We start from the raw sequence: 54,105 nt of genomic DNA, 5'->3' as shown, positions 1-54,105 counted from the left end.
GGCCGGAATAAGCGCCGCGCACCGGCTTGAACGGCTCGGAGACGTCGCTCACAATGGCGCCCAATCCCTCCAGCATCGCCTTGATGACATGGTCGCGCAGGATGAGGATGCGCCCAGCTTCGATTGCGGCGGCGAGATGGCGGTTGCCGATGTGCCAGGCAAGCTCGGCCAGATGGACAGGATCGCTGGCCCTGATGTCGTAGAGCGGCTCCGCGGCCGCGATGATCTCGATTTGGCGGCCATCCTCCAGCACCAGCCGGTCACCATGGTTCAACGTCACCGGTTCGGGCAGGTCGACCAGCACCTTGTCGCTACGGGCCGTTTCGATGGCGCGACGGCGCAGATGCCGCTCGTCATGAGCAAGCACTGCGCTGTCATATGGCGTAGTGGTTCCGGCTTCGCCTGCGGCCAGGACGGAGACGGCGCGCGGGAATTTGGTGAAGTCGGTGCGAATATCGAGCTTCATGTAAGACTGCCTTTCGCAAAAAGCCTAGACTATCCGGTCCGCCGCCCCAATGGGGCTCAGACGATCGTGTCGAAGAGCCGCAGGATGAACGATATCTGATAGACGAGCGCGCCGGCGACAAAGGCGATGTGAAAGCGGCGGTCGCGCAGCAGGATCGCAATGACGCAAAGCGCGACGAAAACCGGCGTGCGGATCAGATATTCGATGCCGAAATGGGCGAAATGCTCCGGCCCTTTCAGCAGCGTGTCGATCACGTCGAGCAGATAGGTCGCCGCCAGCAGGCCGAAGAACCAGGCCCGGCGCGAATAAAAGAAATCCTCATAGCTGGTGTAGTCCAGCATCGAATCCGGGAACAGCAGCGCGCAGAGCAGGAACAGCGTGACGGCGTAGAAGATGATGAACAGGTATTTGCCGAAGGTCCAATTCTCGATCTGGAACAGGCCGAACTCCCACCACCAGAAATGCACCAGCATCAGAAGCACCGACGCAACCCAGGCGAGGTGCACGGGATAGAGCCGGTACTGGCCGGGATGCTGGACGATGCGGGCGAGCCCCGACAGCAGCCGTGTGACGCCAAGGCCGATCACCATGCCCAGGACAATGCGGATATGCGGGAAAATGTCGTGGGCGTAAGGGAGTTGCTGGTCCATAGGCCTGGCGCGGCATGTTCTACATCGGTCGTTCTAACGCCTATGGTTCAGAACAGGAAGTAGCGTTGCGCCATCGGCAGCACGGTGGCCGGCTCGCAGGTGAGCAACTCGCCGTCGGCGCGGACCTCGTAGGTTTCGGGGTCGACCTCGACATGCGGCGTGGCGTCGTTGAGCACCATCGAATGCTTGCCGATGCCGCCGCGGGTATTCTCGACCGCCACCATCTGCTTGTCGACGCCGAGCCTGCCGCGCAGGCCGGCGTCGAGCGCGGCTTTCGAAACGAATGTCACCGACGAATTGGTCATCGCCTTGCCATAGGCGCCGAACATCGGCCGATAGTGCATCGGCTGCGGCGTCGGGATCGAGGCGTTGGGATCGCCCATCGGGGCGGCGGCGATCATGCCGCCGATCAGCACCATGTCCGGCTTGACGCCGAAGAACGCCGGATTCCACAGCACGAGATCGGCGCGTTTTCCCACCGCCACCGAGCCAATGTCCTTCGACAGGCCATGCGCGATGGCCGGATTGATGGTGTATTTGGCGATGTAGCGGCGGACGCGGAAATTGTCGTTGTCGCCGGTCTCCTGCGGCAGCGAACCGCGCTGGCGCTTCATCTTGTCGGCGGTCTGCCAGGTGCGGATCGCGACTTCGCCGACGCGGCCCATGGCCTGGCTGTCCGACGAGATGATCGAGAAGGCGCCGATGTCGTGCAGAATGTCTTCGGCGGCGATGGTTTCCTTGCGGATGCGGCTTTCGGCAAAGGCGATATCTTCGGGGATCGACGGCGACAGATGGTGACAGACCATCAGCATGTCGAGGTGTTCGGCCAGCGTGTTGACCGTGTAGGGGCGGGTCGGATTGGTCGAGGACGGAATGACGTTGGGCAGGCCGCAGACCTTGATGATATCAGGTGCGTGGCCGCCGCCGGCGCCTTCGGTGTGGAAGGCATGGATGGTGCGGCCCTTGATCGCCGCCACCGTGTTTTCGACGAAGCCGGACTCGTTCAGCGTGTCGGTGTGGATCATGACCTGCACGTCGTAATCGTCGGCGACCGACAGGCAGCAGTCGATTGCAGCCGGTGTCGTGCCCCAGTCCTCATGCAGCTTCAGCGAGCAGGCGCCGGCGAGCACCATCTCCTCGAGCGCGGCAGGCAGCGACGCGTTGCCCTTGCCCGACAGGCCGATATTCATCGGGAAGGCATCGAAAGACTGGATCATGCGTGCCAGATGCCACGGGCCAGGCGTGCAGGTGGTGGCCAGCGTACCGTGCGCCGGGCCGGTGCCGCCGCCGAGCATGGTGGTGATGCCCGACATCAGCGCTTCCTCGATCTGCTGCGGGCAGATGAAGTGGATATGCGCGTCGAAGCCGCCGGCGGTCAGGATCTTGCCCTCGCCGGCGATGATCTCGGTGCCGGGGCCGATGATGATGGTGACGCCGCCTTGAGTATCCGGATTGCCGGCCTTGCCGATCGCGGCGATACGGCCGTCCCTGAGGCCGATATCTGCCTTGACGATACCGGCGGTGGCATCGACGACCAGCGCATTGGTGATGACGGTGTCGACCGCGCCTTGCGCGCGCGAAACCTGGCTCTGGCCCATGCCATCGCGGATGACCTTGCCGCCGCCGAATTTCACCTCCTCACCGTAAAGGGTGAGATCCTTTTCGACCTCGATGAACAGTTCGGTGTCGGCGAGCCGGACCTTGTCGCCAACGGTCGGGCCGTACATCTGCGCATAGGCGGCGCGGGTGATTTTAGCCATCAGCAATTGCTCCCGAAATACAGCCCGAAAATACCGCTTGTCGAAGCCGGGACCCACATTGCCGCCATCCTATGGTCACGCAATGACCCGCTGAGCGACACTTTCCGATCCCATTTGGCGGTTGAGGTGGGCGGGCCACCCCAAAACGACCATTTGCCAATCGATGGAAAGGAACATCCATGCGCAAAACGACCCTTCTGGCAGCCGCCGCCACGCTGGTGCTCGCAACCGCCGCCAGCGCCCAGCAACAGCCTGCGCAGCAGCCCAGTCCGGCGCCGGCCGCTCCTGCTCCTGCCGCGCCCGGGGCGCAGCCGCAGGCGCCCACCATTCAGGCGATCAATGTCGTCGATATCAAGGATCTGCCGGCGGATACTCAAGCCAAGGTCAACGAGGTGATCGCTAAGCGCAGCGATGCCGATTTGCAGAAGCTGCGCGGCTCGATCGACGCGACACCGGAGGTCAAGTCCGCGCTCGAAGCGAAAGGACTCACCTCGGCGCAGGTGATCGCCGCCAGCATGAGCACCAATGGCGCGCTGACGCTGATCACCAAGAAAGCCAGCTGACGAGGCGAGGCGGCGGGCCGGCGCCCGGTCAGCCCGCCGCATCGCAAAGGGAACCTTCACAGGGGAAGTTACGTTTCGGTCCTGTCGCCCTGACACAAGCCTCGAAAAGGAGCCTGAGAACGAGCGATGGCGATCACCACCTTCTCCGACACCAGATGGCTGCATGGGATTGCTGCGACCGCGTTTCTGGCAGCCAGCATTCCGCACGCCGCGCTGAACGCGCAGAGCCTCGATAGCGCCGAGACCGTCAACCGGATCGTCGGCTCGGAGGTCGGCCAGGAAGAGACCAAGACAAATGCGGAAGCCGGCAAGGTCAGCTCGGCGATCGACCGCACGCGTGAAAACATCGCTGTCGTGCGCAAGACGTCCAAGCTCGACAAGGTCGATATCGTGTTTCTTACCGACGCCGCGCGCACCGAAGGCGGCCCGCCGCCGGCGATCGAAAACAAGGTCAGGCAACATCGGGACGACATTGCCGAGCTGCGCAAGGAGATCGAGGCGAACGCATTGCTGTTCAACGCCATCGACTCGCGGAGAGTGCAAACCGAGGACGTTCTGGCGGTGGAATTCGACGATCCGGGAAAGGTCGTCATCTATGCGGCGGCCAAGCCGCCCGGCTGAGCCGAAACTGCTCGACGCCTTCGATCTCACAGCTTGCCCATGATCTTCTGCTGAAATCCGTAGACCTCGCGCTTGCCGCCGAACGGCACCAGGGTAACGTCACGCTCCTGCCCCGGCTCGAAGCGCATGGCGGTGCCGGCAGCGATGTCGAGGCGCATGCCGCGGGCCTGGTCGCGATCGAATCTCAGCCCTTCATTGGTCTCGAAGAAATGATAATGGCTGCCGACCTGGATCGGCCGATCGCCGCTGTTGGCTACCTTCAAGGTGACGGTCGCCAGACCCTTGTTCAGCTCTATCTCGCCGCTTGCCGTGATGATTTCACCTGGGATCATTGCGGCCCTCACAGGACGCCGAAAGCAAGGCCGGCGCCAATCGTGGCACAGGCGGCCCCGGCGACGCGGGCAAGTCCGCGGAAGCGCCAGCCGAGGTTGAAACCGGCAGTGATGCCGACGGCGTGGAGCAGCGCGGTGGCGGCGGCAAAGCCCGCCATGTAGCCGAGCCCACCCGCATTTTCGGGCACCTCGGTGCCGTGGGCATAGCCGTGGAACAACGCGAACAGGCCGATGACGGCGACGCCGGCCGAGACCGGAAGGTCGACGGCGAGCGCAACCAGCAGCCCGAGCACCACGACGGACGCCAATATGGCCGGCTCGACGAAAGCCATCGGCACATGCAGGATGCCGAGCGCGCCGCCGGCCAGCATGATGCCGACGAAAGCCAGCGGCCATGCCCAGATCGCTTTGTCGCCCTTGAGTGCTGCCCACAGGCCGACGGCAATCATCACCGTCATGTGATCGAGGCCGGAGAGCGGGTGGGTGAAGCCGGCGGTGAAGGACGAAACCGTGCCGTCGCCGACATGGGCATAGGCTGGCCCAGCTGCCGCCAGCAGCAGGACCGCCGACAGCGTTGTGCGTTTCATCGTAGCGGGGATCATCGGCGTACCTTCCATCTTCGAGATCATCATGCCTCTCACGCGGCCTTGCGGGCCGGGCCGCAGCCCTCTGCCTTGAGAATGCGCTGGGTCGAGGCCGGATATTTCTTCAGCATCGCTGCCGGACGGATCGGGCGGGCCGAGAAGTTGCCGCCACAATTCGGACAGGCGCCGCCGAGCACGTTTTGGGCGCAGTCCGCGCAGAAGGTGCATTCGAAGGTGCAGATCACCGCATCTGTCGCATCGGGCGGCAGATCCTTGTCGCAGCATTCGCAGTTGGGACGCAGCTCAAGCATTTTCCTCTCCTCGCCTTTGGTGATTATCTGATCGGTTCGTGCACGGTCACCAGCTTGGTGCCGTCGGGAAACGTCGCCTCGACCTGCACATCGTGGATCATTTCGGCAATGCCTTCCATCACCTGCGCCCGGGTCACGACATGGGCGCCGGCCTCCATCAGCTCGGCGACCGCGCGCCCGTCGCGGGCACCCTCGACGACGAAATCGGTGATCAGCGCGATCGCTTCCGGGTGGTTGAGCTTGACGCCGCGTTCGAGCCGCTTGCGGGCCACGATCGCCGCCATGGCGATCAGCAGCTTGTCTTTCTCCCTCGGCGTCAGATTCATGCTTTTTCCTGCAGTGGCATAATCGAAATCAGAGTGACCATAATTTGGGCAGGCCCGCCCGCCCGTTGAGCAATTCGACAAGCGGCACCAGCCGCTTGCGGAGCTGGTAGCCGTCCTCGGCGAACAGCCTCGCAAGAAGCTTGCCAGATTTCCGCACACTCCAGAAACTGACGCCGCCCTGGCCGCCGACCATGCCCCGGGCCGGCTCGAGCAAAGCCTCTGCCCGCGGCGACACCATCAGCAGCGTCGCCACGGCGATGCCGCCACCGGCCACAGCCGTACGGTTCAAGGTGGCCGCAATGTCGGGCCCGATGCGGAACTCCTCGGCATGGACCAGCGCTCCGTCCTGGCGGACGCGCCAGCGGTCGTGGAAATAGCCTTGCGCTGCCCGTTCGCCCATGGCCAGGCGGCCGAAGACAGTAGCCTCCAGGATCAGCGCCTCGGCTCCGGCGGCAAGCTCCACGTCAAGCGTGCGGGCAAAGACCGAGCGGTCGAAGACGATGGTTTCCTGCGGCAGCCAGGCAATGTGGCCGCCTTCGCCGACGGTCAGTTGCACCCGCACTTCGGCGCGATCGGATGCGGCGCGGTAGATTTTCTCGCAGGCCTGCGTTGTTATGGTTGCGGAGGCGCCGGCACCGACATCGACCTGCCAGGCGAGACGGTCGCCGCCGGTCAGGCCACCGGCAGTGTTGATCAGGACAGCTTCGAGCGGATCGGCCGAGACTGCCGGCATGCGGATCTTGGCCGAGCCGTCCTGGTACAAGCGCCGAAGACGCGTGCGGCCTCCGTTCCAGTCGCAGCCAAGCCGCGCGACGCCGGCAACGCGCTGGGCCGGCGACACTGAGCTCAAGCTATATGCGATCGTATCCACGACACCAACGTTAAGCACTGCGGCGGCTTTGTCGATATATAGCTTGTTGCTTGACAGCGTTTCGGTTTCTATAGAGGGAGCCACCTTGGTACGGTCATCGGCGCCTGGCGGGGGTAAAAGGCGACGATGACGACGTAATCGAGGACAAAAGGGGCGCTGATCAGTTGGCGTCGGGAAACGACAGAGTTGGGGAAGAAACCGAATGGCTGACCAGCTGGCAAACGATATCATCGCCAAGATCAAGGCTCATGCCGAGCCGGGCGGCGAGGAAATCACCACCAGTACCGAACTGACCGCCCTTGGCATCCATTCGCTGGAACTGACGGAAATCATCTTCGATCTCGAGGAAGAGTATGGCATCGAAATCGAGATGAACACGGTCGATGCCTGGAGCAATCTGAAGAATGTCGGCGACATGGTCGAGGCGGTTCGCGCGCTGATCGCGAAAAAAGCCTGACTGAATGCACAAGCGCATCGTCATCACGGGCATCGGCGGGTTATGCGGGCTCGGCACCAATGCACCAGCAATATGGAATGAGATGCGCACCGGCCGTTCGGCAATCGGTGCGATCGTCAATTCCGAGCTGCATGACCTCAAGGCCAGGGTCGGTTGCGAAATCAAAACGCTTCCCGAGCACGGCATCGACCGCAAGCAGGTCGTGTCGATGGACCGCTTCAGCCTTCTGGCGACGATCGCCGCGCGGGAGGCGGCACAGCAGGCGGGATTGAACCCGCACGCGGCCAACACCTATCGGATGGGCACCATCGTCGGCGTCGGCGTCTGCGGCTGGGAGGCAATCGAAGAGAGCTATCGCGCCATCCTGCTCGAAGGCAAGAACCGCGCCGGCATCTTCACCGTGCCGAAAGTAATGCCGGGCGCGGCCGCCGGCCACGTCAGCATGAATCTTGGTCTGCGCGGGCCGGTATTCGGCATCACCTCTGCCTGTTCGTCATCCAACCACGCCATTGCCTCGGCGGTCGACCAGATCAGGCTCGGCCGCGCCGACGTCATGGTCGCCGGCGGCACCGATGCGCCGCTGGTCTGGGGCATCCTCAAGGGCTGGGAGGCCCTGCGGGTCTTGTCGCCGGACACCTGCCGGCCGTTTTCGGCCGATCGCCAAGGGCTTGTGCTCGGCGAGGGCGCGGGCATGGTGGTGCTGGAAACCTACGAGCATGCCATGGCGCGCGGCGCCGCCATCCTTGCCGAAATCGCCGGCGTCGGCCTTTCCGCCGACGCCTCCGACATCGTTGCGCCGACCATCGAAGGGCCGGAGGCGGCGATGCGCTTCTGCCTCGTCGATGCCGGGCTCAATCCGGAGGACGTCGACTATCTCAACGCGCATGGCACTGGCACCAAGGCCAACGACCAGATCGAGACGGCGGCGATCAAGCGTGTCTTCGGCGGCCATGCCTACAAGCTTTCTATCTCCTCGACCAAATCGATGCACGCCCACTGTCTCGGCGCGTCCGGCGCGCTGGAAATGATCGCCTGCGTGATGGCGATCCGCGACGGCATCGTGCCGCCGACCGCCAACTATCGGGAAGCCGACGCCGACTGCGATCTCGACATCACGCCGAACGTGGCGCGTGAGCGCGCTGTACGCATCGCGATCAGCAACAGCTTCGCCTTCGGCGGCACCAATGCGGTGCTGGCGGTCAAAGCCGTCTGAACCGCACCCCTTGCCGGCTTTCGTCGGGGCCGGTGAAACTTTCCATGAGCATATTGATCGCGCCAGGCGTCGCGCCTAACTCTCTGCGACCCGCCATGACCGCGCCGTTCGGGGCGCCCCCCGACCAGGAGTTTCGATGACCGATCTGTCCGCGTTTCCGATTGCCACGCGCTGGCCGGCAAGCCATCCCGACCGCATCCAGCTTTATTCGTTTCCGACGCCGAACGGGGTGAAGATATCGATCGCGCTGGAGGAACTTGGCCTGCCGTACGAGCCGCATGCCGTCGACATCGGCAAGAACGAGAGCTGGACCCCGGAATTCCTGTCTTTGAACCCGAACGGCAAGATACCGGCGATGATCGATCCGGACGGCCCGGCCGGAAAGCCGATCGGCCTGTTCGAATCCGGCGCCATCCTGCTCTACCTCAGCGACAAGACCGGCAAGCTGGTCCCGGCAGACGCAACGCTGCGTTACGAGACGATCCAGTGGGTGTTCTTCCAGATGGCTTCGATCGGGCCGATGTTCGGCCAAGTCGGGTTCTTCCACAAATTCGCCGGGCGCGAAATCGCCGACAAGCGCCCGCTGGAACGTTATCGCGACGAGTCGCGACGGCTGATCGGCGTCCTCGAAACGAGGCTCAAGGGCCGCAGCTGGATCATGGGCGACGATTACACCATCGCCGACATTTCGATGCTTGGATGGGTGCGCAATCTGATCGGCTTTTACGAGGCGCGGGAACTCGTCGGTTTCGACGATTTCCCCTGCGTCGGCGCATGGCTGGAGCGCGGCCTTGCCCGGCCGGCGGTGCAGAGGGGCCTCACCATTCCGGCCAGAGCCTGATCGAAAGCCTGACTGGCCCGGCTATTTTGCCTTGGTCCGGGGTTTTGAGCCGCCCTTGCCGACTACGGAAGCGGCAAGCGAGGCCGCACCTTTGGCGGTCGCAAGCACGGCACCGGCGGCGACGTTGGCCGTCGTTTTGACGGTGCGCATTGCGCTGCCTGCGATCGAGCCTCTGCTGCTTGCCGGCTTTTTAGGGCTGGCGGCTTTGGGAGCTGCGGCCTTGTTCGCAGCAGGCACCACCTTCTTCGGCGCCGCCTTGCCAAAGCTGGGCTTTGCGGCGTCCTTGGAGCGGGCCGCCACTGCCGGGCCGGCGCTGGTTTTCGCTCGGGTTGCTTTTGATCGTGTTGCCCTGCCCTTGGCGGGCGCAGGCTTTCTTGCCATGGTTTCCATCGAACTGTTCCCTCATGCGGCACGATTGCCGTGTCCGGGATAACGGCCTGAAAGTGTTAAGGTTCCGGCCGAACAGTCCTTACAGATCAGGCCTGTTCACCAACCACCAGGTCGGCGGGCCGCCGACGGGCAAGCACGCGATCGATGTTCGGCATGTCGTTGGAAGCAATCCAGGCGCGCGCGTCCTCGTCGGACCGGCCGTGCTCGTGCCATCGCTCCAGCAGTCGGCGCTCGAGGTCGGCGCGCGGCACATCGACAAAGATCGAGAAGTCGAACAGCGGCGCCAGCCGGGTCCATGGCTCTTCGTCGAGCAGCAGATAATTGCCTTCGACCAGGATGAATTTGGTGTCGGCGGCGATGATCGCAGCGGCGGCGCGCGACAGCTCCATGCTGCGGTCGAAGACCGGGATCGCGATATCCCGCTCGCGGGCGCGGATGCGCTTGAGCAGCGTTTCGAAGCCGGCAAAATCAAAGGTTTCCGGGGCACCTTTTCGCTGGCGAAGGCCGCGTCGCTCGAGCACGACATCATCGTAATGGAAGCCATCCATCGGCACGACTTCCGCCGTGCCTTCCGGCAGCAGGTCGTGCAAGCCTGCCGACAATGTCGATTTGCCGGCGCCGGGCGGACCGGCAATGGCAACGATGAAGCGCGGCGCCTTGCCGGCGCGCTTGAAGATGGCAGCAGCAATATGGGCGATCTCTGACATTGGGCCCTTACGGTGGTTCTGGCGCATTTTGGCGGCAGTTTTCGGAAATTTCAAACGCCGGATTGTGCCAGGCCTTCAATTGGGCCTGGATTTGCCGATCCGCAGGAAGTCGCTGTCGAAGCCAATGTCGCGCACGGCGCCGTCGGCGGCCAGGATGCGCATGCGGCCCGGTAAGCTCGCGACGTCGCGCGGCGGCTCGCCGGACGGCCACGGCAGTGCGCCGATGACATGGCGGAACGAAAAGCTGCGCCCTTCAGAAAGGGCAAAGGCGGTCGCCACGCCTTCATGCTTCAGCCAGTTGTCGCCGAGCGATGCGGCATGGCCGACGGCGGTGCGGCCGTCCTCGATGCCGAGCACGCCGCGGTGGCGGCCGCTCCATGGCGCATAATCGCGCCCGCTATTGCTGACCCACAGCATGGTGACCGGCAGTTCGGCTGGGTTCTTCAGCACCAGCACGAGATCGGCTTCCGCCTGGCGCGCCAGCGCGGTCCAGCCCGGCCCGCCATGATCGGCCTCGACCAGCGTGACAAAGTCCTCACGCTGCTGGTCCATGCGATAGGCGGTCAGGTCGATCATGCCGCCGTCGGCGGCGGGAAAGCGCGTCAGGTCGGCGCTCCGTGCCGGGTAGGCGAGCAAAGAGCGGCCGCGGGCCGGATCGGGCTCCGGCGCCTCGCTCGGCGTCGCGGCAAGGCGCTTCGGCGAGAAGGCCAGCCTGCCGCCGGCCTTCATCCCCGTCATTGGGTGATGGGCGACGGGAATGGCGCCGGCGCCGCCGGAAAAGACGTGCTCCTGATAGAGAAACGGATGATCGTCGCGCAAGGTCAGGATCTTGTCGACGGTCGCGCCCATGACCGGACGCTGCAGACGGAAGACGGCGCGCCAGCCATCGGCCGTTGCTGCGCTGTCGACGACGTCCCAGCGACTATTGGCCGGCCAGCCATGCAAAGGTGCCGCTTCGACGTCGCTGGTCGAGAACGGCGCGCAGAGGAAATCGCCGGACAGGTGGACCGTCCCTTCAGGCAGATCTTTCGGCAGCGTCTCGCGCGGCTCTTCGACCCAGGGTGCGCGATGCAGCGGCTTCAGCCGACGGCCGTCGATCTCGATCGCCATGTCGGCGAGATGGCCGACGGCAAGATCAACCGATACCGAAATCCCCTTTGCCGTAATCGTGACCGTATCCATGTGCGCACCTACCGATTCTGCCAGCCCGATTCTGGCGGCCCGATTCTGCCGGCGCCAGCAAAGTCCACTCGCCGCCCCTTGCGCAAGCGCGGCGGCCGGCAATTCGCATCGGACGGCTTGGCACAGCCGCCACGTCTGCCTGTGGACAGGGCACCATTGCAGGGCGCGACGATATTAACCAAATGGACTGTGCCTTTGCGTTAAGATAGCTTCGCCTCGTCTCAGAAACAGCCTGCCTTCGGAACCGACTTGTCCGCCTTCCGCTTCTTTTCGCTCATCCACAATTACGTCGCGGTGCTGATGCTGCTGCTGTTTGCGGCCGGCTGTACGACGGTGACGCCCCCTGACAGCGTGCTGGCGGTGCCGGCGCCGCCGCAGAAATATGCCGCGATGGTCATCGATGCCGGCACCGGCAAGACGCTGTTCGAGGTCAATTCGACGGCGCTGCGTTATCCGGCGTCGCTGACCAAGATGATGACGCTGTACCTTCTGTTCGAGGCGCTGGACCAGGGCCGTATCAGCAAGGAGACGCAAATTCCGGTGTCGGACAACGCCGCCCGGCAGCCGCCGACCAAGCTGCGGTTCAGGCGCGGCGAGACCATCGACGTCGATTCGGCGATCCGCGCCATCGTCGTCAAATCGGCCAATGACGTGGCGGTCGCCGTCGCCGAATATCTCGGCGGCAGCGAAGAGGCGTTCGCCGGCATGATGACCGCCAAGGCGCGCCAGATCGGCATGAGCAGCACGGTATTCCGCAACGCCTCGGGCCTGCCGGACGGCGACCAGCACACGAGCGCGCGCGACATGGCGGTGCTCGGCATGGCGCTGCACGCCCGCTTCCCGCAGCATTTCCACTATTTCTCCGAAAGCGACTTCATGTTTCGCGGCAGGCTGGTGCGCGGCCACAACGACATGCTCGGCCGGGTGCGCGGCGTCGACGGCATCAAGACCGGCTACATCCGCGCTTCCGGCTTCAACATCGTCACCTCCTATAATGCGGACGGGCACCGGCTGATCATCGTGGTGATGGGCGCCGACAGCGCGCGCCAGCGCAACGACCATGTCGAGGCGCTGATCCAGCGCAGCCTGTCGACGGGGACGGCGAATGCGACGACGCGGCTGTTGTATGCCGAGCAGCAGTGAGGGGTGACGTCCGGCGGGCGGCGAATCAGGCGCTCATCGGGCGACAAACGCAGAACCGCCGTTTTGCGCGACACTGCTGAGATACTTTGCCGGCGGCTTGCCAAGCGCTTTCTTGAACATGGTGATGAAGGCGGTGACCGATTCGTAACCGAGATCGGCCGAAACCTGCTGCACGCTGGCGCCGGAGGCCAGCTCGCTCAATGCGACGATCAAATGCATTTGCTGGCGCCAGCGCCCGAAGGTCAGCCCTGTCTCTTTCACCACGACACGTGCCAGACTGCTCTCGCTGAGTGCGACGCGATTGGCCCATTCCGCCAGGGTGCTGCGATCGGCAGGATCTTGCGCCAACGCCGCGGCGATGCGCCTCAAGCGCGGCTCGGACGAGATCGGCAGGTGCAGCTGCTGGACAGGCATGCGCGGCAGTTCGGTGAGCAGAGCCCTGGTCAGGAGCTCGCCCCTCGCGTCATCGTCCTCAACGCGATCCGCCAGCTCTATGATGAGCTCGCGCAGCAACGGCGTGATCGAAAGCGTGCAGCACCGGTCCGGCAGGTCGGTAGCACCCGGTTCGATATAGACGAAGAAAATCCGGGCATTGGCGGTCGCGATATTGCTGTGCTCCATGCGGCCCGGAATCCACACCGCGCAATGCGGCGGCACCATCCACAGGCCGCTGGGGACGCGGCATGTGACGCCACCGCCCAGCGCGAAGACGAGTTGGCCTTTGCGGTGGCGGTGGTCCGGCACCTCCGCCCTGGTTTCGGTAACGTCAACGCGCACGGCGATTGCCGGCGCAAGGACGTCATCCGGATCGAAATTCGGCCAAGGGTAGCGGAGTGGTTGTCTCACATTGACTTATTTTAGCGATCAAATGCTACGATATCTAAATTACTTAAGCAGGAAAGTCGATAGTTTAGGGCCTTGAGTAACTCAGAAGCTGGCAGGCGGGCTTTCAGCTAGCCATGCCCTGCTTGCGTTCCGAACGTCGGGCCGACAAGCCGGCGCGAAAAACAGGCTGGCGGCCGCCGCGCAGCAAGAAGGGACGATACCAATGCTCGCTTTGGTCACATCTTCCGAGAGCGCCACCGGGTTGAAACTCGCCGAGCTTGGCGAGCCCGAGCCCGCCCCGCACCAGGCGCTGGTCTCAGTCCGGGCAGTCTCGCTGAACCGCGGCGAACTGCGCCTGCTCAAGATCCGCCCGAACGGCTGGGTGCCTGGCCAGGACGTCGCCGGAATTGTCGAGCGCGCGGCGGCCGATGGCTCCGGGCCGGCCGTCGGCGCCCAGGTTGCGGCTCTGGTCGACGAGGCCGGGTGGGCCGAAAATGTCGCCGTTCCAACAGACCATCTCGCCGTGCTGCCGGACGATGTCAGCTTCGTCGCCGCCGCCACCGTTCCGGTCGCCGGCACGACCGCGCTGCGGACCCTGCGCCACGGCGGCGACCTGGCCGGCCAGCGGGTCCTGATTACCGGCGCAAGCGGCGCGGTCGGCCGTTTCCAGATCCAGATCGCCCGCCAGCAGGGCGCGTCGGTGGTGGCGGTCGCCGCTGCGCGGCATGCCGAAGATCTCCGTAACCTCGGAGCCGAGCGGGTCGTCGAATCGATCGAGCTCGCCGAAGGACTGTTCTCGCTGATTGCCGAGTCGGTCGGCGGCGACAGCCTCGCCCACGCGATCGAACGGGTGGCGCCCGGCGGGACCGTCGTCATGTTCGGCTCGAGCAGCGGCGAACTCACGCCCATCGGCTTCCGCCAGTTCGTCCCGGGTCACGAAGGCGCGCGGCTGCAGACCTTCGCCTACTACGCTTCCGGTCCGGAGGTCGGCGCCGACATCGCCTCGTTGCTCGCGCTGATCGCAGCCGGCCGGCTCGAAACGCGCGTGGTCCTGACCGTGCCGTGGCGGGACGTCGGCCAGGCCCTCGACGCGCTGCGGCAGCGCAGCATCAGCGGCAAGGCCGTGCTTACCATGATGCAATGAGCAGGCGGCGACCGCCGGACGGGACAGTGTCTGCCTCCCCGGGGCTGCTACGGCAACTTGAGCTCGCCCGCGATTGCCCGTTGAAGCCGGCGCCTGCTTCCGCTAAGAAGCCGTGGCTGGCCGGTTTACCGGCTGGTTCGTTTTTGGGATCACCGATCCTGAAGGCACCCGTAGCTCAGCTGGATAGAGCGCTGCCCTCCGAAGGCAGAGGTCACAGGTTCGAATCCTGTCGGGTGCGCCAATTAACTCGTTGATTTCATTAACGACGTCGCCTCCGAGAACCCCCGCCTCCACTGCAATTTTCGAATGCTTATTCCTTCGATCCGCATATCCTTAATGCGACTTTCCACGTGCGATGTGAGCAACTTTGGCCGGCCGTCCATCTTCCCCCGGCTTTAGCTTCGGCAATCCCCTCCACCTGACGTTCTTTGCGTATCTCGGTCTCAAACCATGCGATGAGGGTTGGGCGATTTGTGAAACTCTCTCGAAGGAACAGAGATAGATGGGATTGGACGATGGTTCCTCTTCCGCGTAAATCAAACCTACGAACCAGGACGAGGGATGAGGATGCCAAACATCACCGATGAAACTCTGCTGGAACTCAGCGACGACGAGATCGAAGAGTTTCTTACAAGCAATCCCACGACAGACGCTGAGATCGAGGAAGCGTACAGCAAGATATCGTTTCGTGTCGTTTATCAGACACATAACTATCTTTTACCGCAGATTCGCGATCTGATAGACAATAGGGAAATCTTCAATCTGCGGCCTGAATATCAGAGACGGTCTCGTTGGGACGACAAGAAGAAATCTCTGCTAATCGAGTCCCTCCTCCTGAACATCCCTGTGCCTCCGATATTTTTGTACGAAAATGAATTGGCTCGATACGAAGTTATGGACGGCCAGCAGCGCCTCAATGCTATCCATTCATTTCTCGAAAATGACTTTGCTTTGAGCGGCCTTGAAAAGCTCACTTTCCTACATAAGCGGACATATCGGCGTCTACCGCCAAGGCTAAAGCGGGCACTGGACCGTTCCTCCCTTAGCGCCGTAGTGCTGCTGCATGAGACGCAAAGTGACGCTACCGATCCATACCTTGTCAGGCGATATGTGTTTGAACGGCTCAACACTGGCGGGCAACCGCTTAACCGTCAGGAGATGCGCAATAGTATCTATCGAGGGCCGTTCAATGACTTAATCGTTGAGTTATCCCGAAACGCTGATTTCTGTGCTTGTTTTGGCATCCCGCTGTATACGGAAACCGACCAAAGCGAATACTATGAGAATCCGGACCGACAGAAGAACCGGCTTTATAGCACCATGGGCGATTGCCAGATTGTCCTCCGTTTCTTCGCCTTGGACAATGATGCCAACATCGCGGGCTCGATGGATAGCATCCTGAACAAAACTATGACTCGGCGACAGAAGCTCTCAGAGGGCGAAATAGCGTTGAGCCGAAAACTGTTCGAAAAGACAATTTCGAAGGCGAGGCTGATATTTGGGGATGACCCCTTTCTCCTCGAAGGTAGTCACGGCAAAGGGCCGCGAGTGTCGGTTGCTCTCTACGATGCCATTATGGGGGCACTTGGCAGGCGCGAAGCATCTATAGAGAAATTGGAGCCGCACGCCGCGGCCATAAGGGCGGCCTTGCAGGACCTTAAGCGAGATCGGCGGGACCTTCTTACCGGGCAAGCAAACACTGCTGCGGCCATCAAAGAGCGCATCGCGGTGGTGGGCGCCATACTGGACAAGTTCCTGCGATGAGAGACGCGCTGGCGCGTTTGCAGCTTGTCGAGAAGGAAATCAGCGACGCCCTAACACAGGCGGATAGCCTTGTTGCTTTCGTTCAAGGCGCCAGCGCTCCTGCCGAATTGCGAGTGTTGGTTTGCAACAACGTGGTGGTATCTCTCGCATCGATCGTTGAGGAGGGCATTCGGGCGCTTGCGCTAGAATACCTTAAGCTTATTCAAGAGTATTCTGTAGGATATAGCAATTTGCGGCCTGCACTCGCTGGCGCCAATCTTAGTGGCGCTATCGAGTTGCTCCGAAAATCGCAAAAGGACGCCAAGCTGGACTCTAAGGTGATTGTCGCGCAACTCTCAAAATGCCTTTCAGATGAGCCCGGCTTTGAGTTTTTCTCCGAGGAAATCACCTACAACCGGGCTAACATGAGGTCCAAGCAAATCTCCGAGATCACCGAAAAGCTAGGCATGCGAGAGTTCTGGAAGGGCGTTCAAGCTCAACCGTCAGCAACAGCGCTTTATCCCGATCTTGAGCCTGACCAGCGGCTTCAAGAGATCGTTTCGAAATGGAACGGCCTCTTCGATGAGCGAGATGTCGTTGTGCATAGGTTCAGCCAAGCTTCTGGCTGGGGACCCCCATTGATTTCCGGCTACGTCAGCTTTCTCACCACCATCGTATCTTGCATCACGAAGTGCCTATACGACGACGCTCTGCAAGCGACGAACTACCGCCTAGGCGGAAGACCAGAGTTGTTGGCGCTAGCGGGTACTCTGCAAGGCCCCGTCCGCGACATTATCGGAATCATGAGAGGAGCGCCCAGTGCGATCATCGCCGCGCTGAGAGACCGGGCGGACGGGGCGACCTGAAGCCTGTCCGCACTGCTTCACAGTAAAACTCGCTCCCGTCTCTACGCCCCTCCCGTCGATCAACAGTACAAGTCAAGGCGAGCACCCCTGCTGCCTTTAAGAACAGAGTCTCAACCCGCGCGGATTTCCCCGCTGGATTCGCGCTACGTCGAGGGAGGGTGGCCTTTGAAGTTTGAACGGTCCCATCGGCACCCGAGGGGGAAGGCAGCCCCGCGCCAAGCAAGATGACCTCTCGAATTTCTGACCCCGAATTTAGTCGGCCGTTGCGCCCGCCCCAAAACAAGTTTGCCATGACGCAAAGATACGCTGGGGGTCAGACATTGAAGCTCTTGCAAGTAAGTCCATCTTGGCGCTTCATTGTCTCGGGTGAGGGAGGGGTCGATGTGGTACTACGCAAAAAACTTGGATCACGTTGGACCGTTGTCAACTAATGAGCTTGCTGCGCTAATCAAAAGTGGGACAATAAATTCGGCGACGCTTGTTTGGAACGAAGAAATGCCGAATTGGGCGCGACTTTCGGACGTGCCTTCACTGCTCGAACTTATCCCAAAGAAACCACCACCATTACCGGGCTCTAGCTCAGCCCCGCCGGTCATCGCAACGTCAATAAGCGGGGGCATCCCGAGACTTCAAGAGTTGCCGTTGGCAGGGCCTTGGCTAAGGTTTCTTGCTCGATGCCTCGACGTCTGGCTCGTCACCACAATGCTAACGATCTCTCTCGGCTTGGTGTTAGCTTTCTATCTCCCATCAGCTTTGCTCGCCTTAAACAGCGCAAATGATAAAGTCCTCGGGCTGATTTTCCTGCCTATCGTAATGATCCTCCTTGCGCTCTGTACTGCCACCTTCGGCAACACGATAGGCAAGGCCTTATTGGGGATCACAGTTCGAAAGCTTACCCAGCAGGGGTCGCTGGGGTTCTTCCTGAAAAGGGAGATGAGGGTTTGGACGGAAGGCCTCGCAATAGGTATTCCCTTCATCGCGCTATTCACGCAAGGCTCCCAATACAGAAAGGTAGTTGCCGGCCAACCAGCCAGCTACGATTTAGGAAGAGGTCGGGTTGAAGCCCGACCTGTCTCCGCCTTCCGCAAATCGCTGGGAGTGCTGATACTCGTGGGCCTCGTCGGAGGCTTCATAGCCTTTGTCGCTCACACGGAGGAACTGGATCGGCAGGAGCTTGCGTCGTTCACATGGCGGAACCCAATAACTAAGAGAACGACGCTGCTCTCTGGCACATGGCACCCTAAAGACATTGAGGCGAAGGGTGGGGATCTATACCATTTCGCGGCGGACAGCCTGTTGGCCGAGGCGCTATTCGGCCACGAGAAATTGGGGGCTAGCGATATCGATCCGCAGGCCTATGCAACGGCTATTCAGCAAGCTATCTCGGAAAACTTCACCGTCACAACAGAGTGGCAACCCGTCACCGTCGGCGGTCGCCCAGCACTCCGGGCGAACGGGTCATCAAAAACCGACGCCAACATAGATTTCCAAGTCACAATCACCATCGACGGCGAGGACGCTTGGCGAACGCTGATATTCACACGTGGCAGAAAGGTCGATGATGCAACCTTTGGCAGGGAGTTTAGCGAGGCAGCGTTTTCCACGATCTGACGTTTAGTGCTTCCTGGTCCCATCGCCACGCCTAAGGGGGAACTTTGACCTCTGCCCCTCATGACAATCACCCCCGATCTCCGGCGCCCTGGAACCCAATCCACCTCGAACGACTTCTTCGTGAGTTGATCTCAAAGGAGCGCCCCTGTGCCTGCACCACCCGAAATGGATGTCGTCCTCGAAAAGCTGCCGTTGAGGATCGGCGCCTATGTCCCCGATGACTTGCTGGAGGACTGGTTTGCGCCGGGAACCGGCATGAACCCGGTCAGCAAGGAAGCGCTTGCCGCCGCGAAGAACTACGGTTGGCGCTTCGAATGCGAGTTCAAGCACTACCCCGACCGCAAGGAGGGCGTGTTCTGGAAGTGGGTGCCGGCGATCTGATCCGCGCTGGAACGGTTCATCGTTTCACGGAAACGCAGAACCGGTCTGTCTTTTTGTTTTGACGCAATTCTGGACGGAAAACTGTTTCACACTTTTCCTGGAATTTGCTTTAGCCTCCGCCGATCGGCGTCGTCACCTTGCCGATTCCGCCGCATTCGGGGCAGGTCCGGCCGTCGATCATGCCTGACCCTGCACAGCGGCGGCAGATATTCTCGCCTGCCCCGGGAACGCCTGCCGGAACTTCGTCCGCGTTGGTCTGAGCGGCTTGCCGGGGTTTTCCCAGCAGCTTGTCTCTCAGCCGGGCGACCCAGCCTTCGTCGACCTCGAGCTGCCTGCTGCTGTCGTCCGGCAGGCCTTCGCCGGATTGGCCGATGGTTTCATTGCGCGGCCGGTCATTCATGCCTGTCGTGATCTTCTGAGCCATTGCCGTTGCCTTTACGCCTTGCAATTTTTCGAACGCCTCAGCTCCGCGGAGGTTCCGGTTGCGGCCAGCCGCCTTCAGCCGGGTTTTGTCCGCGCCGGCCGGCGGCCGCGGCTGGCGAGGATGGCGGGAAGCGTGACCGGACGAAAATCCCAGCTGTCGACACCGACGTCATACTGGCGCGTGACCGGGGTGAGCCGGCCGTGCGAATGGCCATGCAGGTCGATCGACCTCCGGCCGATCTGGTTCCAGGTGCGAAAAGGATAGTGGCAAAGGATCAGCAGACTGCCGTCGAGCGTCAGCTCCTTGTAGTGTTGCGTGCTCGCCCAACCCCTGGCGTCGATGGTGGCCGCAGCATCGTTGTTGCCGATGATCAAGTGCTTGCTGCCATGAAGAGACGACAGCAGCGACGACACGAAGGACGCCGAGCCCTTGGCAAAATCGCCGAGGTGCCAGACCTCGTCGTCCGGGCCGACAGTCTCGTTCCAGAACGCAATGAGCGCCCGGTCATGCTCCGCCAGCGAGCCGAACGGGCGGCGGTCGATGCGCAGAATGCGCGGGTCGCTGAAATGCGTGTCGGCGGTGAAGTAGATCATGCGCGCTCGCTGGGGCCCGTTGTCGAACTGCCGCGCATGTAGGCGCGTGGCGCACCAAGTCCATCTTGCTCTCCCCAATGCTTGCTCAACCCGCTCGATCGTCGGTTGTTCCTGTAAACAGGCCTAGGCGGCTTCCGCTCGTTGGAACTTCAAAAAGGGGGAACTTTGAAACGGGGGAACTTTGAAATGAGACGCAGGTTAGAATGCTTGAGGCCGATGCTCTGAAAGGACCTCGACGATGACCGACGCAGCACCTGTTGGGCGAAGCCCGGCTCAAGCGCGGGGCGATATCGACGCCGGGCGCGGAGGGGATAAGACACCGGGGATCGACCCAGCCGCGGCTCCCATGGAGACGGACGCGGAATCGGCCGGCAGCATTCCGGCAAAGGATCGGTCTGCGCCTCATGAAAAGCCGGAGTTCACCAACCAGGCGAGCTATGCCGATGCGATGCGCCCGCTCAGGGATGAGCCCGACGTCCAGCCGCGCAGATATGGGCCGGTGCTGGTGATTGCCGCCATCGTCGTGCTGGCCGCGGCGGTTTTCATCGGCGCAGCCATGCTGCGCTGAATACGTTCCATCCGAGAGCAGTGGCTGGACATTTTGTGTCCGGTCCGGGAACTTTGCTGACGCGCAACGTTCAGGCGCAATCGAGTCTGCTGCACAGTGATCACGACCCATCAATTCTTTGCCCGAGACGCCACCATCGTGGCGCGCGACATGATTGGCGCCACGCTGCTTTTGCACGGCGTTGGCGGCATCATCGTCGAGACCGAGGCCTATCGCCCCGATGACCCGGCTTCGCATGCTTTCGGTGGCAGGACGGTGCGCAATGGCGCAATGTTCGGCACCCCAGGCAGCGCCTATGTCTATCGCTCCTATGGCCTGCATTGGTGCCTCAATGCCGTCTGCCTGCCCGGCAGTGCCGTGCTCATCCGCGCAATCGAGCCGCAATCCGGGCTGGACGTGATGCGGGCCAATCGCGGCCTTGACGATCCCGGGCTGCTTTGTTCGGGACCAGGTCGCCTTTGCCAGGCGCTGGCAATCGACAAATCCCATGACGGGCTGCCGCTGGACGTGCCGCCATTCGAATTCAGGCAGCCGGGCGACGCCAGCGCCGTTCTAACAGGCCGCCGGATCGGCATTTCCAAGGCTGTCGATGCGGAGTGGCGGTTCGGCCTTCGCGGTTCGGATTATTTGAGCCGCAAGTTCTGACGCCGCGGCAGCGGCAGAGTAGCTGCCACGCATCACTCCTTGTCGAGATGCATGGGCGTTGTCTGTTGGCGGGCTTCCCTGGTCACCTCGTCGGCTCCGGCAGGTGAAATCCCTCGCAACGCCTTCGCGGCTTCGGTCAGGCGCCCGCGATCATTGCCGAAGCTCTTGATCAGCCGGCGGACCTGGTCGGCGGTGATGCCGTTCTGTTGGGCAAAATACTCGACTTCACGTTCATCTTCCGCGGAAACGCGATCGCGGTCGCGGAAATCTCGCTTGCTCTTATCGTCAGCCATTTTTTCCTCCTGGTGGAGCTTCGCATCAATGGCAACGTGGGCAAGCCGCTTTCGTTGCCGCGATCGGGCGGACTTTTGTGCGGCCGTGCCGACTGCCCAGGAACCATGAGGCGAGCAGCCGGTTTGGCTTGGATGCAGACCACGTTCGGCCACCAATTCATACCGATGGAGGTTACGATGACGCTCGCAAGCAAAACCACTGTAATTGCAGCCGCGCTGGCCATATTGACCGCGCCGGCATTCGGCCAGACGAGCCCGCCCGCGGCGCCGGCGCCGGATCGTGGCGCCGAACCGTCGCCCGCAGTGAACGGGCAGGATGCCATGCGCGATATGATGCGCCAGATGATGACTGAGATGCTGGAGGAGAGAATGCAAGAGGATCGCGCGCCCCGGACAGAACGGCGAGGTCGCGACCACTGGCATCGTGACTACAGGATGGGCCCGCCTGACCGAGGTTGGGAGATGGGAGGCCGCGGTGGTATTGCACGCGGGATGCATGGCGCGAGGATGCGCATGATGTTCGCCATAGTGGATGCGGATGGCGATGGCGCGCTTTCTCAGAGCGAAGTCCAGGATTTCGTCGGGCGGATATTCAACGCCGTCGATGAGGACGGTGACGGCAGCGTCGACATGCAGGAAATCCGGTCCTTCTTCCACGGAGCAGGCGCCGAGGATCAGGAGTAAGTCTCCTACCGGTCGGCAAGGAGGCCCTGGCTGAGGCGGCGCCCCCTATGACGACCGGGGAGGGCGAAAACCGTCGCTGGCAGATGCATCGCTTGGCTGGCCTTGCCAAGCCGAATGCCGAGTCGCAACGATTCGAGACAGCAGGATTCAATGGCCATGACAGAGAAAACTCCAACCATCGCTCGTATCTGGCGCGGCAGAACCTTGCCTGAGAAGGCAGACGCCTATGAAAGCTACAATTATGAAGCCGGCATCAAGCCGCTGATCGAGAAGGCGCTGGGCGTGCAGACCTTTCGCGAGGACACGCCGACCCATGCAGAGTTCGTGACGATTTCCTATTGGGAAAATGTCGAGGCGATGGCGGCGTTCACCGGCGGCGATCCGACAAAAATCCACCATCTCGAGCGGGACGAAGAGTTCCTGATCGAGTTGCCGTCGCGGGTGCAGGTGTTGCGCATCCGCTCCAGTCACGGCCGCCTGCAATAGCCCTGAGGAGCGCCGCCCTGTTCGGCCCGACCTAATAAATCGCCGTCAGGTCGATTTCGGTAATGTGCCAGCGGCCGAGATTTGAGGTGTAAAGCCTGTCGCCCTTGAAGGCGATGTTGGTGGGATGGGCGAGCGTCGTTGCCGCCGGATCCTCGACCAGCACCTCGAGCCCGCGATCTTTTCGCCAGCGATAGATACGGCTGGGCTCGTAGCATGAGATGAACAGCGAACCGTCAGGCGCGAAGGCGACGCCATCGGGAACATTGTTCACGCCCTCCACAACGAGCTGGCGAGACCCTGCCGTGCCGTCGGCAAGGATCGGTACATAGCTGACGCAGGCTGCATGGCTTTCCACCACATAAAGCCCGCTCCCATCCGGCGCCATCGCCATGCCGTTGGCGAAGGCCATGGCCTCGCTACACCACAGGCCGCCTTCGCCCATCTGCAAATCATAGCGGAAGATGCCGGAGCGGTTGTCTTCGCCGAGGCTGTCGGAAACGTAGAGCCAGCCTCGTGTCTCGTCGACGATCGGATAGTTCGGCACGCGGATGCCAGCCGAGGCGAAGCGCTCCATATGACCCGTTCCGGCATTCCAGCGAAAGATCGCCGAATGTCTCAAATCGCAGGCAAAACAGTTTCCCGCGCTATCGAAGGCGATGCCGAGCAGAAAGCCGTCCGTGCCGCCCATGTGCTCGACGGAGCCGCCATCAGCGGCGAGGCGCAGCAGGTCGCCGGTTTCGGTGCCGCACCAGATCGAGCCGTCGCGATGGATAGCCACGCCTTCCGGATGGGCGACGCGCGGGCTGGTGAAGATGCCGTCGAAGAAGACCTTCGCGGCCGACATTTCGAGCAACGGCTTTGCCATGCGCCACCCCTCTTCAGCCTGTTGCGGTATGCGACCGCTGCACGGCAATACAGCGCTCGACCATCAGCCGGTCGGCCGCCAGGATCTCGGCGATAAGCGCGCCACGCTCCTTGGCGCTGACGAATTCGAGACGCCGCAGGCCAAGCGGGTCGATGCGGTTTCGCAGGATGTCGAGCGTCTCGTTCGAGGGCAGCGGAACCTCGCGGCAATCGGCATCGAATGTCAGGGCGAAGCCGGTGGCATCCTGGACCTGCTGGCGCGTCACGCCCGGCATGGTCTCGACGATGACCAATTGCCGGCTCTCCCGGTCGAGCCGAAAGATGCAAAGATCGGTGAACACCAGCGCCGCGCCGGTCCGATAGCCCATCGGCTCGCGTTCGGCCTCTGTCAGCAAGCCGCGCGCCGAGCTAGCGATCTCGACGGTGTCGACCAGCGACTGCGGGGAGTGGCGCGGGACGTAGAGCAGATAATCGCGATGCATGTTGGCGACATCAGCCATGCCGCCCTGCCCGGGCAGCCGGATGAGGCTGCCGTCGCGCTTGCGCAGCGCAATGGTGTTGACGCGCCCGCGTCGGTCGACCTGGGCGGCACCGACGATCTCATGCGTCACGGCGCCGGCCTGGTAATAGGTCGAATAGGTGTCGTCGCCGCCGGCATGGGCCACCGCTGTCTCGCAATCGAGGCTCTCGATCAACGACAGGATCATCGGGCTCGGCGCTATGTCGAGATGACCGCAACTCATCGTCGCGATGATCATGTCCGGCGCGTGCGTCGCCTTGGCCAGCCGGTAGGCGACATTGGCGAGCGGCGACACCGCGCCGGCGCTGGCAAAGCTCTCATTGTCGAGCTCGGCGGCGATGCGGGCAGCGATGATCTCGTCGATGGATGCCTTCTTTTCGCCGTGCACGAGCCCGGGCATTGCGAGAACTGTTTCAGCGCGGACTTTCGCAGCGTCTTGAACCCGCTCCGGCACACCTTCCGAAGGCACGCTCAGGCTGTCCGCCAAAGGTATCTCCTTGGCCGCCAACGCTCCCGCCAACGCTTGATAATCCGTCACATAGAATGGCAGGCAGGAGGCGGGATAGGCGCCGCCTGGCGCCAGCGCTATGGCCGACACCTGGTTGCGGGTCAAAATGTTTTGGCGACCAGCATGGCGCAGCGCTCCGACCGGGACGATTTCCTCGACCGTGACCAGCACCTGGCGCGCCGCGCCGGCCATGGCGAAGTCCAGCGCCCGTGGTCCGATGATCTGGACATTGCCGCTCTCGTCGGCACGCTGGGCATGGACGACGAACGTATCGAGCCGCAAGGCCGGGATGACCCCGGTCGTGATTCCGTCGACCGGATCGGGCGCGGCGATCGCGCCGGGCACGCGCGCCGGCATGTCCGAACCCTGCGGAAGCTGAAACGGCATCGACGGCAGGTTCTGCTGTGCCGCCCGCAACGCCTGGATCATGGCCAGCGCGGTCCAGTCGCGGACCGGCACGGCACTGGTCTCGGCAGTCGCGCGGAAACGGGGCGGCAAGCCAAAAATATCGAGGCTGGAAAAGCAGAGGTCGATTTCCGCCACGGCATTCGCTTCGAGAAGCAGCTCGAGCGGCAGGCCGCCGGCCCAGCAGACGTAGCGCAAATCCCGTACGCCCAACCGCGCGATGGCGCGCAGCAGGGCGATCGGCAGCCGGGCAAAATGATGGCCGCCGACGCCGAAGACGTCGCCGCCGCCGACCATCGCGGCCAGGCCCTCGACATCGGTGAAGCGCGGCCGGTTTTGCTTGACCAGGGACGTCATTTCGCAGCCTTGGCCCGTGCCGCGCTCTTTTCAGCAAATTCCCTGACGCGCCGCTGGCCGATCTCGCTGCGGTAGAGGCTGCCCAGTATGTCGCGCTCCATGGCAAGGCCGCCGGCCAGATTGCCCGACACGGCATGCGCTGTCAGCGCTTTCAGCCCCTCGATCGCTGCGGCCGGTTCGGCGGCGATCATCTCGGCGAGTTCCAGCGCCCGCGGCATCAGCCTTTCGGCATCGACGATCTCGTTGACCAGCCCGGTGCCGACGAACTCGGAAGCCGGCACGATGGCGCCGGTCATCAGCAGAAAATTGGCGCGGTTGCGGCCGAGCTTCTGGACGCTGCGCTGCGTGCCGCCGCCGCCGGGGACCAGCCCGAGCTTGATCTCGGGCAGGCCGAGCTTCGCGAACTGGTTGGCGATGACGAGGTCGCAGCACAGCACCAGCTCCATGCCGCCGCCGAGCGCAAAACCGTTGACCGCGGCGATGACCGGCTTGCGGTTCTGCTCGACCGCCGCATACATGCGTGTGCCGGCGGCCTGGAAGGCGTCGAACTCTGCAGCTGTCTGGGCAGCATATTCTTTGATGTCGGCGCCGGCCATAAAGCCGCGCCCCTCGCCGGTCACCACGATCGCGCCGACGCCGTCATTCTTCGACAACGCCTCGAAAACTTCGGTGATCTCGCTTTGCATCAGCCGGTTCATCGCGTTGAGCTGATCGGCGCGCCGGAAGGTGACGACCGCGACGCGCCCGGATATTTCCAAACTGAGTGTCTGGTAAACGCTCATCGTCAGGCAGCATCCACGGTCATGTCGCCGGACGCCTCAAGTGCTGCAATCTCGCCGCTGGAGAGGCCGAACTCGGCCAGTATCTCGCGGCCATGCTGGCCGACCAGCGGCGCCGGCCGCTCTATGGTAGCCGGCGTCTCGCTCATCTTGACGGCCGGTGCGACCACCCTGACCTTGCCACCGCGCGGATGATCGTAGCTGGTGATCATGCCCAGGTGCTTGACCTGCGGGTCCTCGGCCGCGCGCCTTATGTCCTTCACCTCGGCACACCAGATGTCGGCTGCCAGCAGCCGCGCCAGCAGATCCTGCGTCGCAAACTTCCTGGTCTCGGCGTTGACCTTGTCGAACACTTCGTCGCGTTTGTCGAACAAGATCTTGAGATCGTCGTAGACGGCCAGCTGCGGCGCCTCCAGCACTTCATACAGCGTCTTGAACGGGCTCATGGCGATCGACACGTAGCCGCCGTCCTTTGCTTCGTAGATGCCGAACGGCGCCTGCATGCCGGGATGGCCGATGCCGGAATTCGGGCGCACGAAATCCTCGCCGAGATTGAGCACGGCGACATATTCCTGGTTGAGATGCGCCAGCATGCCGGCCAGCAGATTGACCTCGATCTTCTGGCCCTTGCCGGTCTTCTCGCGATAGTAGAGCGCCGACAGGATCCCGTAGACCATGTTCATCGCGCCGATCTGGTCGGCGAGCCCGGCACCCGCCGGGACCGGAGCCTGGTCGCCGCGGCCTGTGTTGGAGATCAGCCCAGACAGCCCCTGGATCAGCATGTCCTGGCCGGGACGCTCGACATAGGGGCCTTCCTCGCCATAGCCGGAGCCCGAGCAATAGATAATGGCGGGATTGACCGCCCTGAAATCCTCGTAGCCATAGCCGAGCCTGGCGAGCACGCCGGGGCGGAAATTCTGCACCACCACATCGGCCTTCTTCGCCATGTCCATGATGATGGCATGCACCTTGCGGCTCTTCAGATTGAGCGCGATGGAGCGCTTGTTGCGGTTCCAGGCGAGGAAATTCGGGCTTTCGGAGCCGCCGACCCATTTGGCGAAGAAGGTCATGCCGCGGAACATGTCGCCGGCGCCGGCACGCTCGATCTTGATGACGTCGGCGCCCATGTCGCCGAGCAGCTGCGTGGCGAACGGCCCTTGCAGCAGATGGCTGAAATCGAGAATGCGGACGCCTTCGAGGGCCTTGTTCATTTTTGTCTCGTTGGTTGTCAAAGCAGGTCGGGTACGTAGCGGGGTGCTGCGGTGAGGCCGCCGTCGACGCGCAGGTCGGTGCCGGTGGTGAAGCCGGCGGCGTCGGAGGCGAGATAGACGGCGGCTTCGGCCACTTCGGACGGTTTGCCGATGCGGCCGAGCGGATGCATCTTCACCCAGGCCTTGGCGAGGTTGCCGCCGATCTCTTTGACCAGTTTGTCGTTCATTGGCGTGTTGATGGTGCCGGGCGAGATCGAGTTGACGCGAATGTTGAGCGGGCCGAACTCGACCGCCATCTGGCGCGTCATCGCCATCACCGCACCCTTGGCGCCGGCATAGGCGGTCCAGCCGTCGAGCCCGATATGACCTTGCGCCGAGGCCATGTTGATGATCGAGCCGGATTTCTGCGCGATCATGTGCGGCAGCGCATATTTGCAGCCGCGGAACACGCTGGTCAGGTTGACCGCGATCAGCCGGTGCCACTGCTCGTCGGTCATTTCGTGAACCGGCATGCCGCCGATGGCGATAGCGGCATTGTTGACCAGAATATCGAGATGGCCGGTCTTGGCGACGGCTGCGTCGATGAGGGCGGCGATATCGGCCTCCTCCGCCACGTCGCAATGGACGTAGTCGGCGCGGTGGCCGGCGGCGCGCAGTTCCGCCGCGAATTTTTCACCCTTCTCGTCGGCGATGTCGCCGAGGACGACGTGCGCGCCCTCACGCGCCATCGCCTCGCTGATTGCATGGCCGATGCCGTCGGCGGCGCCGGTAACGATCGCGGTTTTCCCTTTGAGACGATCCATATCAGCCTCCAATGGCACGCCGGCGCTTCGCTTCGTCGAAGGCGACGGCGGCAATGATGATCACGCCGGTGATGACCAGCTGCCACTCGGTCGGCAGGCCGAGACCGCGCAGGCCGTTGGACAGGAATTGCAGGATCAGCACGCCAAGCGCCATGCCGGTCAGGCTGCCGATGCCGCCGGCAAGGCTCACGCCGCCAAGCACGGTGGCGGCAACGACCTGGAACTCGAAATTCAGCCCGGCCGTATGTTGCGCAGAGCCGACGCGGGCGGCCAGGATGATGCCGGCAACCGTTGCTAGCAGTGCGCTGATGATGAAGCAGATGAACTTGACGCGGCGCACGTCGTAACCCGCCAGCCGTGCCACTTCCGGATTGCCGCCGACGGCATAGATCTGCCGTCCGAACGGCCGGTGCTGCATCATGTAGGCGAAGACGGCGAGCAGGACGATGGCGATGACCGCCGAATAGGGAATGACATTGAACAGGCGGCCGTCCGACAGCGCAATGAAGCTGTCGAGCGCGGCATCGTCGGGGATGGCGCGCTGGCCGGTGTAGAGATAGACGCCGCCGCGCATGATGAACATCGTGCCCAGCGTCACGATCAGCGAGTTGATGCCGGCATAGGCCGTCAGATAGCCGTTCACGACGCCGATGATCAGCCCGAACAGCAGCGCACCACTGATGCCGAGCAGCAGCGAGTTGGTTTCGTTCATGATGATGATCAGCGGCAGGGCGATGGTCGCCAGCAGCGACCCTATCGAGATGTCGACCTCGCCGGACATGAAGACGATGGCGCAGCCGATGCCGGCGGTGAGCGCCAGCGACGCCTGACCGAGCACATTGGTGATGTTGCGTACCGAGAAGAAGTTCTCCGCTGTGAAGGAAAAGAACGCAATGACCAGGATCAGGCAAGCCAGCAGCGCCAGTTCCTGCCGCGCCAGCAACCGCGCCAGCATGGACGGCGCGGCTTCGATGGACCGGGTGCCTGCCAGGCTCATCGCTTGCTCCCTTTGCGAAGCGTCATCATCTTAGCCGATTGCCGCATTGAGGATTTTCTCCTGCGTGGCCTCTTCTCGAGGCATGATCGCGGTGAGGCGGCCTTCGCACATCACCGCGATGCGGTCGGCAAGGCCCAGCAGCTCAGGCATTTCGGACGTCATCATGACGACCGCCAAGCCTTCGCCGGCGAGCCGGTCGATGAGCGCGAAAATCTCCGACTTGGCGCCGACGTCGATGCCGCGGGTCGGTTCGTCGACGACGATCACCTTAAGACCGCGCATCAGCCAGCGCGAGATCAGCACTTTCTGCTGATTGCCGCCGGACAGATTCTTGACCAGCTGAAACAGGCTGGGCGTCCTGATGCGAAAACGGTCGACATAGTCCTGCACCGCCTTGCGTTCCCTGGCCTTGTCGACGAAGCCCATTCTGGCGAAGGCACCGAGCGAGGCGAGGCTGGCATTCTGGTAGACCGGCAGCTCGCCCATCAGCCCTTCGCTCTTGCGATCCTCGGTGAGCAGTCCGATGCCGAGCCGGACGCCGGTGTGCGTGTCGTGCGGCAGCAGCCGGCTGCCATCGACCGAAATGGCGCCGGAAGTGATCGGGTCGTAACCGACGATGGCCTTGGCGAGCTCGGTCCGGCCGGCCCCCATGAGGCCGAAGAAGCCGAGGACCTCGCCGGCATGCGCCTCGAACGATACGTCCTTCAGTTTCTTGGCGGTGCTGAGCCCTTCAACCGAAAGCGCTACCTTGCTGCCCGGCGCACTGCGCTTGCGCGGGAACAGGTTTTCGATGCGCCGGCCGATCATGTCCTGGATCAGCGTGTCGTTGGTGTGCTCGCCGATCGGCCTGGTCGAGACGTGACGGCCATCGCGCAGCACGGTCACGGTGTCGGCGATCTCGAAGACCTCGTCGAGCTTGTGGCTGACATAGAGCACCGCGATGCCGAGAGCGGCCAGCCGGCGGATGACGGTGAACAGCAGCGAGACCTCGTTCGGCGTCAGCGAGGAGGTCGGCTCGTCCATCACCACGACGCGGGCCTCATGGGCGAGCGCGCGGGCGATCTCGACCATCTGCTGCTGGCTGACCGGCAGCGATCCCGTGCGCGCTGCCGGGTCGACGTTGAAGCCGATGCGCTTGAACAGAGCGGCCGCGTCGGCGCGGATCTTCTTCCAGTCGATCGAGCCGCCTTTGCCGGTCGGATAGCCCTCGAGGAAGATGTTTTCGGCGACGCTGAATTCGGCGATCAGCGCGATCTCCTGGAACACCACCTTGATGCCCTCTTTCAGGCTGTCGCGCGGCGACTTGATGTCGGCCTCGCGGCCGCGCAGGCAGATGGTGCCGGCATCCTTGCCGTAGACCCCGGCCATGATCTTGATCAGCGTTGACTTGCCGGCCCCGTTCTCGCCCATCAGGGCGTGGATTTTGCCGGGTTCCAGGGTCAGATCGACATTGTCCAGCGCCATCACGCCGGGAAAGCGCTTGCCGATGCCGCGCATCTCCAGCGCCGGCACGCTTTTATCGACGGCCGCGGTTTTGCCGGGATGGAGGAAGTCAACCGACATTGGCTCTGTTCCGGACGATGTCGAGATAGGTCGCCAGGATGATGACGATGCCCGGCACCACCATCTGCAGGTCCTGGTTCCAGCCGAGGATGATGATGCCGTTGTCGATGACCTTCAGCACCAGCACTCCAAGCAGCGTGCCGAGCAGCGAGCCGCGCCCGCCAAGCAGGCTGGTGCCGCCGAGGATGACGGCGGCAATCACGGTCAGCTCGAAGCCGCGGCCGGCGGTCGGCTGGCCGGCATTCATCAGCGACGACAGGATCATGCCGGCAATGCCGACGCAAAGGCCGGTGACGACGAAGGCGAACAGCTTCAGGCGTTGCGAGCGCACGCCGGAGAGGCGGACCGCTCGCTCATTGGCGCCGACCGCGTAAAGATAACGGCCGAGCGTGGTGAAGCGCAGCGTTGCCGCGGCCAGCGCGAAAATCAGCGCGGCAATCACCACCGGCAGCGGGATCGCGCCGATATAGCCGGCGCCGAGATCGGTAAAGCTTGCAAGCCGGTGGTGGTTCTGCACCGCTTCGCGGGTGAACAGATAGACGCCGCCCTGCAGCATCATCATGGTGCCGATGGTGGCGATCAGCGAGTTCACCTTGAGCCTGGTGACAACCAGCCCGTTGAACAGGCCGACCGCACCGGAAAAGGCGAGCGCCGCCAGCAGGCCGAGCGTCAGGCTGTGCGTTGAATTGAGTACGGCCATGCCGATGCAGCCGACAAAGGCCAGCGACGCACCGACCGACAGGTCGACTTCAGCGGTGATGATCAGCATCGTCATGCCGGAGGCGACGATCAGCACCAGCGCGCATTGGCGCAGGATGGCGATGATGTTGGCCTCGGAATAGAATTGCGGCGCCGCAATCGAGATGGCGATGCAGAGCACGGCCAGGATCACGCCGAGCACCAGCTGGCTGCTGCCCAGCAGCTGGCCGCCGATGAAACGCCTTGGCGCGGAGGATTGCGTAAGCTCGCTCATGTCCATTTCATTTCCGGGCCGCATCGGGTGCCGTCGCCGTTTGGAAACTGCCGGCCAAAACAGGGCGGTTGACCTGTTTTGCCGCCTGCATCCGATCCGATGCCCTTCCCGCGGCGCGGGAAGGGCTACCCGGAATCCTTACTTCTTCAGGTCGGCGGAAGTTTTCATGCATTTTTCCGGTGGCTGAAGCGCATTGACGGCATCCCATTTGATCGTTCGTGTGGTGCCGTCGTAGTCGTAGAACTTCTTCCAGTCGTCGCCGTTCATCGGCGCGGTCGGGCTGACGATGTGTTCCGGCACCTCTTCGCCGTTGAAGAGCTTAACCGCTGCATCGATGGCGGTGTAGCCTTCCTTTTCCGGGAACATCGCGGCTTCGATGCGATAGGACGGCTCGTTCTGCATGGCATTGATGAAGGCAAGGCCTTCGCCGCCGGTGCCGACCGTCAACAGGCCATCCTGCGACTTGCCGGCCGCTTTCCAGGCCTGAAGGCCGCCGAGCGACGAGGAATCGTTGATGCCGTAGATGATGTTGATGTCGGCGTTCTTGGCAAGTGCCGCCGAAGAGACTTCGAGCGCGCGGTCCGGATTGCCGCCGCCGTCGAGGTCGTGGACCATGACCGCGTCGGGGACGATGGTCTTCAGGCCGTCCATGAAACCCTGCGAACGCAGCACCGTGGCGGACAGCAGCGGCAGGCCGACATTCATCACCTTGGCTTTGCCTTCGAGCTTTTCCTTGGCGTATTTGCCGGCTTCAACGCCGGCGGTGTAGCCGGTGTCGTAGTCGCAGATCGCGACCATGGTGGTCATGCCCTTGACCGGATTGCCTTCGAGCACGACCGGAACGTTGTTGGATTTCGCCTGGCGCAGCAGCGGTACGACGCCCTCCTCGTTGACGGGCGTGACAATCAGCACGTCGACGCCCTTGGCCATGAAGTCTTCGGCGGCGGAAACCTCCTTGGCGATGTCGAGATTGGCGTCCTGCACCTCGAGCTCGATTCCGAGTTCCTTGGCGCGGGCCTGCATGCCCTTGATGACGTTCTGATACCATTCATGGGTGGCATAATTGGTAACGTAGCCGATGCGCTTCGGCATGTTTTCGGCGTGTGCCGCGGCGGCGCTCAGAGCCAGCGCGGCCGCCGAGACAAACAGCATTGATTTGGACCAGTTCATGTTTCTTCTCCCTGTATTTCTTGTCAGTTGCTGAACGGATAGTCCCGCCGTTCCGGGTCGGCACGTGGAGAGTTGGCAGCTTCGCCCGCGCCCAGCGCCGCCGATATCGTCTCGGCCGCCGCCTTCGTCCGTTCGAAGACGGTCTTGCGATCGAAGCGGGCGGCCTTTTGCGGCAGGAACGGGACTGTGAGCGCGGCAATGACCGCGCCGGTATGGTCGCGCACCGGCATCGAGATGTTGGTGCAGCCCTCAACAGCCAGCGAAGCGCGCATTTCATAGCCGAGCCTTGCGACGTCGTTCAGCCGCGCTTCGATTTCCGCCCGGCTGCCTTGGCCTTCGCCCGCAGCGACGATCCGCTCGACAATACGGTCGCGCTCGGCGCGGCTCGAATGCGCCAGCAGCACCGCGCCGGAGCTCGTCTCGAGGATCGGAAAATGCGAGCCAAGGGCAACCGAATAACGCATCGGCAAAGGCGAATCGATCTGCAGCACGACCAGCGCGCTCTCACCTTCGCGCACGACCAGATGGCAGCTCTGGTCGGCATTGGCGGCGAGGCCGCGCATCACCGGCAGCGCGCATTCGACCAGGCGGTTTACCGGCGGATGCATATGCGCCAGCTCGAATAGCTTCAGCGACAGGCGGAAGCGGTCCGATTGCGTCCGGAAAATGTAGCCGCGCTTCTCCAGCAGCAGCAGGATGCGGTAGATCTCGTGAATGGAGCGCCCCATTCCGGTGGCGATCTCGGTCTGGGTCAGCGGCTCGCCGCTGGCAGCCATGAATTCCAGGATATCGAGCGCCTTCTCCACCGCCGGCACGCGATAGCCGTTGCGGCCGCTTTCGCCTTCGTCGACGATCTGGGCAATATCGGTGGCCATTACGCGACGCTCCGTTGCGGCTGGCCATGCCTGGTCTCGCGATAGAGCCGGTTCAGCCGATCCGCGAGCTCGGCCGCCGGCAATTCGCCGGCGATGGCCGCGGCAGCATGAGGGGCGCATTGGCGGAAGAAGCTGATGAAGCCCGTATGGGTCGGGCGCAGATAGGAGGCTTCGATCGTCGCCAGCGTCGAGGCGAAGAAGCCGCCCGAGAGCGCGTTGACCTCGGCATCCTGCCACGCCGCCAGCGATCCCGGCTGTCCGCCGGATTTCACATAGTCGCCGCGCTGATAGCCGGGCGAGCACAGAAACAGCGCGTAATCGATGGCTGCCTGCTTGTGTTTCGATTGGGCGCTGACGCCGATGCCGGCGCCGCCGAGCAAGGCGCCGGCGGATCGCGGCGTCGGCACATCGGCGAAGCGCAGATACGGCCTGTCTGCCTTGAAGGCATAGTTCACATAGCCGAAGGCGAACGGCACGTAGACCACATCGTCATGCGCGGTCATATGATCGTAGCAGCGGATCGGGTTCCATTTCGGCGAATCCGGATGCGACAGCGCCGCAAGCTGGCGCAATTGCCCAACGGCCTGCTCGATTTTTTCCCTGGCAATGAACTCGTCGCCGTCTTCCCGCGGTTCGCCCAGCGTCAAAAGCAGGCACATGGCGTCAGTCGGCACCAACGGCAGCCCAAGCCATTTGCCGTCCTTCAAGGCGCGCCGGCCGAGCTCCAGCACCTCGTCATGGCTGCGCGGCAGCGGCCCGTAGCGCTCCAGGAGATCGGGGCGATACGAGGCAACCTGGCAGGCAGCATCGATCGGCAACGCCCATTGGCGCCCGTCCCTTGCGTAGGATTGCCAGGATGCGCCGACCGAATCCCGTTCGAAGCCGCGGCGCTGCTCAGCCGACAAATCGAACGGCACCATCAGCCCGCCTTCGGCAATATCGCCGATGAACGGATGGTCGAACACGACAAGATCATAGGCGCCGAGCACCGGACCAAGCGCGCCCTCGCCGAACTCGTAGAGGCTGCGGCGGTCCCATTCGATCTCAAGACCGGGATTGGCGGCACAATACGGCCCGATGCTGGCGTCGAGCGGACCCCAGCAGCGTCGGTGATCCCACGCGAGACCGCGCAGTCTTGTCATGCCCGAAATTCCTCCCTGAACCGCCCAGCCGATTAGTAGCAACTATTTTCACCTAGACAAGTAGTTTTTACATACGCAACCAGTCTCGACTTCGTTTGGCAGGGAAACCGCCCCAACCGCCGCTGGTGCGCATCGCATTGTCGCCGGCCTTCAACCAAAGGCTGCGACGGGTCTGGCTTTTTGGAACTTTCGCGACGAACATACGTTCGGTTGGCGCAACCATCTTGAGCAGCATCATTGGGCAGCGTCACTGGATTCAGCGCCGAGTCGTAGGGAGCGGACGAAATGGCCCAACTGTGGGCGCGGCCATGAACCGGTTTGCCGCCTTGGCATTCGCCACGTTTCTAGCGATAACGTCGATCTGGGTACTGTTTCTGGTTTCTTAAGATTTGGCTTTGGTTGCGTGGGATTTGCCGCTGGTTTGTTAGGATTTGGAGGGGTTCTCGACAGGTTGACCGCTTAACGACATCCACGGCATGTGGTTCTGCCAGCCGGAGCCGCGTGCGTGAAGAAACTGTCGCCAGGAGCACACCGGCGCGCACATTCGGGGTTGGCAGCCACGCTGCCTGCAACGTTCCAATCGGTTTTCAGGAAACGGCGAGATCTCATGTTGCTGAGGGCGATCGTTCGAAACTGTGCCGTTCTTCGCGTCGGCGCGACGACGCTACTTGCCGGGCTGCTTGCCGGCTGCCAGGGCGGCGTGCTTGACCCTCACGGGCCAGTCGGCGCGGCGCAGCGCACGATCCTGCTCAATTCGGTTGCCATCATGCTGGCCATCGTCATCCCGACGATCGTGGCGACGCTCGGCTTTGCCTGGTGGTTCCGGGAAACCAACACAAGAGCGCGGTATCTGCCGGAATGGGCCTATTCCGGACGCATCGAACTGGTGGTCTGGTCGATCCCCATCCTCGTCATCCTGTTTCTGAGCGGCATCATCTGGATCGGGTCGCATGACCTCGATCCAATGAAGCCGCTGGATTCCCAGCAACAGCCGCTTGAGGTGCAGGTCGTCTCGCTCGACTGGAAATGGCTGTTCATCTACCCCGAGCAGAATGTCGCGAGCATCAACCGGCTCGTGGTGCCGGCGGGCAGGCCGGTGCATTTCTCGCTTACCTCGGCAAGTGTCATGAATGCGTTCTTCGTGCCTCAGCTTGGCGGCATGATCTACACGATGAACGGCATGACGACGCAGCTTCACCTGCAGGCGGATCAGCAGGGCGAATTTTATGGGCGGTCGGCCCACTTCAGCGGCGACGGTTTTCCGGGCATGCAATTCGTGCTGCATGCTGTCGCGGTCGACGCCTTCGACGCGTTCGTCAATTCGGCGCGAAGCCAAGGACAGGCACTCGACAGGGCCAGCTACCAGGAACTGGCCAGACAGAGCCTGGACGTGCCGCCTTCGACCTATGGCTCGGTCGAGCCGGACCTTTTCCATGAAATCGCGACGCAGGGCGTTCCGCCCGCGCCCGGCCCCCAGGCCGGTCGCCCCGAGCCGAGCGTATCGCCCAAGACAGGAGGCTGACAATGCTCGGAAAATTGAGCTGGGACGTCATCCCGTTCGATCAGCCTCTGCCGATGATCGCCTCGGCGGTCGTCGCCCTGGCAATCCTCGGCGTGCTGGCCTGGGTCTTCCTGGCCGGCCATTTCCCCTATCTGTGGCGCGAATGGATCACCAGCGTCGATCACAAGCGGATCGGCGTCATGTACACGCTGCTGGCGCTGCTGATGCTGCTGCGCGGCTTCAGCGACGCCGTCATGATGCGGTCCCAGCAAGCCCTCGCCTTCCAGGCGCCCGGCTATCTGCCGCCCGACCACTTCAACCAGGTCTTTTCCGCCCACGGCACCATCATGATCTTTTTCGGGGCGATGCCGTTCGTCATCGGCCTGATGAACCTGGTCGTGGCGCTGCAGCTCGGCGTCCGCGACGTTGCCTTTCCGACGCTCAACTCGGTGAGTTTCTGGCTCACCGCCACCGGTGCGCTGCTGGTCAACATCTCGCTGGTGATCGGCGAATTCGCGCGTACCGGATGGCTGCCCTATCCGCCGCTCAGCGAGACCGCCTACTCGCCGGGCGTCGGCGTCGATTATTATCTGTGGGCGGTGCAGATAGCGGGCGTCGGAACGCTGCTCACCGGCATCAATTTCGTCACCACGATCCTGAAGATGCGGGCGCCTGGCATGAGTTACCTCAGCATGTCGATGTTCTGCTGGACTTCACTCGCCGCCAGCCTGCTCATCGTCGCCGCCTTCCCGATCCTCACCGCCACGCTCGCGATGCTGACGCTCGACCGCTATTTCGGCTTTCATTTCTTCACCAACGAAGCCGGCGGCAACATGCTGATGTTCGTGAACCTGATCTGGGCCTGGGGCCATCCCGAGGTCTACATCCTCGTCCTGCCGGCATTCGGCATCTTCTCGGAGGTCATCTCCACCTTCTCCAGCAAGCCGCTGTTCGGCTACCGCTCGATGGTGGCCGCGACGCTCTTCATCTGCATCGTCTCCTTCATGGTGTGGCTGCACCACTTTTTCACCATGGGCGCCGGCGCCGACGTCAACGCCGCGTTCGGCATTGCCACCAGCATCATCGCTGTCGGTACCGGCGTGAAGATCTACAACTGGATGTTCACTATGTATGGCGGCCGCATCCGCTTCGCGACGCCAATGCTGTGGTCGCTGGGCTTCATGGTGACGTTCGTCATCGGCGGCATGACGGGCGTGTTGCTGGCCGTGCCGCCGGCCGATTTCCTGCTCCACAACAGCCTGTTCCTGGTGGCGCATTTCCATAACGTCATCATCGGCGGTGTGCTGTTCGGCGCCTTCGCGGGATATACCTACTGGTTTCCCAAGGCATTCGGATTCCGGCTGCACGAGGGCTGGGGCAAGCTGGCCTTCTGGCTGACGCTGATCGGCTTCTACGCCACCTTCGTGCCGCTCTACACCGTCGGCCTGCTCGGCATGACCCGCCGCATGCAGCATTTCGACGTGCCGGCCTGGTATCCCTGGGTGCTGGTTGCCGGCGCCGGCATGTTAATCACCACCGCCGGCGTGGTCGCCCAGGTCATTCAGCTCGTCGTCAGCATCCGACAGCGCGCGGCGCTTCGCGATGTCACCGGGGATCCCTGGGACGGGCGTTCGTTGGAATGGGCCACACCCTCGCCGCCGCCGGTCTTCAACTTCGCCGCGCTTCCGCATGTCGAGGGCGAAGAGCCCTACTGGAGCATCAAGCAGCGGGCACGCGAGCAAAACCGGCTGCGCGACGAGCCTGAATACGAGCCGATCGAGATGCCGCGCAACAGTCCCACCGGGTTCATCTGCGCCTTCTTTGCGACCGTGATGGGTTTCGCCCTCATCTGGCACATCTGGTGGATGGTGGCGCTCGGCGCGCTCGGTGCTTTCGCCACCTTCGTCGTATTCGCGTGGCGCGACATACCCGAATACGTCATTCCTGCCGCCGAAGTCGCCCGGATCGACCGCGCCAACCGAAGTGCCCGCCGCGAGGCGCTGGCCACGTATACGGGGCCAAGGCCATGACCGCGATCGACGTTCGAGAGCGTGACCCCTACCACCTCGGCCATCGCGGGCACGGCCATGCCCCCGGCCATGGCGACGGCGGACCGGCACCGATCCGGATCGTCGTCGGCTACGGCTTCTGGATCTTCCTTCTGAGCGACATCGTGATGTTCTCGGCCTTCTTTGCGGCCTTCGCCGTGCTGGCGGGCAAGACGGCGGGCGGACCAAGCGGAGCCGAGCTGTTCGACCTGCGCAACGTCGCGATCGAGACGGCGGCCCTGCTGTTGTCGAGCTTTACCTGCGGTCTCGCCAGCCTCGCCGTGACCGCGCGGCGAAGCTCCTGGTTCTATGTTGCGATGGCTGTCACTTTCGTGCTCGGCGCCAGCTTCATCCTGCTCGAGCTGCGCGAGTTCGCGCATATGATTGCCCGCGATGCCGGACCGACGCGCAGCGCCTTCCTGTCGGCGTTCTTCACGCTGGTGGGATGCCATGGCCTGCACGTGACGGCGGGGCTGCTGTGGCTGCTCACGATGATGGCGCAGATCTTCGCCAAGGGATTCCGCGACGATATTCTTCGGCGTTTCATGTGCTTCAGCCTGTTCTGGCACGCCCTCGACATCATCTGGGTCGCCCTGTTCACGGTGGTCTATCTCCTGGGAGCAAATCGATGAGCAATGCTGACGACCGCCATGCGCAAAGGCGCGACACCGATGGCCTGGAGCGCTACGACATCGATACGGCGCCGGGTGACGAATACCTCGGCGACGCCGAGGTCGGATCCGGGTTACGCGGCTATGTGATCGGCCTCGGGCTGGCAACGCTGTTGACCATCGCCTCGTTCTGGTTGCTCGGAACCAACCTTATATGGGCACCGGGCATCCCGGTGGCGCTGATTGTGCTGGCGATCGCGCAGATGGGCGTGCATCTCGTCTTCTTCCTGCATATCACGACGGGGCCGGACAACACCAACAACGCCCTGGCGCTTGCCTTCGGCGTGCTGATCGTCGTCCTGGTGATCGGCGGCTCGATCTGGATCATGGCCAACCTCGACCACAATTTGATGCCGACGAATGCGATCATGAACATGAACCGCTGGTGACAGTTCCGGCCGTTGGCCGCAGTTCATGCGACAGCCAGCTCGGTCTCAAGCCCGTTCGAATGTGTCGACGACCTCGGCCGCTCCCAGGGCGCGGGGCGCGGCCTCCTTGAGCACATCCATCACCCTGTCTGAGGCTCCCGCATAAAAACCATGAGCCGCCGATGTTCCGATCGCCGCAACTCGGTCAAACCGGATAGCGCGCCGTTGCCCGGAACATTCGCCGAGGAAGCGGGTTTTTCGGTTCGGACGCATCGCCGCGGAATAACGGCAATGGGCCCGGCAATGGACGAAGGGCGGCGCGACATGACCGGGCTAAGCGGCACACAATCGGGCGGAGCAAAAGGTGTTGTGGTCGCGTTCTCCGCGCCGGGCGGCGAGACCATCTATGCCCACGAATGGGAGACCGTCGCTGCCGTCGCGCGCACGATTGCGGCGTTGAAGGGATTTTCCTTCCGCCAGGGCCTGCGTGACTGGGGCGGTGACAACGGCGGGCTGTATTTCGTGCCGGACGACAGCCTGCTTGCCGCCGATGCGGTCCAACTGGGCATCAACGGGCCCGACGACCTCTTCGGCGGTGTGGTGCCCTGGCGCCTCGCAACCACCAAGGCCATAACCCACGAGCTGGTGGACGGGTCGGCGGCACGGCCGAAGATTGGCCAACCGGCTTCGGCAGCGCCGTCGGCGCGGCCGTACTGCCAGGCTACACCGCATTTTCACGCGATGACGCGCTGCGCGCAGCGGAACGTCTGCTGCAGCTCGGGCTGGTCCGGTTCAAGCCACCGCGCGCTTCGCGGGGCCGCGACCAGCACACCGCCGCGACGGTCGCCGATATCGAAAGGCTGCTGGAACGATATCCATCCTCCGACCTAAGCGAATACGGGCTTGTTCTCGAAACGGAGCTTCGCGACATTGTCACGCTGAGCATTGGCAGAACCGCGATCGACGGAACATCGGTCAGCTATTACGGCGTGCAGCGGATGACCGCCGACAATGCCGGACAGCCCGTTTACGGCGGATCCGATCTGGTCGTCGTGCGCGGCGGATGGGAAGCGCTCGACAGGCTGCAGCTGTCTCCGGCGCTGACTTTGGCTGTGGCGCAGGCGAGGACCTACGACGCGGCGATGCTTGGCCATCCCGGATTCTTCGCCTCGAGGCGCAACTACGACATCGGCCAAGGTGTCGATTCCTCGGGCATCTGGCGATCGGGTGTGCTGGAAGCCAGCTGGCGGATCGGCGGCAGCAGCACGGCAGAGCTTGCGGCAATGGAGGCCATGACGCGTGACCCCGACGTACAGCTCGTGCATGCGTGCGCGGTCAAGCAATTCGGCAACACCGCGCAGATGCCGCTGAATGCAGAAATCCACTTCCACGGAGAGGACCCCGTGGAGGGCCAAATCACGCGTTATACCGTCGTCACGCAGGCGATCCGAGGACCGGTCAGGAAGCCAGCCGATCGTCATTTTAGGTCGAAGTGAAACACGCTTTTGGCAGGGAACATCCGCGAATGGCCCGAGTTTGTTTCAGGCAGCCAGCCAATCCCGGCCATCGAAGCGAAACTGAGCGACCACAAGGACATCGGCGTCCTGACTGACCTTACCGATTTCGAAGACATGACGGCTGGCGCCTTACGGCGCGACCTGCAGTATGGGCTGAGCAAACTCCGCGAGTTCCACCGCTTCAAACGTGCCGCCGTGATTTCCGACAAGCAGTGGATCAAGGCAGCCACGGAAATGACGGACGCGCTGTTTCCGCAAATCGAGGCGCGGGTGTTCCCGGAAGACGAAAAGGCTCAGGCCCTGAAATGGGTAGCGGCCGTACAATAGCGGCGTTGCCTGGAGGAGTGGCCATGCCCTACGACAAACGACAGGATCCGGAAGGCCTCTGGGAGGTCTATGACAGCGAGAGCGACGAAGCCGTCGTGGTCGGCGGGTTGCCGCTTTCCGGTCTCGACGAGAGCGAAGCCGGTGAAGCGATTGAAAAGCTCAATCGGGGCGAGCTGACGTCGGACAACATCCCCGAGACGGTTCGGTCAGGGTGGCCTCCGACCAAGGACGGATTGTGATGACAACCGGACGGACGTCACCGAGGACGACCGGTCGCGGATCTACGGCGAGGCCTTGACGCCTAACGCGCGGGCCTTGTCCTCGAAGTCGTCGCGAATGTCCTCGTCGTCGGCAGATGCAGGCGTCGCAGCTGGGCGTGCAACTTTTTGGCAGCGTCGGAATTCAGGTCGCGCTTGAAATTGGTCGCGACCTCCTCAGCCGAGCCGTAACGGCGATAGCGCTCGATCTCGGTCTTCGTGGCCTGCTGAACATGTTCGAGCATCTTGCGCTCGGCATCGGATTTTCCGTCGGGTTTGGCCCGCATGACCGGATTGAAGGCTTTGCTGATAACGAATTCGACGAGTTCTTGCTGGGCGTGAGCCATGCTTGTTCTCCCTCGAAGAAGGCCTGTGTGGGCTTGGAACGGTTTCGCGGAAACGCCGAACCGCTCAATCTTTTTGTTTTGACGCAATTCCGAACGGAAAATCGTTCCACGCTTTTCCTGGAATTGCTCTAACCGCGGCAGCAATTGAAGGTTCCGTAGCTTCGTTACCGCTACAGGTCACGGGCGAAGGTCACAGCCGCGCTTTGGTGGTGCGCGGCGTTGCCAGGAGCAGGCTTGTTTCGCTGCCGGTAATTCCGGGGATCAGGCGGATACGTCTCAGCACCGCATCGAACTCGCTCAGCGTCTGGGTTCCGAGTTCTATCACCAGATCCCAACGGCCATTGGTGGTGTGGATCGTCGAGACCTCGGAGAAGCCGCCCAGCGCCCGGATGACGCGATCTGCGGCATGGCCTTCGATTTCGATCATCATGATGCCACGCACCCGCTGATCGACCGCGTCGGCGCGTAGAATGACGGTGTAGCCGACGATGACGCCTCCTCTTTCAAGTCGCTCGATCCGGGACCTTACCGTTGCCCGGGAGACACCCAGGCTAACGGCAAGGTCGGAAATGCTGCGCCGGGCGTCATGCCGCAAAGAGGTGATGATCTGCTCGTCGAGCTGGTCCATGATTGCTCACAACGGAAGTAGATGCTGCCACTATGGTAAGGCACTTCGACAAATTTGCCAATTTGATATGTTCATTCTGCCAGCGATGCGGGATTCACTAAAGGCATCGTAATTTGGTGGGGTACGAGAATGCACTGCGTGATCGTGGGAGCACCGATCCAGGCCGGCTCTGGCCGGATGGGCTGCGAGATGGGGCCGAGCGCGCTGCGCACGGCCGGTCTGGCCGGCGCGCTGACCGAGCTTGGCCATACGCTGACCGACCTCGGAACGATTGTCCCTGCCGACATGCGCCCTGTCGTACACGGCAACGCGGTGGTGAAGGCGCTGCCGGAAATCGCCGCCTGGACGGCAGCGATCAGCGAAACCGCCTATGCTGCGAGCGCCGACGCAATGCCGATCTTTCTCGGCGGCGACCACAGCATTTCGGCCGGCACGCTCGCCGGCATTGCCCGCCGGGCAGCGAATGCCGGCCGGCCGCTCTTCGTGCTGTGGCTCGACGCCCACCCCGATTTTCATACGCTCGACACGACGACCAGCGGCAATCTGCATGGCGTGCCGCTGGCCTATGCCAGCGGGCAGCCCGGCTTCGAGGGCTATTTCCCCCGCCTCGCGGCGCAGGTGGACCCGGCTCGCATATGCGCGCTGGGAATCCGCAGCGTGGACCTGGCGGAACGGGATGCGTTGCGCAGAGCCGGCGTGACGGTCCACGACATGCGTTCGATCGACGAGCACGGCATCGCGCAACTGCTTCGCGCCTTTCTCGAACGGGTGAGCGCCGCCAACGGCATGCTCCATGTCAGCCTCGATGTCGATTTTCTCGACCCGTCGATCGCGCCGGCGGTGGGCACCACCGTTCCCGGCGGCGCCACCTTCCGCGAGGCGCATCTGGCGATGGAAATGCTGCATGACAGCGGGCTCGTCACCAGTCTCGACCTGGTCGAACTCAACCCCTTTCTCGACGAGCGCGGCCGCACCGCCACGCTTTTGGTCGACCTGACCGCAAGCCTGATGGGCCGGGGGATCATGGATCGCCCGACGAGGGGGTTCTGAGCCATGACCGTCAATTTGAACATCGTTCCGTTCGTCAGCGTCGACCGCATGATGAAGCTGGTGCTTGCCATCGGCATCGAGCGCTTCCTGGTCGAGCTTGCCGCCTATATCGAAGAGGATTTCAGGCGTTGGGAGCTGTTCGACAAGACGCCGCGCGTCGCCTCGCACAGCATTGACGGCGTCATCGAGCTGATGCCGACCAGCGACGGGCAGCTTTACGGCTTCAAATACGTCAACGGGCATCCGAAGAACACGCGTGACGGCCGCCAGACCGTGACCGCTTTCGGCGTGCTTGCCGATGTCGGCAACGGCTATCCGATGCTGCTTTCGGAAATGACCATCCTGACTGCCCTGCGAACGGCGGCCAGCTCGGCGGTCGCGGCGAAATACCTCGCTCCCGGGGCCGCCAGATGCATGGCGATCATCGGCAACGGCGCGCAATCGGAATTTCAGGCTATTGCTTTCAAGGCGCTGCTTGGCGTCGACAGGCTGCGCCTCTACGATATCGACCCGGCGGCCTCGACCAAATGCATGAAGAACCTTGCCGGCATGGGTTTCGACATCAAGCTCTGCGCGTCGGCGCAGGAGGCCGTTGAAGGTGCACAGATCATCACCACGGTAACCGCCGACAAGCGATCGGCAACAATCCTGACCGACAACATGGTCGGGTCCGGCGTGCACATCAACGCGGTCGGCGGCGACTGCCCGGGCAAGACCGAGCTGCATCGCGACATTCTGCTGCGCTCGGATATTTTCGTCGAATATCCGCCGCAGACGCGCATCGAAGGCGAGAGCCAGCAGCTCGATGCGGACCATCCGATCACCGAATTGTGGCAGGTGATGACAGGAAAGGCAGCAGGCCGGACGGACGCCGGACAGATCACGCTGTTTGATTCCGTCGGCTTTGCGATCGAGGATTTTTCCGCGCTACGCTACGTCCGCGATCAGCTTCAGCGGACCGGCCTTTACGAGGAACTAGACCTTCTGGCCGATCCCGATGAGCCGCGTGACCTGTTCGGCATGCTGCTGCGCGCCGAAAAAGTGGCCGGGCTGGCGGTTGCCCGCAGCTGAGCTGCGATCCCGTCGGTCAGTCCTTCTTTTCCTGGTACAGGCGCTCGGTCGCGCGCTCGCTTTCCCTGCGCTCCGCCGGGCCGCGACGGCGCTGGGTGAGCAGGGCGTAGGCGATCAGGATTGCCAGCAGCAGTGGACCGCCTGCAACAACGAGCAACCACAAACTAGTCTCAAACATCGAACCGTCTCCTTTCCCTCACAACCGGGAAGGACCAGAACCGTTCCTCCGTCTTGTCGGAGGTCGCCCGCACCGCGTGGCGTGATTCAGGATTTTGTGCCTCGAGCAGGACGTTCCACGCCTTGTCGGCATGCAGGATGCTCTTATCTAGAGTCTTATCATTCGGTCACAGGCACTCTCTGCAAAGTGAAGGGAACCACAAGGGCTTTCCGACATTTGGTTGTTCAAGAGACAAACGTGCAGCCACACCGGCTCCGGGGCTAGGAATACCATGCGTGAGAATCAATCCGACGTCTTCGATCTGTTTTCCGAGGTTTACAAGAATGCGGCGCAGGAGGAGATAAGCCTCCAGCAATATCTGCTTGCCTGCCGCGAGGACAAGTCGATGTACGCCTCGGCGCCCGAGCGGATGGTCGAGGCGATCGGCGAGCCGACCTTTGTCGATACCAGCAAGGACGAGCGGCTCGGCCGTATTTTTTCGAACCGGACGATCAAGATCTATCCGACCTTCGCCGATTTTTACGGCATGGAGGATACGATCGAACGTATCGCCGGTTATTTCCGCTATGCCTCGCAAGGACTCGAGGAACGCAAGCAGATCCTCTATCTCCTCGGCCCGGTCGGCGGCGGCAAGTCCTCGCTTGCGGAGCAGTTGAAAAGGCTGATGGAGCAGCGTCCGATCTATACGCTGAAGGTCGGCGGCCAGGTCAGCCCGGTCTTCGAATCGCCGCTCGGGCTGTTCGACCCCGACCGCATGGGCGACCTTTTGGAGGACAAATACGGCATCGCCCGGCGGCGGCTGAACGGCCTGATCTCGCCCTGGGCGGCCAAGCGCCTCGACGAATTGTCCGGCGACATCTCCAAATTCAGCGTCGTCAAGCTGATGCCGTCCAGGCTTCGCCAGATCGGCATCGCCAAGACCGAGCCGGGCGACGAGAACAACCAGGACGTTTCGGCCCTGGTCGGCAAGGTCGACATCAGGCAGCTGGAAAACTTCAGCCAGTCCGATCCGGACGCCTATTCCTATAGCGGCGGCCTGAACCGGACGACGCAAGGACTGCTCGAATTCGTCGAGATGTTCAAGGCGCCGATCAAGGTGCTGCATCCGCTGCTGACCGCGACCCAGGAAGGCAGCTACAACGGCACCGAGAATTTCGGCGCTTTCCCCTATCAGGGCATCATCGTTGCCCATTCCAACGAATCGGAATGGCTGCAGTTCAAGAACAACAAGAACAACGAGGCGTTCCTCGACCGCATCCTGGTGGTCAAGGTGCCGTATTGCCTGCGCGTCACCGAAGAGCGGCAGATCTACGAGAAGCTGTTGCGCGAAAGCGAATTGGCCTCCAGCCCCTGCGCTCCGGAAGTGCTCGATATCCTCAGCCGGTTCACCGTTTCGACCCGCCTGGCCGAACACGACAATTCGCCGCTCTACACCAAGATGCGCGTCTATGACGGCGAGAACCTCAAGGAAACCGATCCCAAGGCGAAGTCGGTCCAGGAGTACCGAAACGCGGCCGGTGTCGATGAAGGCATGACCGGCGTCAGCACCCGCTTTGCCTTCAAAATCCTGTCGCAGACCTTCAACTACGACACCGAAGAGGTCGCCGCCGATCCGGTGCATCTGATGTACATCCTGGAAGAGGCGATCAAGCGCGAGCAGTTCCCGAAGGAAACCGAGGCGGACTATCTCGATTTCATAAAGTCGGAGCTCGCCACCCGTTATGCCGAGTTCATCGGCCACGAGATCCAGAAGGCCTATCTGGAATCCTACAGCGAATACGGCCAGAACCTGTTCGACCGCTACATCGCCTATGCCGATGCCTGGATCGAGGATCAGGACTTCAAGGATACCGATACCGGCCAGATCCTCAATCGCGAGGTTTTGGACAACGAACTGTCGCAGGTCGAAAAGCCGGCCGGCATCGCCAATCCCAAGGACTTCCGCAACGAAGTGGTGAAGTTCACGCTGCGCGCGCGGGCCAGAAACCACGGCCGTAACCCGTCATGGACAAGCTATGAAAAGCTGCGCGAAGTCATCGAGAAGCGGATGTTCGGGCAGGTCGAAGATCTGCTGCCGGTGATCAGCTTCGGCTCCAAGCAGGACAGCGTGACGGAGAAGCGGCATACCGAATTCGTGCAGCGGATGATCCAGCGCGGTTACACCGAGCGCCAGGTCCGCCGGCTGGTGGACTGGTACATGCGGGTGAACAAGGCGGGTTGAAGCCAGCCCGGGGTAACATATGCCGATCTTCATCGATCGCCGACTGAACCCGAAGGACAAAAGCCTCGGCAACCGGCAGCGTTTCCTGCGGCGGGCGCGCGAAGAGTTGAAGCGCACCATCCGCGATCAGATCCGCACCGGCAAGATCGCCGACGTGGACGCCGAGCATGCCGTTTCGATGCCGGCGCGAGGCACCGGCGAGCCGAGCTTCAACGATGCCCGGAACAGCGGCAGCCGCCAGCACGTCCTGCCCGGCAACAAGCATTTTGCCCCAGGCGACCGGCTGCCCAAGCCGGGCCAGGGCGGCGGCATGGGATCCGCCCCGGGGAGAACCGAATCGGAGGACGATTTCCGTTTCGTGCTGTCGCGCGAAGAGGTGCTCGACCTCTTCTTCGAAGACCTCGAACTGCCTGATATGGTCAAGCTCAACCTCAAGGAGATCCTCGCCTTCAAGCCGCGCCGGGCCGGCTTCGCCGCGACCGGCTCGCCGACCAACATCAATGTCGGACGCACGATGCGCAACAGCCATGGCCGCCGCATAGCGCTCAGGCGTCCCAAGCAGGAGGCGGTCGACGCTGTCGCGCAGGAGATCGCGACGCTGGAGGCCAAGCCGCAAAACGCCGAGATGCGGCAGCGCATCGTGGCGCTGCAGGAAGAGCTTGAGCGGCTGGAGCGCCGCCGCAAGCGGATCGCCTTTGTCGATCCGGTCGATATCCGCTTCAACCGCTTCGACGCCCAGCCGGTGCCGAACGCCAATGCGGTGATGTTCTGCCTGATGGACGTGTCCGGTTCGATGGGCGAACGCGAGAAGGATCTGGCCAAGCGCTTCTTCGTGCTGCTGCACCTGTTCCTGAAGCGGCGCTATGACCGGACCGAGGTCGTCTTCATCCGCCACACGCACGAGGCGCAGGAGGTGGACGAGGAAACCTTCTTCTACAACACCCAGAGCGGCGGCACGGTGGTTTCCACGGCGCTCGAGGAGATGCACCGCATCGTCGAGCAACGCTATCCCAGCCGCGAATGGAACATCTATGTCGCCCAGGCCTCGGACGGCGACAATTTCGTCACCGATTCCGAGCGCTGCATCGCCCTTCTCGACGAACAGATCATGCGGCTTTGCCAGTATTTTGCCTATGTCGAGATCCTCGACGAACGTGAGAGCCACATCTTCGGCGCTACCGACAACGGCACGTCGCTGTGGCGTGCCTACAGTGCGGTCAAGCTGAGATGGTCGAACTTCCAGATGAGCCGCATCGCCACGGCGGCCGACATCTACCCGGTTTTCCGCCAACTCTTCGCCAGACAGCCGGGTTATCAAAAGAGCGGTGAAAGAGGGGGCTGATGGCGAGCAAATCCGGGTTGCTGTTTTCCGGTTCCGACTGGGATTTCAGGACGCTGTCGCGCGCCTACGAGACCATCGAGGCGGTCGCCACCGAAGAGCTCCACCTCGACGTCTATCCGGTGCAGATGGAGATCATCTCGTCCGAACAGATGCTCGACGCCTATTCCTCTGTCGGCATGCCGCTGATGTACCGGCATTGGTCGTTCGGCAAGCACTACCTCTACCAGGAATTGCTCTACCGCAAAGGTGGGCGAGGGCTGGCCTACGAACTCGTCATCAATTCCAATCCCTGCATCGTCTATCTGATGGAGGAAAACACCATGGCCCTGCAGGCGCTGGTGACGGCGCACGCGGCGCTCGGCCATAACCATTTCTTCAAGAACAATTATCTTTTCCGGCAGTGGACGGACGCCGGCGCCATCCTCAGCTATCTCGACTTTGCCAAGGGCTATATTGCCCGCTGCGAAGAGCGGCACGGCGTCGATGCGGTGGAAGAGATCCTCGATGCCGCACATGCGCTGATGGAACAGGGCGTGTTCAGATATCACCGGCCGCCGAAGCTGTCGTCGGAAAAGCAGCGCGAGGGGATTCGCGAGCGCCTGGAATACGAGGAACGTTCCTACAACGATCTGTGGCGCACGCTGCCGCCTTCCAAGGACGGCACCAAGGTCCGCGAAACGGATACCATGACGGAGCGCAAGAAATCGCTCAAGCTGCCCGAGGAGAACCTGCTTTATTTCCTGGAGAAGAACAGCCTGATCCTGGAACCGTGGCAGCGTGAGGTCATCCGGATCGTCCGCGTGATCGCGCAGTATTTCTATCCCCAGCGGCAAACGCAGGTGATGAACGAGGGCTGCGCCACCTTCGTGCATTACACGCTGATGAACCTTTTGTTCGACCGCGGCCTGATCGGCGAAGGTGCCATGCTGGAAATCCTGCGCAACCATTCGAACGTGATCTTCCAGCCAGGGTTCGACGATACGCGCTTTTCCGGTATCAATCCTTACGCGCTGGGTCTCGACATGATGCAGGACATCCAGCGCATCTCGACCGCGCCGACGGCTGAGGACCGCGACTGGTTTCCCGATATCGCCGGCAATGGCGACTGGCGCCAGACCTTGCTGGACGCCTGGGCCAACCATCGCGACGAGTCCTTCATCCGCCAGTATCTGAGCCCTACCCTGATACGGAAATGGCGGTTCTTTGTCCTTGCCGATGCCGCCAACGACCCGCATTACGAAGTCGCCTCGATACACAATGAGCGCGGCTACGAGAGCGTCCGCGCCGCACTCGCCCACAGCTACGACATCGGCGCCAGCCGGCCGGACATCCAGGTGGTGGACGTGGACCTGCTCGGCGACCGGCATCTGCGCCTGCAGCACAAGGTCAAGGACGGCATCGTGCTGGAAGGCGGCAGCCGTGACGCCACGCTGCGCCATATCCGCAAGCTCTGGGGCTACGAGGTCAGCATGGTCGCGGTCGACGCGCAGACCGGCGCCACACTCCACGAACGGTCGACCAGCCAGATCGGGGAATGACCGAACCGGCCTGCAGGGAAGTCGGGTGGCGTCGCCTTTACCGGATCACCAACCACGCTGTGGTCAGGGAGCAGGAACATGCGCGTATTGATGATCGCCGCCTTCTTCTGGTCGCTGTCACGATGGCGCTGTCGCTTGCGCACGCTTTGGAGTTGCCGGGCAAGTTGCGCCTCAAGGAGGCTACCTACAAATCAGTGCAGGCGATCTACTATCCCGGCTTCACGATCGGCGGGTTTGCCGAGATCGGCGGCATCATTGCACTCGCCATCCTGCTCTACCTGACGCCTTATCCAAGCGCTCGATTCTGGTGGACCTTGGCGGCGCTTGTCTTCCTGCTGGCGGAACATGCGACCTATTGGTTGGTCACGCATCCCGTCAATAATTTCTGGGTGCAAGACGTTGCCATGCCGCAATCAGCCGCGACGTTTTTTTCAATGTTTTCTCGAAAGCAGACCGGCGACTGGAGAGATTTGCGCAACGTCTGGGAGACTTCGCATGTCGCCAGGGCAGGCCTGGCGATGCTGAGCCTCGTCTCAATTGCTGTCGCCGCGACATTTTTTGCTGAATAGCGCCGAGGGGATCAAGACGGCGCCCTCGTCCGCCAATTTGCGGCCACGAACGCTGCATCCGTCAGATCGGGGAACGGGAACCGGCGCCATACTGTCTTAACGTTAAGCGATCCCGCCGTTTCAGCGGTCGGCGCGATGCTTGTTGTGGGCGCTTTCCTGATGCTCGCCGCGGATGATGTTGCGGTCGTCGGGATCGGCAATGTCCTTGGGGTCCGATCTGAGCTCGGCACCGCGCCGGAATGCCTCGCGCTCTTGCCTGGTCTTTTTCAAATCCGCTTCCGCGTCGAAATCCTTGCCAGCGTTTTTCGTATTCTCGCGCTCTTCGATGATGCGCAATTGCTGCTCATGAGTCTTCTTTCCGGCCATTGGTGACCTCCTTATTCCGATTTTCCGCTTCCCCAGGGTCCAAACTCGCTAGAGCCCGAAAGGATAGGTCTCGGGAAGGCCTGTCCCCGCATGTTCCGGCCCAAGCGGCGTCACGGCACTGGTTTCATCGAACCAGACGAAAGCATCGAACTGGCGGGCGAGCGAGGCATCCGCATAGTGGCTGTGCAACTCGGTCTCCGGCCGGTAGATAACGCCGATAAAGCGTTCCAGCCGGCGCTCCAGAAGCCGTTGGCGCAGCGTGTCGTCGCGCTCGAAATCGAGCAGGAAAGGCGAGACGCCGCTGTCATGGCAAAGCCGCTCATAGCTGTCGTTGTGGGAAGGCCGAACCGGTTTCACTTCCATGTCGCCGTCCCAGTCGGTGGCGGCGGCCACCGTCCCGGAATGCGTGCTGAGCCCAATCAAGGCAACCTCGTCGCCAAAACGCTGGCGGCAGAGCTGGCCGATGTTCACTTCGTCCCTGACGATCCCCATCTCGGTATAGCGGGCATCGCCGATATGGGAATTATGTGCCCACACCACCGCCTTGGCGGCCGGGCCGCGGGCCTGCAGCAGGTGCTCCAGTGTTTCGAACATGTGGGTGTCGCGCAGGTTCCAGGACTGCGCGCCGCCGTAATACATGGTGCGGTAATAGCGTTCGGCGGAGGCGACCAGGCGGGCGTTTTGGGTGGCGTCGAGGAAATCGATGCCGTCCTGCTGCGCATAGTCGAGCTCTCTGGAAAGCAGTTCCCGGCATTGCTCGAGCACGGCCTTCTCGCATTTCTGGTAGCCGGAGGTGAGTGCGACACGGCCATAGGTGGCCGGGTCGTTCTGCCACGGCGTCAGGCAGCCATAGCGCTCGCGTGCGATCCTTGCCGCCTGCGGATCGATCCGGTCGAGATATTGCAAGACCGCCGCGATCGACCCGCCCATATTGTAGATGTCGAGGCCATAGAACCCGGCCCGCCGGGAGGATATCCTGATCCGCTCATTATGCTCTCGCATCCAGTCGACGAACGCCGCGACGTCGGTGTTGCGCCACATCCAGGTGGGAAAGCGCTGGAACGGCGGATCGGCGCCCGGCCGCGGTGGCCGGTGACGGACGTAGCGGTCGATCGCCGCGGCATCGGGCCAGTCGGCCTCGACCGCGACGATGGTGAAGCCATGCTTCTCGATCAGCCTGCGAGTGATCGCGGCGCGCGCGCGGTAGAACTCCGACGTGCCGTGGCTGGCTTCGCCGAGCAAGACGACGCGGCGGTCGGCAAACCGGTCGAACAGCGCACCGAAGGCGGGATCGTCGAAATCCGGAAGCGGTTCGGCGGCGGTCGCTATCATCTGCGGCAGGCTGCTTCTGCGCTGATGCCGGTGCGGAAGATCGGCCGCTATTTGGCTGTCGCTGCCTGGCTCGCCCCAGCCTTGCTCGCCGATCAGTGGAACAAACCGCACGCCGCCGAAATCCTCCTCGGTGTAAGTTGCTGCGCCAGTCCGGGTGACTTTGAGCAGGCGCTGCGAGTCGAATTCGTCGCCGACCGGGATGACAAGCCGACCGGCGACGTCGAGCTGTTCTTGCAGGGCGAGCGGTGCGCCGGGCCCGGCGGCCGCAACCAGGATCGCATCGAAGGGTGCCGCCTCGGGCCAGCCCTTGGTGCCGTCGCCGGTGCGGACTTCGATATTGTCGTAGCCAAGCTTTTTAAACCGCTGCCTTGCCGTTTCAGCCAACGCGGCGTGGCGCTCGATCGTGTAGACGCGTTCGACGATCCGGCTCATTACGGCAGCCGCATAGCCCGAGCCGGTGCCAACCTCGAGGACGTGGTCACCGGCTCCGATCTCCGCCATTTCGATCATCAACGCAACGATGTAGGGCTGCGATATCGTCTGACCTTCGGCGATCGGCAGCGGCCCGTCCTCATAGGCAAATTCTTCAAAACCAGGCTCGACGAAAGCCTCGCGCGGCACCTCGCGCATCGCCTGAAGGACATTGCGGTCGCGAATGCCACGGCGGCTTAAGTGAATGTCGACCATTTGGTTGCGGGCATGGGAGAGATCGAGCATTTTTCTGCTCCTCCTATGGGCCTCCGCCACAATCGCCCAAGCTGCTCAAACGGCACTTTGGCCGGTCCATGTCCCAGGGCCTCGGCAGTCCGCCTGGATTCATACAATGCGGTGCACCTTCCTAACCGTTGGCAAGCCCCGAGGTTCCCCAAAGACCGACCCGCTTTTGTCGGGCTCGCCAGGTTGCAGGATCGGCAAGCGGCGCTGGCGGCCGCCCTAACTTATTTCGAGGCAAATCCTTTCTCCGGCGCGACGCCACCCCAGATAACGACGGACGAGGGTATTCCGGAGGCATTTCTATGAACGACGAGGCCCGCACCACTGCGCAAACAACCGGCCTTGACCAGATCGATGTGATGGACCGCTACTGGCGCGCCGCGAACTACATTTCGGTTGGCCAGATCTATCTGCTCGACAATCCGCTCTTGCGCGAGCCTTTGCTGCCCGAGCACATCAAGCCGCGGCTGCTCGGCCATTGGGGCACGACACCCGGCCTCAATTTCATCTATGTGCATCTGAACCGGATCATCCGTGAACGTGGTCTCGATGTTCTGTTCATCTGCGGTCCGGGTCACGGCGGCCCGGCAATGGTCGCGAACACCTGGCTCGAGGGGACCTACAGCGAGATCTATCCCGAGGTCGGCAAGGACGAAGACGGCTTGCGAAAGCTGTTCCGGCAGTTCTCGTTTCCCGGCGGAGTGCCGAGCCACGCGGCTCCGGAGACGCCCGGCTCGATCCACGAAGGCGGAGAGCTCGGTTATGCACTGGTCCATGCCTTCGGCGCCGCCTTCGACAATCCGAACCTTGTGGTCGCCTGCGTCGTCGGCGACGGCGAAGCCGAGACCGGTCCGCTCGCCGCGGCCTGGCATTCCAACAAGTTCCTGAACCCGGCATCCGACGGCGCCGTCCTGCCGATCCTGCATCTCAATGGCTACAAGATCGCCAGCCCGACGATCCTCGGCCGCATGGAAGACGAGGCGTTGCGCAGCCTGTTCCTCGGCTATGGCTACGAAACCTTCTTCGTCGAAGGTCATGAACCTGCTGCGATGCATCGGGAGATGGCCCGCACGCTCGATACCGTGCTCGACCGGATCCACTCCATCCAGGAGCCTGCACGAGCCGCGGGCTGGAAGGGAGAGCGGCCGCTGTGGCCGATGATCGTGCTGCGCAGCCCAAAGGGCTGGACTGGGCCGAAAGAGGTCGACGGTAA

At 62.6% G+C, this 54,105-nt stretch carries 60 protein-coding genes, 1 tRNA gene and 1 pseudogene (2 of these 62 running past the window's edge); 32 read left to right on the top strand and 30 right to left on the bottom strand.

Annotation, left to right across the window (positions count from 1 at the left end; genetic code table 11):
- The 3 genes in view from ureE to ureC are tightly spaced (at most 56 nt apart) and all read right to left on the bottom strand, a layout consistent with a single transcriptional unit that may run on beyond the window.
- Nucleotides 1–466 carry the 5' portion of an urease accessory protein UreE gene (gene ureE / locus NKI50_RS21300; RefSeq protein ID WP_352481503.1) on the bottom strand. The gene continues 119 nt to the left of window position 1, outside the view, so 466 of the gene's 585 nt are visible here — the first part of the coding sequence; its start codon is at nucleotides 464–466; its stop codon lies beyond the left edge, outside the window.
- A gap of 56 nt (nucleotides 467–522) precedes the next feature.
- Nucleotides 523–1,116, bottom strand: a complete 594-nt coding sequence (locus tag NKI50_RS21295; protein WP_352481502.1) for a hypothetical protein — start codon at nucleotides 1,114–1,116, stop codon at nucleotides 523–525.
- Between the two features lie 47 nt (nucleotides 1,117–1,163).
- Complete coding sequence (gene ureC / locus NKI50_RS21290; RefSeq protein ID WP_502895920.1) at nucleotides 1,164–2,876, bottom strand: urease subunit alpha; 1,713 nt, start codon at nucleotides 2,874–2,876, stop codon at nucleotides 1,164–1,166.
- A 179-nt stretch (nucleotides 2,877–3,055) separates the two neighbouring features.
- On the opposite strand from ureC, the gene NKI50_RS21285 reads away from it, so the two are divergent.
- Both NKI50_RS21285 and NKI50_RS21280 read left to right on the top strand, forming a co-directional pair.
- Nucleotides 3,056–3,439: a hypothetical protein gene (locus NKI50_RS21285; RefSeq protein WP_023722543.1), complete on the top strand. Its 384-nt coding sequence runs from the start codon at nucleotides 3,056–3,058 to the stop codon at nucleotides 3,437–3,439.
- A 126-nt stretch (nucleotides 3,440–3,565) separates the two neighbouring features.
- Entirely contained in the window at nucleotides 3,566–4,060 is a 495-nt protein-coding gene (locus tag NKI50_RS21280) for a hypothetical protein (RefSeq protein WP_023722544.1), read from the top strand.
- Nucleotides 4,061–4,086: 26 nt separating this feature from the next.
- On the opposite strand, the gene NKI50_RS21275 is transcribed toward NKI50_RS21280, so the two are convergent.
- The 5 genes from NKI50_RS21275 to NKI50_RS21255 are packed head-to-tail and all read right to left on the bottom strand — an operon-like array spanning nucleotide 4,087 to nucleotide 6,475.
- Nucleotides 4,087–4,392 (bottom strand): urease subunit beta, encoded by a 306-nt coding sequence (locus NKI50_RS21275; protein WP_023722545.1) that lies wholly within the window; start codon nucleotides 4,390–4,392, stop codon nucleotides 4,087–4,089.
- A gap of 8 nt (nucleotides 4,393–4,400) precedes the next feature.
- Nucleotides 4,401–4,994 (bottom strand): HupE/UreJ family protein, encoded by a 594-nt coding sequence (locus NKI50_RS21270; RefSeq protein ID WP_031195187.1) that lies wholly within the window; start codon nucleotides 4,992–4,994, stop codon nucleotides 4,401–4,403.
- 35 nt (nucleotides 4,995–5,029) lie between these two features.
- Nucleotides 5,030–5,287 (bottom strand): DUF1272 domain-containing protein, encoded by a 258-nt coding sequence (locus NKI50_RS21265; protein WP_023722547.1) that lies wholly within the window; start codon nucleotides 5,285–5,287, stop codon nucleotides 5,030–5,032.
- Nucleotides 5,288–5,310: 23 nt separating this feature from the next.
- Nucleotides 5,311–5,613 (bottom strand): urease subunit gamma, encoded by a 303-nt coding sequence (locus NKI50_RS21260; protein ID WP_023677011.1) that lies wholly within the window; start codon nucleotides 5,611–5,613, stop codon nucleotides 5,311–5,313.
- A gap of 28 nt (nucleotides 5,614–5,641) precedes the next feature.
- Nucleotides 5,642–6,475, bottom strand: coding sequence for an urease accessory protein UreD (locus NKI50_RS21255; protein WP_502895922.1), 834 nt, complete (start codon nucleotides 6,473–6,475; stop codon nucleotides 5,642–5,644).
- Between the two features lie 211 nt (nucleotides 6,476–6,686).
- Between NKI50_RS21255 and NKI50_RS21250 the strand changes: the two genes are divergently transcribed.
- The 4 genes from NKI50_RS21250 to NKI50_RS21235 all read left to right on the top strand — a co-directional run bounded on the left by NKI50_RS21250 (nucleotide 6,687) and on the right by NKI50_RS21235 (nucleotide 9,428).
- Nucleotides 6,687–6,941: an acyl carrier protein gene (locus NKI50_RS21250; RefSeq protein WP_023677013.1), complete on the top strand. Its 255-nt coding sequence runs from the start codon at nucleotides 6,687–6,689 to the stop codon at nucleotides 6,939–6,941.
- 4 nt (nucleotides 6,942–6,945) lie between these two features.
- Entirely contained in the window at nucleotides 6,946–8,154 is a 1,209-nt protein-coding gene (locus NKI50_RS21245; protein WP_352640307.1) for a beta-ketoacyl-[acyl-carrier-protein] synthase family protein, read from the top strand.
- A 136-nt stretch (nucleotides 8,155–8,290) separates the two neighbouring features.
- On the top strand, nucleotides 8,291–8,995 hold the full coding sequence (locus tag NKI50_RS21240; RefSeq protein ID WP_352640308.1) for a glutathione S-transferase family protein: 705 nt from the start codon (nucleotides 8,291–8,293) through the stop codon (nucleotides 8,993–8,995).
- A gap of 124 nt (nucleotides 8,996–9,119) precedes the next feature.
- On the top strand, nucleotides 9,120–9,428 hold the full coding sequence (locus NKI50_RS21235) for a hypothetical protein (RefSeq protein ID WP_352717495.1): 309 nt from the start codon (nucleotides 9,120–9,122) through the stop codon (nucleotides 9,426–9,428).
- Between the two features lie 43 nt (nucleotides 9,429–9,471).
- Here the strand turns inward: NKI50_RS21235 and NKI50_RS21230 are convergent, their stop codons facing one another.
- Together NKI50_RS21230 and NKI50_RS21225 are read right to left on the bottom strand one after the other, a co-directional pair.
- Nucleotides 9,472–10,092 carry a nucleoside triphosphate hydrolase gene (locus NKI50_RS21230; protein WP_352640310.1) on the bottom strand — a complete coding sequence of 207 codons (621 nt, stop codon included), beginning with the start codon at nucleotides 10,090–10,092 and terminating at the stop codon, nucleotides 9,472–9,474.
- Nucleotides 10,093–10,167: 75 nt separating this feature from the next.
- Nucleotides 10,168–11,274, bottom strand: coding sequence for a hypothetical protein (locus tag NKI50_RS21225; RefSeq protein WP_352640311.1), 1,107 nt, complete (start codon nucleotides 11,272–11,274; stop codon nucleotides 10,168–10,170).
- 249 nt (nucleotides 11,275–11,523) lie between these two features.
- On the opposite strand from NKI50_RS21225, the gene NKI50_RS21220 reads away from it, so the two are divergent.
- On the top strand, nucleotides 11,524–12,417 hold the full coding sequence (locus NKI50_RS21220; RefSeq protein ID WP_502896921.1) for a D-alanyl-D-alanine carboxypeptidase family protein: 894 nt from the start codon (nucleotides 11,524–11,526) through the stop codon (nucleotides 12,415–12,417).
- A gap of 33 nt (nucleotides 12,418–12,450) precedes the next feature.
- On the opposite strand, the gene NKI50_RS21215 is transcribed toward NKI50_RS21220, so the two are convergent.
- A complete protein-coding gene (locus NKI50_RS21215; protein ID WP_352640312.1) occupies nucleotides 12,451–13,263 on the bottom strand; it encodes an AraC family transcriptional regulator in 813 nt (270 codons plus the stop codon).
- A 202-nt stretch (nucleotides 13,264–13,465) separates the two neighbouring features.
- On the opposite strand from NKI50_RS21215, the gene NKI50_RS21210 reads away from it, so the two are divergent.
- The 6 genes from NKI50_RS21210 to NKI50_RS21185 all read left to right on the top strand — a co-directional run bounded on the left by NKI50_RS21210 (nucleotide 13,466) and on the right by NKI50_RS21185 (nucleotide 18,987).
- On the top strand, nucleotides 13,466–14,386 hold the full coding sequence (locus NKI50_RS21210; protein WP_352481493.1) for a zinc-binding dehydrogenase: 921 nt from the start codon (nucleotides 13,466–13,468) through the stop codon (nucleotides 14,384–14,386).
- Nucleotides 14,387–14,550: 164 nt separating this feature from the next.
- Nucleotides 14,551–14,627: transfer RNA gene (locus tag NKI50_RS21205), tRNA-Arg, on the top strand.
- A 326-nt stretch (nucleotides 14,628–14,953) separates the two neighbouring features.
- Complete coding sequence (locus NKI50_RS21200) at nucleotides 14,954–16,150, top strand: GmrSD restriction endonuclease domain-containing protein (protein ID WP_352481469.1); 1,197 nt, start codon at nucleotides 14,954–14,956, stop codon at nucleotides 16,148–16,150.
- Nucleotides 16,147–16,995, top strand: a complete 849-nt coding sequence (locus NKI50_RS21195) for a HEPN domain-containing protein (protein WP_352481468.1) — start codon at nucleotides 16,147–16,149, stop codon at nucleotides 16,993–16,995. The genes NKI50_RS21200 and NKI50_RS21195 overlap by 4 nt, the downstream gene beginning before the upstream one ends.
- A 381-nt stretch (nucleotides 16,996–17,376) precedes the next feature.
- A complete protein-coding gene (locus NKI50_RS21190) occupies nucleotides 17,377–18,606 on the top strand; it encodes an RDD family protein (RefSeq protein WP_352481467.1) in 1,230 nt (409 codons plus the stop codon).
- 147 nt (nucleotides 18,607–18,753) lie between these two features.
- The gene (locus NKI50_RS21185) at nucleotides 18,754–18,987 is read left to right on the top strand and encodes a hypothetical protein (RefSeq protein WP_352481466.1); all 234 of its coding nucleotides are present in this window, start codon (nucleotides 18,754–18,756) and stop codon (nucleotides 18,985–18,987) included.
- Nucleotides 18,988–19,096: 109 nt separating this feature from the next.
- Here NKI50_RS21185 and NKI50_RS21180 read toward each other — a convergent pair whose 3' ends face one another.
- A complete protein-coding gene (locus tag NKI50_RS21180; protein ID WP_352481523.1) occupies nucleotides 19,097–19,411 on the bottom strand; it encodes a hypothetical protein in 315 nt (104 codons plus the stop codon).
- 74 nt (nucleotides 19,412–19,485) lie between these two features.
- Complete coding sequence (locus NKI50_RS21175) at nucleotides 19,486–20,004, bottom strand: metallophosphoesterase (protein WP_352481465.1); 519 nt, start codon at nucleotides 20,002–20,004, stop codon at nucleotides 19,486–19,488.
- A 238-nt stretch (nucleotides 20,005–20,242) separates the two neighbouring features.
- Between NKI50_RS21175 and NKI50_RS21170 the strand changes: the two genes are divergently transcribed.
- Nucleotides 20,243–20,572, top strand: a complete 330-nt coding sequence (locus tag NKI50_RS21170; protein ID WP_352640314.1) for a hypothetical protein — start codon at nucleotides 20,243–20,245, stop codon at nucleotides 20,570–20,572.
- A gap of 96 nt (nucleotides 20,573–20,668) precedes the next feature.
- Nucleotides 20,669–21,217 (top strand): DNA-3-methyladenine glycosylase, encoded by a 549-nt coding sequence (locus NKI50_RS21165; protein ID WP_352640315.1) that lies wholly within the window; start codon nucleotides 20,669–20,671, stop codon nucleotides 21,215–21,217.
- Between the two features lie 32 nt (nucleotides 21,218–21,249).
- Here the strand turns inward: NKI50_RS21165 and NKI50_RS21160 are convergent, their stop codons facing one another.
- Entirely contained in the window at nucleotides 21,250–21,663 is a 414-nt protein-coding gene (locus tag NKI50_RS21160; protein ID WP_352717490.1) for a DUF3606 domain-containing protein, read from the bottom strand.
- A gap of 24 nt (nucleotides 21,664–21,687) precedes the next feature.
- On the opposite strand from NKI50_RS21160, the gene NKI50_RS21155 reads away from it, so the two are divergent.
- Together NKI50_RS21155 and NKI50_RS21150 are read left to right on the top strand one after the other, a co-directional pair.
- On the top strand, nucleotides 21,688–22,194 hold the full coding sequence (locus NKI50_RS21155) for an EF-hand domain-containing protein (RefSeq protein WP_352717488.1): 507 nt from the start codon (nucleotides 21,688–21,690) through the stop codon (nucleotides 22,192–22,194).
- Between the two features lie 156 nt (nucleotides 22,195–22,350).
- Nucleotides 22,351–22,680 (top strand): antibiotic biosynthesis monooxygenase family protein, encoded by a 330-nt coding sequence (locus tag NKI50_RS21150; protein ID WP_352640318.1) that lies wholly within the window; start codon nucleotides 22,351–22,353, stop codon nucleotides 22,678–22,680.
- A 31-nt stretch (nucleotides 22,681–22,711) separates the two neighbouring features.
- On the opposite strand, the gene NKI50_RS21145 is transcribed toward NKI50_RS21150, so the two are convergent.
- The 12 genes from NKI50_RS21145 to NKI50_RS21090 all read right to left on the bottom strand — a co-directional run bounded on the left by NKI50_RS21145 (nucleotide 22,712) and on the right by NKI50_RS21090 (nucleotide 35,085).
- Entirely contained in the window at nucleotides 22,712–23,545 is an 834-nt protein-coding gene (locus NKI50_RS21145) for an SMP-30/gluconolactonase/LRE family protein (protein ID WP_352640319.1), read from the bottom strand.
- Between the two features lie 13 nt (nucleotides 23,546–23,558).
- The gene (locus tag NKI50_RS21140; protein ID WP_352717485.1) at nucleotides 23,559–25,334 is read right to left on the bottom strand and encodes a CoA-transferase; all 1,776 of its coding nucleotides are present in this window, start codon (nucleotides 25,332–25,334) and stop codon (nucleotides 23,559–23,561) included.
- On the bottom strand, nucleotides 25,331–26,116 hold the full coding sequence (locus NKI50_RS21135; protein WP_352717483.1) for an enoyl-CoA hydratase/isomerase family protein: 786 nt from the start codon (nucleotides 26,114–26,116) through the stop codon (nucleotides 25,331–25,333). Before NKI50_RS21135 ends, NKI50_RS21140 begins: the two co-directional genes overlap by 4 nt.
- 2 nt (nucleotides 26,117–26,118) lie before the next feature.
- Nucleotides 26,119–27,324, bottom strand: coding sequence for a CaiB/BaiF CoA transferase family protein (locus NKI50_RS21130; protein WP_352717481.1), 1,206 nt, complete (start codon nucleotides 27,322–27,324; stop codon nucleotides 26,119–26,121).
- 17 nt (nucleotides 27,325–27,341) lie between these two features.
- Entirely contained in the window at nucleotides 27,342–28,127 is a 786-nt protein-coding gene (locus NKI50_RS21125; RefSeq protein WP_352640322.1) for an SDR family NAD(P)-dependent oxidoreductase, read from the bottom strand.
- A gap of 1 nt (nucleotide 28,128) precedes the next feature.
- Nucleotides 28,129–29,124 carry an ABC transporter permease gene (locus tag NKI50_RS21120; RefSeq protein WP_352640323.1) on the bottom strand — a complete coding sequence of 332 codons (996 nt, stop codon included), beginning with the start codon at nucleotides 29,122–29,124 and terminating at the stop codon, nucleotides 28,129–28,131.
- A 30-nt stretch (nucleotides 29,125–29,154) separates the two neighbouring features.
- The gene (locus NKI50_RS21115) at nucleotides 29,155–30,687 is read right to left on the bottom strand and encodes a sugar ABC transporter ATP-binding protein (protein WP_352717479.1); all 1,533 of its coding nucleotides are present in this window, start codon (nucleotides 30,685–30,687) and stop codon (nucleotides 29,155–29,157) included.
- Entirely contained in the window at nucleotides 30,677–31,660 is a 984-nt protein-coding gene (locus NKI50_RS21110) for an ABC transporter permease (protein ID WP_023720488.1), read from the bottom strand. Before NKI50_RS21110 ends, NKI50_RS21115 begins: the two co-directional genes overlap by 11 nt.
- Before the next feature lie 138 nt (nucleotides 31,661–31,798).
- Nucleotides 31,799–32,830, bottom strand: a complete 1,032-nt coding sequence (locus NKI50_RS21105; protein WP_023720489.1) for a sugar ABC transporter substrate-binding protein — start codon at nucleotides 32,828–32,830, stop codon at nucleotides 31,799–31,801.
- Between the two features lie 23 nt (nucleotides 32,831–32,853).
- Nucleotides 32,854–33,705, bottom strand: coding sequence for an IclR family transcriptional regulator (locus tag NKI50_RS21100; protein ID WP_352640325.1), 852 nt, complete (start codon nucleotides 33,703–33,705; stop codon nucleotides 32,854–32,856).
- Entirely contained in the window at nucleotides 33,705–34,847 is a 1,143-nt protein-coding gene (locus NKI50_RS21095; RefSeq protein WP_352640326.1) for an extracellular solute-binding protein, read from the bottom strand. The genes NKI50_RS21100 and NKI50_RS21095 overlap by 1 nt, the downstream gene beginning before the upstream one ends.
- Before the next feature lie 67 nt (nucleotides 34,848–34,914).
- Complete coding sequence (locus NKI50_RS21090; RefSeq protein ID WP_023720492.1) at nucleotides 34,915–35,085, bottom strand: hypothetical protein; 171 nt, start codon at nucleotides 35,083–35,085, stop codon at nucleotides 34,915–34,917.
- A 369-nt stretch (nucleotides 35,086–35,454) separates the two neighbouring features.
- Between NKI50_RS21090 and cyoA the strand changes: the two genes are divergently transcribed.
- The 8 genes and pseudogenes from cyoA (at nucleotide 35,455) to NKI50_RS21050 (ending at nucleotide 42,015) form a co-directional block, all read left to right on the top strand.
- Nucleotides 35,455–36,369, top strand: coding sequence for a ubiquinol oxidase subunit II (cyoA, locus tag NKI50_RS21085; RefSeq protein WP_352717476.1), 915 nt, complete (start codon nucleotides 35,455–35,457; stop codon nucleotides 36,367–36,369).
- A gap of 2 nt (nucleotides 36,370–36,371) precedes the next feature.
- Nucleotides 36,372–38,378 carry a cbb3-type cytochrome c oxidase subunit I gene (locus NKI50_RS21080; protein WP_352717474.1) on the top strand — a complete coding sequence of 669 codons (2,007 nt, stop codon included), beginning with the start codon at nucleotides 36,372–36,374 and terminating at the stop codon, nucleotides 38,376–38,378.
- A complete protein-coding gene (gene cyoC, locus NKI50_RS21075; protein ID WP_352717472.1) occupies nucleotides 38,375–39,028 on the top strand; it encodes a cytochrome o ubiquinol oxidase subunit III in 654 nt (217 codons plus the stop codon). The genes NKI50_RS21080 and cyoC overlap by 4 nt, the downstream gene beginning before the upstream one ends.
- The gene (cyoD, locus tag NKI50_RS21070; protein ID WP_352640330.1) at nucleotides 39,025–39,456 is read left to right on the top strand and encodes a cytochrome o ubiquinol oxidase subunit IV; all 432 of its coding nucleotides are present in this window, start codon (nucleotides 39,025–39,027) and stop codon (nucleotides 39,454–39,456) included. The genes cyoC and cyoD overlap by 4 nt, the downstream gene beginning before the upstream one ends.
- Nucleotides 39,457–39,606: 150 nt before the next feature.
- Nucleotides 39,607–40,931 (top strand): annotated as a pseudogene (locus tag NKI50_RS21065) (DUF3182 family protein).
- Nucleotides 40,932–40,940: 9 nt separating this feature from the next.
- Nucleotides 40,941–41,279 (top strand): SpoIIAA family protein, encoded by a 339-nt coding sequence (locus NKI50_RS21060; RefSeq protein WP_352640331.1) that lies wholly within the window; start codon nucleotides 40,941–40,943, stop codon nucleotides 41,277–41,279.
- A 23-nt stretch (nucleotides 41,280–41,302) separates the two neighbouring features.
- Nucleotides 41,303–41,518, top strand: a complete 216-nt coding sequence (locus tag NKI50_RS21055) for a hypothetical protein (RefSeq protein WP_352481451.1) — start codon at nucleotides 41,303–41,305, stop codon at nucleotides 41,516–41,518.
- Between the two features lie 116 nt (nucleotides 41,519–41,634).
- Nucleotides 41,635–42,015, top strand: coding sequence for a hypothetical protein (locus NKI50_RS21050; RefSeq protein ID WP_352640332.1), 381 nt, complete (start codon nucleotides 41,635–41,637; stop codon nucleotides 42,013–42,015).
- Between the two features lie 58 nt (nucleotides 42,016–42,073).
- Here the strand turns inward: NKI50_RS21050 and NKI50_RS21045 are convergent, their stop codons facing one another.
- Nucleotides 42,074–42,511 (bottom strand): Lrp/AsnC family transcriptional regulator, encoded by a 438-nt coding sequence (locus tag NKI50_RS21045; protein WP_352481449.1) that lies wholly within the window; start codon nucleotides 42,509–42,511, stop codon nucleotides 42,074–42,076.
- Between the two features lie 129 nt (nucleotides 42,512–42,640).
- On the opposite strand from NKI50_RS21045, the gene rocF reads away from it, so the two are divergent.
- Together rocF and ocd are read left to right on the top strand one after the other, a co-directional pair.
- A complete protein-coding gene (rocF, locus tag NKI50_RS21040) occupies nucleotides 42,641–43,561 on the top strand; it encodes an arginase (RefSeq protein WP_352717469.1) in 921 nt (306 codons plus the stop codon).
- 3 nt (nucleotides 43,562–43,564) lie between these two features.
- Nucleotides 43,565–44,632 carry an ornithine cyclodeaminase gene (gene ocd / locus NKI50_RS21035; protein WP_023720502.1) on the top strand — a complete coding sequence of 356 codons (1,068 nt, stop codon included), beginning with the start codon at nucleotides 43,565–43,567 and terminating at the stop codon, nucleotides 44,630–44,632.
- Between the two features lie 16 nt (nucleotides 44,633–44,648).
- Here the strand turns inward: ocd and NKI50_RS21030 are convergent, their stop codons facing one another.
- The gene (locus NKI50_RS21030; protein ID WP_023720503.1) at nucleotides 44,649–44,810 is read right to left on the bottom strand and encodes a hypothetical protein; all 162 of its coding nucleotides are present in this window, start codon (nucleotides 44,808–44,810) and stop codon (nucleotides 44,649–44,651) included.
- A gap of 271 nt (nucleotides 44,811–45,081) precedes the next feature.
- On the opposite strand from NKI50_RS21030, the gene NKI50_RS21025 reads away from it, so the two are divergent.
- The 4 genes from NKI50_RS21025 to NKI50_RS21010 are packed head-to-tail and all read left to right on the top strand — an operon-like array spanning nucleotide 45,082 to nucleotide 50,480.
- Complete coding sequence (locus NKI50_RS21025; protein ID WP_023720504.1) at nucleotides 45,082–47,031, top strand: PrkA family serine protein kinase; 1,950 nt, start codon at nucleotides 45,082–45,084, stop codon at nucleotides 47,029–47,031.
- Between the two features lie 19 nt (nucleotides 47,032–47,050).
- Nucleotides 47,051–48,373, top strand: coding sequence for a YeaH/YhbH family protein (locus tag NKI50_RS21020; RefSeq protein WP_023720505.1), 1,323 nt, complete (start codon nucleotides 47,051–47,053; stop codon nucleotides 48,371–48,373).
- On the top strand, nucleotides 48,373–49,911 hold the full coding sequence (locus tag NKI50_RS21015; protein WP_352548030.1) for a SpoVR family protein: 1,539 nt from the start codon (nucleotides 48,373–48,375) through the stop codon (nucleotides 49,909–49,911). The genes NKI50_RS21020 and NKI50_RS21015 overlap by 1 nt, the downstream gene beginning before the upstream one ends.
- Nucleotides 49,908–50,480 (top strand): DUF1772 domain-containing protein, encoded by a 573-nt coding sequence (locus tag NKI50_RS21010; protein WP_352548028.1) that lies wholly within the window; start codon nucleotides 49,908–49,910, stop codon nucleotides 50,478–50,480. Before NKI50_RS21015 ends, NKI50_RS21010 begins: the two co-directional genes overlap by 4 nt.
- Before the next feature lie 120 nt (nucleotides 50,481–50,600).
- Here NKI50_RS21010 and NKI50_RS21005 read toward each other — a convergent pair whose 3' ends face one another.
- Together NKI50_RS21005 and NKI50_RS21000 are read right to left on the bottom strand one after the other, a co-directional pair.
- Entirely contained in the window at nucleotides 50,601–50,846 is a 246-nt protein-coding gene (locus tag NKI50_RS21005; RefSeq protein WP_023720508.1) for a hypothetical protein, read from the bottom strand.
- Between the two features lie 48 nt (nucleotides 50,847–50,894).
- Nucleotides 50,895–52,895 (bottom strand): protein-L-isoaspartate(D-aspartate) O-methyltransferase, encoded by a 2,001-nt coding sequence (locus NKI50_RS21000; RefSeq protein ID WP_352548026.1) that lies wholly within the window; start codon nucleotides 52,893–52,895, stop codon nucleotides 50,895–50,897.
- A 299-nt stretch (nucleotides 52,896–53,194) separates the two neighbouring features.
- On the opposite strand from NKI50_RS21000, the gene NKI50_RS20995 reads away from it, so the two are divergent.
- On the top strand, nucleotides 53,195–54,105 hold the 5' end (the start) of the coding sequence (locus NKI50_RS20995; RefSeq protein WP_352481445.1) for a phosphoketolase family protein. It continues 1,501 nt past the right edge of the window; only the first 911 of its 2,412 coding nucleotides appear in the window; it begins with the start codon at nucleotides 53,195–53,197; its stop codon lies off the right edge, out of view.

The organism is Mesorhizobium sp. M0563 (assembly GCF_040321065.1).
Classification (GTDB): domain Bacteria; phylum Pseudomonadota; class Alphaproteobacteria; order Rhizobiales; family Rhizobiaceae; genus Mesorhizobium.
Note: the sequence above shows the minus strand (reverse complement) of the source record. Positions and strands in the feature narration are given on the sequence as shown.

What these genes read in the sequence shown, in the direction of transcription:
- NKI50_RS21295 (WP_352481502.1), bottom strand. Translation starts at nt 1,116, where the DNA reads ATGGACCAGCAACTCCCTTACGCCCACGACATTTTCCCGCATATCCGC.
- ureC (WP_502895920.1), bottom strand. Translation starts at nt 2,876, where the DNA reads ATGGCTAAAATCACCCGCGCCGCCTATGCGCAGATGTACGGCCCGACC.
- NKI50_RS21285 (WP_023722543.1), top strand. Translation starts at nt 3,056, where the DNA reads ATGCGCAAAACGACCCTTCTGGCAGCCGCCGCCACGCTGGTGCTCGCA.
- NKI50_RS21280 (WP_023722544.1), top strand. Translation starts at nt 3,566, where the DNA reads ATGGCGATCACCACCTTCTCCGACACCAGATGGCTGCATGGGATTGCT.
- NKI50_RS21275 (WP_023722545.1), bottom strand. Translation starts at nt 4,392, where the DNA reads ATGATCCCAGGTGAAATCATCACGGCAAGCGGCGAGATAGAGCTGAAC.
- NKI50_RS21270 (WP_031195187.1), bottom strand. Translation starts at nt 4,994, where the DNA reads ATGATCCCCGCTACGATGAAACGCACAACGCTGTCGGCGGTCCTGCTG.
- NKI50_RS21265 (WP_023722547.1), bottom strand. Translation starts at nt 5,287, where the DNA reads ATGCTTGAGCTGCGTCCCAACTGCGAATGCTGCGACAAGGATCTGCCG.
- NKI50_RS21260 (WP_023677011.1), bottom strand. Translation starts at nt 5,613, where the DNA reads ATGAATCTGACGCCGAGGGAGAAAGACAAGCTGCTGATCGCCATGGCG.
- NKI50_RS21250 (WP_023677013.1), top strand. Translation starts at nt 6,687, where the DNA reads ATGGCTGACCAGCTGGCAAACGATATCATCGCCAAGATCAAGGCTCAT.
- NKI50_RS21245 (WP_352640307.1), top strand. Translation starts at nt 6,946, where the DNA reads ATGCACAAGCGCATCGTCATCACGGGCATCGGCGGGTTATGCGGGCTC.
- NKI50_RS21240 (WP_352640308.1), top strand. Translation starts at nt 8,291, where the DNA reads ATGACCGATCTGTCCGCGTTTCCGATTGCCACGCGCTGGCCGGCAAGC.
- NKI50_RS21230 (WP_352640310.1), bottom strand. Translation starts at nt 10,092, where the DNA reads ATGTCAGAGATCGCCCATATTGCTGCTGCCATCTTCAAGCGCGCCGGC.
- NKI50_RS21225 (WP_352640311.1), bottom strand. Translation starts at nt 11,274, where the DNA reads ATGGATACGGTCACGATTACGGCAAAGGGGATTTCGGTATCGGTTGAT.
- NKI50_RS21210 (WP_352481493.1), top strand. Translation starts at nt 13,466, where the DNA reads ATGCTCGCTTTGGTCACATCTTCCGAGAGCGCCACCGGGTTGAAACTC.
- NKI50_RS21200 (WP_352481469.1), top strand. Translation starts at nt 14,954, where the DNA reads ATGCCAAACATCACCGATGAAACTCTGCTGGAACTCAGCGACGACGAG.
- NKI50_RS21195 (WP_352481468.1), top strand. Translation starts at nt 16,147, where the DNA reads ATGAGAGACGCGCTGGCGCGTTTGCAGCTTGTCGAGAAGGAAATCAGC.
- NKI50_RS21190 (WP_352481467.1), top strand. Translation starts at nt 17,377, where the DNA reads ATGTGGTACTACGCAAAAAACTTGGATCACGTTGGACCGTTGTCAACT.
- NKI50_RS21180 (WP_352481523.1), bottom strand. Translation starts at nt 19,411, where the DNA reads ATGGCTCAGAAGATCACGACAGGCATGAATGACCGGCCGCGCAATGAA.
- NKI50_RS21175 (WP_352481465.1), bottom strand. Translation starts at nt 20,004, where the DNA reads ATGATCTACTTCACCGCCGACACGCATTTCAGCGACCCGCGCATTCTG.
- NKI50_RS21170 (WP_352640314.1), top strand. Translation starts at nt 20,243, where the DNA reads ATGACCGACGCAGCACCTGTTGGGCGAAGCCCGGCTCAAGCGCGGGGC.
- NKI50_RS21155 (WP_352717488.1), top strand. Translation starts at nt 21,688, where the DNA reads ATGACGCTCGCAAGCAAAACCACTGTAATTGCAGCCGCGCTGGCCATA.
- NKI50_RS21150 (WP_352640318.1), top strand. Translation starts at nt 22,351, where the DNA reads ATGACAGAGAAAACTCCAACCATCGCTCGTATCTGGCGCGGCAGAACC.
- NKI50_RS21145 (WP_352640319.1), bottom strand. Translation starts at nt 23,545, where the DNA reads ATGGCAAAGCCGTTGCTCGAAATGTCGGCCGCGAAGGTCTTCTTCGAC.
- NKI50_RS21140 (WP_352717485.1), bottom strand. Translation starts at nt 25,334, where the DNA reads ATGACGTCCCTGGTCAAGCAAAACCGGCCGCGCTTCACCGATGTCGAG.
- NKI50_RS21135 (WP_352717483.1), bottom strand. Translation starts at nt 26,116, where the DNA reads ATGAGCGTTTACCAGACACTCAGTTTGGAAATATCCGGGCGCGTCGCG.
- NKI50_RS21130 (WP_352717481.1), bottom strand. Translation starts at nt 27,324, where the DNA reads ATGAACAAGGCCCTCGAAGGCGTCCGCATTCTCGATTTCAGCCATCTG.
- NKI50_RS21125 (WP_352640322.1), bottom strand. Translation starts at nt 28,127, where the DNA reads ATGGATCGTCTCAAAGGGAAAACCGCGATCGTTACCGGCGCCGCCGAC.
- NKI50_RS21120 (WP_352640323.1), bottom strand. Translation starts at nt 29,124, where the DNA reads ATGAGCCTGGCAGGCACCCGGTCCATCGAAGCCGCGCCGTCCATGCTG.
- NKI50_RS21115 (WP_352717479.1), bottom strand. Translation starts at nt 30,687, where the DNA reads ATGTCGGTTGACTTCCTCCATCCCGGCAAAACCGCGGCCGTCGATAAA.
- NKI50_RS21110 (WP_023720488.1), bottom strand. Translation starts at nt 31,660, where the DNA reads ATGAGCGAGCTTACGCAATCCTCCGCGCCAAGGCGTTTCATCGGCGGC.
- NKI50_RS21105 (WP_023720489.1), bottom strand. Translation starts at nt 32,830, where the DNA reads ATGAACTGGTCCAAATCAATGCTGTTTGTCTCGGCGGCCGCGCTGGCT.
- NKI50_RS21100 (WP_352640325.1), bottom strand. Translation starts at nt 33,705, where the DNA reads ATGGCCACCGATATTGCCCAGATCGTCGACGAAGGCGAAAGCGGCCGC.
- NKI50_RS21095 (WP_352640326.1), bottom strand. Translation starts at nt 34,847, where the DNA reads ATGACAAGACTGCGCGGTCTCGCGTGGGATCACCGACGCTGCTGGGGT.
- NKI50_RS21090 (WP_023720492.1), bottom strand. Translation starts at nt 35,085, where the DNA reads ATGATGCTGCTCAAGATGGTTGCGCCAACCGAACGTATGTTCGTCGCG.
- cyoA (WP_352717476.1), top strand. Translation starts at nt 35,455, where the DNA reads ATGTTGCTGAGGGCGATCGTTCGAAACTGTGCCGTTCTTCGCGTCGGC.
- NKI50_RS21080 (WP_352717474.1), top strand. Translation starts at nt 36,372, where the DNA reads ATGCTCGGAAAATTGAGCTGGGACGTCATCCCGTTCGATCAGCCTCTG.
- cyoC (WP_352717472.1), top strand. Translation starts at nt 38,375, where the DNA reads ATGACCGCGATCGACGTTCGAGAGCGTGACCCCTACCACCTCGGCCAT.
- cyoD (WP_352640330.1), top strand. Translation starts at nt 39,025, where the DNA reads ATGAGCAATGCTGACGACCGCCATGCGCAAAGGCGCGACACCGATGGC.
- NKI50_RS21055 (WP_352481451.1), top strand. Translation starts at nt 41,303, where the DNA reads ATGCCCTACGACAAACGACAGGATCCGGAAGGCCTCTGGGAGGTCTAT.
- NKI50_RS21050 (WP_352640332.1), top strand. Translation starts at nt 41,635, where the DNA reads ATGCAGGCGTCGCAGCTGGGCGTGCAACTTTTTGGCAGCGTCGGAATT.
- NKI50_RS21045 (WP_352481449.1), bottom strand. Translation starts at nt 42,511, where the DNA reads ATGGACCAGCTCGACGAGCAGATCATCACCTCTTTGCGGCATGACGCC.
- rocF (WP_352717469.1), top strand. Translation starts at nt 42,641, where the DNA reads ATGCACTGCGTGATCGTGGGAGCACCGATCCAGGCCGGCTCTGGCCGG.
- ocd (WP_023720502.1), top strand. Translation starts at nt 43,565, where the DNA reads ATGACCGTCAATTTGAACATCGTTCCGTTCGTCAGCGTCGACCGCATG.
- NKI50_RS21030 (WP_023720503.1), bottom strand. Translation starts at nt 44,810, where the DNA reads ATGTTTGAGACTAGTTTGTGGTTGCTCGTTGTTGCAGGCGGTCCACTG.
- NKI50_RS21025 (WP_023720504.1), top strand. Translation starts at nt 45,082, where the DNA reads ATGCGTGAGAATCAATCCGACGTCTTCGATCTGTTTTCCGAGGTTTAC.
- NKI50_RS21020 (WP_023720505.1), top strand. Translation starts at nt 47,051, where the DNA reads ATGCCGATCTTCATCGATCGCCGACTGAACCCGAAGGACAAAAGCCTC.
- NKI50_RS21015 (WP_352548030.1), top strand. Translation starts at nt 48,373, where the DNA reads ATGGCGAGCAAATCCGGGTTGCTGTTTTCCGGTTCCGACTGGGATTTC.
- NKI50_RS21010 (WP_352548028.1), top strand. Translation starts at nt 49,908, where the DNA reads ATGACCGAACCGGCCTGCAGGGAAGTCGGGTGGCGTCGCCTTTACCGG.
- NKI50_RS21005 (WP_023720508.1), bottom strand. Translation starts at nt 50,846, where the DNA reads ATGGCCGGAAAGAAGACTCATGAGCAGCAATTGCGCATCATCGAAGAG.
- NKI50_RS21000 (WP_352548026.1), bottom strand. Translation starts at nt 52,895, where the DNA reads ATGCTCGATCTCTCCCATGCCCGCAACCAAATGGTCGACATTCACTTA.